The organism is Sphingobium sp. ba1 (assembly GCF_000743655.1).
Lineage (GTDB): Bacteria > Pseudomonadota > Alphaproteobacteria > Sphingomonadales > Sphingomonadaceae > Sphingobium.
In genome coordinates this window covers 65,700-116,735 of sequence record NZ_JPPQ01000069.1, presented here as the reverse complement: position 1 = coordinate 116,735, position 51,036 = coordinate 65,700, and the positions used below count along the sequence as shown (strand labels likewise).

The following is a 51,036-nucleotide window of genomic DNA, read 5'->3' as shown; positions in this document are numbered from 1 at the left end:
GATCAGGTTGATCGACCCGCCGACCGCGTTGCGGCCATAAAGGCTGCCCTGCGGCCCGCGCAGCACTTCGACCCGCTCCAGATCGAACAACGACGTCAGCTGCGCTTCGGCGCGCGCGACATAGGCGCCATCGACATGCAGCGCGACGCCGGTGCTGGACCCGGTGGTGGAGGTATTGGCGCCCACGCCGCGAATGAACACCTTGGCCTGGTTGAAATCATTGCCGAACGTGACCGACGGGACGAGCTGCTGAATGTCCTGCAAATTGCTGACCCCGGCATTGGTCAGCGCGTCGCCGCTGACCGCCGACACCGCAACGCTCACATCCTGCAACGACTGGCTGCGCTTCTGCGCGGTGACGATGATGTCCATGCCATCGGTCTGCGCCTGCGCCATCGAGGCGAGGCCAAGGCTCGAAACGGAAGCGAATAAGGCGCAAATCGCCCGCGAATTACTGGATGCAATCATGGCGTCCCTCCCTGAAACCGGACATCGTGTTAATTGTGTCCCGCTGAAACAATTAGCATGAGTGCTACCCCCACGCAATTTGCATCCAGCGACTGTCCCAAGGTGCATGTGAATTTCGGGTGATGTGCTAAAATTGCATCAGGCCTTGCCCAGTTGCCTTGGCGTCGAAGAAAGGCAAATGCAGGATTGATGTGCATTTCGGCGCAATTATGCCTCGGCGAAGAGGCGCTGTGGCATTCGACGAAAAAGCGCGCGCTCTACCCTGCGCGCGCCAGCATTAGCGAAAACAATCCCTCCTTATCGGTCCATTCACGCACCGGCTCCCAGCCACCCGACCGCAGCAGCAGTCGCCCGTCGCGCTCCCCATATTTATGGCTGCTTTCGGTGTGGATCGTCTCGCCCTGCGCCATGCGGAACCCTTGCCCAGCCACATGGAAATGCAGCGGCCGTATCGCCTCCAGATGCATTTCGACCCGCGCCTTGTCGTCATTCCAGATCGCGCGATGGGCAAAGCCGTCGATCGGCAGGTCGCCCTCCAACTCGCGGTTGATCCGGGTGAGCAGGTTCAGGTTGAACGCCGCCGTCACTCCCGCCGCATCGTCATAGGCCGCGATCAGCCGGTCGCGATCCTTGATCCGGTCCATGCCGATCAACAGCATCGCCTCATCGCCCAGCAGGCGGCGCATGGCGCGCAGCAGGTCGACCGCCGCATCCGGCTCCATATTGCCGATGGTCGATCCGGGGAAGAAACCCAGCCGGGGCATGGCTTCGATCGCATCGGGCAATGTCAGCGGCCGGTTGAAATCTCCTTCCACCGGAATCACCGGCAAGTCGGGAAAGGCCTGCGCCAAGGTCGCACTGCTCGCCCGCAGGAAATCGCCGCTAATGTCGATCGGCACATAGGTACTCGGCGCGATCGCGCGCAGCAGGTGCGGCGTCTTGCGCGAACTGCCCGCGCCAAACTCCACCACCGCGCGGCCTTCGCCTACCGCCTGCGCAAAGTCCGTGCCGTGCTTCTCCAGCAGCGCCGTCTCGGTGCGTGTGGGATAATATTCGGGCAGGTCGGTGATCGCCTCGAACAATTCCGACCCATGCCGGTCATAGAACCAGATGGGCGGCGTCGCCTTGGGGCTGCGCGACAGACCTTCGATGATGTCGCGGCGAAAGGCCGGGTCGACCGCATGGGTTACGGTCGGGGCGTCGTCTGTCAGCAGCATGGTCGTTACAGATCCTTCGCCAGTCGCAGCCCGGTGAACTGCCAGCGTTGATGGGGATAAAAGAAGTTGCGGTAGCTGGCCCGCACATGGCCGCGCGGCGTGGCGCAGCTGCCGCCCTTCAGCACGAACTGGCCCGACATGAATTTGCCATTATATTCGCCGACCGCGCCCGGTGCCGCGCGAAAGCCGGGATGCGGGCGATAGGCGCTGCCGGTCCATTCCCACACATCGCCGAACATCTGCGTCAGCGACGCGGTGGCATCGGCGGGGTGGGGACGGGGGCAGGCGGCATCATCCAGCAGATTGCCCGACGTCGGCGCGATATTCTGCGCCGCACTTTCCCATTCCGCCTCGGTCGGCAGCCGCGCGCCTGCCCAACTGGCATAGGCATCGGCTTCATACAGGCTGATATGCGTCACCGGCGCGGCCGGATTGACCGGCTGGCGGCCATCGAGGCCAAAGCGGGTCCAGCCCTGTTCGCCCTGCGCCCAATAGGCTGGCGCATCGACGCTTTCCGCCTGCACCCAGGCCCAGCCATCGGCCAGCCAATGCGCCGCCGTGCGATAACCGCCATCCTCGATGAAGGCGATCCATTCGCCATTGGTGATCGGCCGGTGCCCCAGCGCATGGGGATGGAGCAGTGCCTTGTGCCGTGGTCCCTCGCAATCGAAGGCGAACCCGCCCCGGCCCTCGTCGCCAATCTCGACCAGCCCCTCGCGCCCCTCGATCCAGTGCAGGGCGTCGGGCAGGTCCATGGAGGCAGCAGCGGGTCCGGCGAACAGCGCGGGCTCCATCGGATTGAGCGAAAACAGATGCAGCAGGTCGGTCAGCATCAATTCCTGATGCTGCTGCTCATGATGCAGCCCCAGCGTCACCAGCGTCCTAGCCTCGCGCGACAGCATGGGGATCGCCGCCAGTAGCGCCGCATCGACATGCGCGCGATAGTCGCTTATCTCGTCCAGCGACGGCCGGGTCAGCATCCCCCGCATCGGCCGCGCATGGCGCGCGCCTTCGGCTTCATAATAGCTGTTGAACAGGAAGGCGTAGCGCGGATCGAACGGCTGATAGCCCGGCACATGATCGCGCAAAACGAAGGTTTCGAAGAACCAGGTGCCATGCGCCAGATGCCATTTGGCCGGAGACGCATCGGGCATGGACTGGACCGTCGCATCAGCATCGGACAGGGGAAGCCCAAGCGCCTGTGTCAGCGCGCGCACCTCGCGATAGCGCGACATCAGCGCATCCCTGTCCAACTCGGTCCAGCTTCTGGCCATGCCTGCCCCTTACGCTATGCTCGCATGATGATGGAGCAAAAAGCGCATGACTGCCCTTTAGGGTTCCCCTCCTTTTTCAGCAGCAGACCGGTTGAGCGGCGCGGCAGACGCGGTCGCGCCCCTGTTGCTTGGCATCGTAGAGCGCCTGGTCCGCGCTCGCGATCGTCTCTTCGATGGGCGTTCCCTGCCAGCGCGCGACACCCGCAGAAAAGCTGATCGCGCGGCCATTGACCTGGCCGATCGGATCGTCGCGCATCTGGGTGGCGATCCGCGATAGCGACCAGCAGGCCTCATCCTCGATACAGTCGGGGAAGAAGACCATGAACTCTTCGCCGCCCCAGCGCGCGACATGATCGACCCGGCGCAACTGCGCCGCCAGCCGTTGCGCAAAGGCCGCCAGCACCCGGTCGCCCTCGTCATGGCCCATCCGGTCGTTGACCTGCTTGAAATGGTCGATGTCGATAATCGCCACGCATCCCTTGCGCCGCACCTGGGGCAGCATGTCGATCTGCATCAGGAAACCGCGCCGGTTGGCGATACCGGTCAGCGGGTCTTCATGCGCGGCGACGTTCAGATCCTGCATCTGCGTGCGCGTGACATGGGCGGCACGATGCACCCCGGCATAGAGCGTCTGGATGACATCGCCGACCTGGGGCAGGGGCGTGGGGTCGCTATCTTGCCCCTGCAATGTCTGCGCCAGCGCATGGATGGGATTGAGCAACGCGCCGATCCCGTACAGCGCAATGCCGGTGCCGATCACCGTCGCCAGCGTCAGCAGCACGAACTCCGCCAGTGCCAGCCGCCCGGTCGCCAGCCCCCAGGCCATATAGCCCAGCAGCGGCAAATGGGTGGCGACGAAGCAGAGGGTGAACAGCCGGAGCCTGAGCGAGCGGGGGAAAATGAAGGAGGTCGCGAGGTAGAAATGCATATCAGCCCAGTCATGATTATAGACCGGGCGGAAAGTCGTCGGCGCGTCTAAACGCATCCTGAAGAAACAGGGTTAATGCGCGTCTCTGCGATCAACTGTGCCGCGCATGAGTCGAGCGACCCGACCGCTCAGCGCGATGCGCCCGGCACCCATTTGACGTCGCGCGCACCATTGTCGTTCAGGCGGCGTGCCATGACGAACAGCAGGTCGGACAGGCGGTTGAGATAGATGAGCGCCTGCACGTTCAGCGTCACGTCGGTCGCCGCCGCCGTCGCGCTGCGCTCAGCCCGTCGCGTGATGGCGCGCGCCAGATGCACCGCCGCCGCTGCCGCCGATCCGCCCGGCAGCACGAAACTGTCGAGCGGTGCCAGTTCCGCATTCATCGCATCAATCTGCTGTTCCAGCCGCTCGACCTGGCTTTCGATGATCCGCAAGGCCCAGGGCGGGTCGCCCGCATCGGTGATCGGCGTCGCCAGATCGGCCCCCAGGTCGAACAGATCATTCTGGATCATCGTCAGCCACGCCGCTTCGGGCGCATCGCCGATCGCCAGCACGGCAAGGCCGATCGCGCTATTGGCTTCATCGACATCACCCACCGCCTGCATGCGCGGCGCATATTTGGGCAGGCGCGTGCCGTCGGCAAGGCCGGTCGTGCCCGCATCACCGGTGCGGGTGTAGATCTTGTTCAGCTTGACCATGTAATCTTACCCGTTGCCCTTCATCAGCAGCAGGAGCGCGACGATGACGATCGCGATCGCCTGAAACAGCACGCGGTTCATCATCGCCTTATTCTGCTTCAACCGCGACGGACCGGGACCGCTGCCTTCGGGCGCGTTCAACTCCTCCTTCGTCGTCTGAAGGAAGCTGATGATGCCACGGATGAGCGCGAACAGCGTCGCGGCCATGGCAAGGATGAGGGCGATGACGAGGACTATGTTCATATGTCCAACTTAGGCGCTTGCCAGCCTGATTCCAACCGGAAAGCGCTTGCCTCTTAGGGCAGTCGCGAGTTCGGCGGGATCGACCCCTTGCGCGCGCAGATCGGCGAGCGCGATCGACCTGTCCCGCTTGGCCAGCCGCCTGCCATCCGGTCCGACCAGCAGCGGATGGTGGCAATAGGTCGGGGAGGGGAGGTCGAGCAACGCCTGCAACAGGCAATGAATATCCGTCGCCCCTTTCAGATCATCGCCGCGCAGCACATGGCTTACCCCCATCGCCGCATCGTCCAGCGTGCAGGACAAATGATAGCTCGCCGGCGCATCCTTGCGCGCCAGCACCACATCGCCATGCGCCAGCGGATCGGCGGAATGCAGCGTCTCACCCTTTTCATCGTCATCCCCGCGAAGGCGGGGACCCATCTCCCGACCTGGCGTTGACATGATAGCGTGGGAGATGGGTTCCCGCCTGCGCGGGAATGACGAGGTAGAGAAGGCGAGCGCCCGCCACCTTACCACCCCAACCCGCGCCACCGCCGCCGCCATATCGATCCGCCACGCATGCGCGTCCCCCGCGTCGATCCGCCGCGCCCGTTCGCCCTCGCCCAACCCCCGACACGTCCCCGGATAAACCGGCCCCTCCGGCCCATGCGGCGCGGTCAAACTCGCCTGAATGTCGCTGCGCGTGCAGAAACAGGGATAAAGCAGCCCCATGGCCCGCAACCGATCAAGCGCCGCCTCATAAGCCTCCAGCCGCTGCGACTGGAAAACGACATCGCCATCCCATGTCACACCCAGCCAGCGCAGATCCTCAATGATCCCCGCCACATGCTCCGGCCGACTACGCGTCCCGTCAATATCCTCGATCCGCAGGCGAAAAGCGCCCCCTGCCGCGCGCGCCATGTCCATGGCCAGCAGCGCGGACCAGCCATGCCCGACATGCAGCCGCCCGGTCGGGCTGGGGGCAAAGCGGGTCACCATATGCGGTAGGGCGTTCGTATCGGTCATACAGGCTCTTGACGGACGATATTGGTTGATGCTGTCATGCGGATGTCATGTTGCTGGTTAATCAGCGGCGTCGGCAAGGGGGTAGAAGGTTTCTATGTACCATCCCGACCTTATACGGCACCCGGAAAACTGCCCGGCGCTCGTACTCAATGCGGATTACACCCCGCTCAGCTATTATCCGCTGAGCCTGTGGCCGTGGCAGACGGCGATCAAGGCGGTATTTCTCGACCGCGTGGACATCATCGCCAGCTATGAGCGGCAGGTGCATAGTCCCAGCCTGGACATGAAAATCCCCTCGGTCATCGCGCTCAAACAATATGTGCGCCCGTCCGAACATCCCGCCTTCACCCGCTTCAACCTGTTCCTGCGCGACAAGTTCGCCTGCCAATATTGCGGCGTCAGCACCGACCTGACCTTCGACCATGTCGTGCCGCGCCGCGCGGGGGGGCGCACGACCTGGGAAAATGTCGCCACCGCCTGTTCGCCCTGCAACCTCAAAAAGGGCGGGCGCACGCCAAAGCAAGCGGGCATGCGCCTCCATGTCGAACCGATCCGCCCGACGACCTGGCAGTTGCAGGAACATGGCCGCGCCTTCCCGCCCGGCTATCTCCACGACAGCTGGCGCGACTGGCTCTATTGGGATGTCGAGCTGCTGGCATGACGCGGGCGCTGCGGCTTGCCTTGGCCGTGCTGCTGATTAGCCCCGGCCCGCTCGCCGCGCAGGAGGACCATAGCGGCCTGACCCGTGCCAAATATGTGCAAAACTGCCTGATGTGCCATAATCGCGCCGCGCCGGATGGCCTGTCGCCCGACATCCTCGCCCGCCTTGCGCCGCAACCCGAGCTCAAACCAGCAGTCGCCATGCCCGGCGTCGCCTGCTGGCGCCGCTGCGACCGCTGCTTCGCGCCCGCGCCCAGACGAAGATAGAACGACCCAATGCTCACGCAAAAGCCGGTGCTATTCGCTTTGTTTCGCGATAGATCGCGTAGCATGAGAAAATTAAACCGCAGGGATTGGCTCGCCTTATCGGCTCCGGCAATTGTAAGCATGCTGGCTGCGTATTTTCATGGCCAGCAGCAGGGATGGGCTGCTGGCATCGCTATCGGAGCGCTGATGTTTGCTTTCGCTCTTTGGCTATGGCGACGGCGGATTATCAAATATCCGACCGACACTTGGAAAGCTCGCCTCTGATTAATTTGTCCCTGCTGCTTAAGCGCTCGGTATCAAGATGTGATCGCTATCCGACCGGCAACCAGTCCAGGTCCATATCCTTCTGCCGATTGGTATAATGGCCGATTTCCTCCAGCCGGGGCAGGTCGCGCAGCGTGATTCGGCCGTTCGACCGGCTGATCAGCCCTTCTTCCTCCATCTGCCGGATCATGCGGTTCACATGCACCGATGTCAGGCCGATCGAATCACCGATTTCCTCCTGCGTCAGCTTCAGGTCGAAACTGTCGGTGACGGCATCGTCGGTAACGCGGATGCGGTCGAACATGTCGAGCAGGAAGGAAGCAACCCGCGCCTTGGCCGATGTCCGGCCCAGCGACGCCAGCCGGTCGGTCATCGCCACCCGCTCGGCATTGGACAGCAGGAACAGCAACGCGGCAACACGCGGCGATTCATCGAGCAGTCGGCGCAGCGCATGCTTGTCGAACGGACAAATAATCGCGTCGGTCAGCGCGATCAGCGATTCGGGCGCGCGGCTATAGATGGTGCTGGCCGACCCGATGAAGTCGCCCGGAAAATAGACGCGCAATATCTGACGGCTGCCGTCGGGCATGATGACGAAGCTCATCATTCGGCCTTCGCGCAGCACGAACAATTCTGTCACCGTATCATTGACACGCTGAACCATCGCCCCGCGCTTTACCTTGCGGGGGTTTTCCTCCAACCGTGCCAGTGCCGTCCTTTCCGCGTCCGACAGCGGCACCTGTTTGGCCAGCCTTGCGGCGAAACAACTTGTTGCCACCAATAACACCTTCTTCCAATTCTCGTTACGATGGCAGAACGCCTCAAGCGCCTTTTGGCTGCATTTGCGCCCGTCGCACTAAACTCGATCAAGCTGGCGACGATTGTTGCGGCTATATTGCGCGCGCACCGCGCACGGGTGACGAATGCTACGGCGTCCGCCTTGCGCGGCGCGCATTTGCCGCTATTAACCCTGTCCGATGGACCGCATTGATATTCGCGGCGGCAACGCACTGAACGGCCGCCTTCCCATTTCCGGCGCGAAAAATGCGGCTTTGACGCTGCTGCCCTGCGCGCTGTTGACCGACGAACCGGTGACGCTGCGCAACCTGCCGCGGCTGGCCGATGTCGACAGCTTCGGTCACTTGCTGAACCAGTTGGGCGTCTCGACCATGATCGAGGGCGCAAGACCGGAGGATTTCGGCCGCGTCCTCACCATGCGCGCGGGTCGCGTCACCTCGACCGAAGCGCCCTATGATATCGTGCGCAAGATGCGCGCGTCGATCCTGGTGCTTGGCCCCTTGCTCGCTCGTGCGGGCGAAGCGCGGGTTTCGCTGCCGGGCGGCTGCGCCATCGGCAACCGGCCGATTGATCTTCATCTCAAGGCGCTCGAAGCCTTTGGCGCGGTGCTTGAAATCACAGCAGGCTATGTCCGCGCCAGCGTGCCCGATGGCGGCTTGCCCGGCGGCCACTTCACCTTCCCGGTCGTGTCGGTCGGCGCGACGGAAAATGCGCTGATGGCCGCCTCGCTCGCCAAGGGCACCTGCATACTCGACAATGCCGCGCGCGAACCGGAAATCGTCGATCTGTGCAAGCTGCTGATCGCCATGGGCGCCGATATCGAAGGCGTGGGCACCGACCGGCTGGTGATCCATGGCCGCGAACGGCTGCATGGCGCGACCTATAGCGTGATGCCCGACCGGATCGAAGCGGGCAGCTATGCCTGCGCGGTCGCCATCGCCGGGGGCTCGCTCGACCTTGCCGGGGCCAATGAAAACGACATGCACGCCATCATCGTCGCGCTGCGCGAGGCGGGGGTACAGGTCGATCCCTATAAGGGCGGCATCCGCGTTGCCTCGGACGGCAAGCTGCGCCCGCTCACCCTCTCGACCGCGCCTTTCCCGGCCTTCCCGACCGACATGCAGGCGCAGTTCATGGCGATGCTGACCATGGCCGATGGCGCATCGGTGCTGACCGAAACCATCTTCGAAAATCGCTACATGCATGTGCCCGAACTGGCGCGCATGGGGGCCGACATCGCCGTCAACGGCCGCACCGCCGTCGTGCGCGGCGTGCCCCGCCTCGTTGGTGCGCCCGTAATGGCGACCGACCTGCGCGCCTCGATGAGCCTCATTCTCGCGGGCCTCGCCGCCGAAGGCGAAACCCAGGTCAACCGCGTCTATCATCTCGATCGCGGCTATGAACGGCTCGAAGAGAAATTGTCCGCCGTCGGCGCGGATATCGAACGGGTCAGCGATGGCTGACGGCCGCGGCCTGGAGACGGATCGTGCCGCGCTGCTCGCGCTCTATGATCTCGACGCCGGTGGTTTCCGCAATCTGGACGAGATCACGGATTTCGCCGCAACGCTGTGCGACGCGCCGATTGCGCTGGTCAGCATCGTCGAGGATGTGCGCCAGCGCTTCCTCGCCCGCACCGGGCTGGATGCGGAGGAAACCCCGCGCGACGTCTCCTTCTGCGCCCACGCCATGCTGGGGTCGGAGATTTTCGTCGTCCCCGACGCCACGCAAAATCATCGTTTCGCCGACAATCTGCTGGTCACTGGACCGCCGCATATCCGCTTCTACGCTGGCGCGCCGCTTGTCGGGGCCGATGGCGTGCCGCTTGGCGCGCTATGCGTCATCGACACCAAGCCGCGCGCCGACCTGACGCCGATGCAGCGCCAGGGCATGGTCCTGCTCGCGCGGCAGGTGATGGTCGAACTGGAGGGGCGTCGCCGCGATCGCGACATCATCACCTTCCAGAATGAAAGCGCGGCGGCGCTCGCCACCAGCGATCGCATGTTCCACACGCTGGCCGACACCATGCCGCAAATGGTCTGGTCGACGCTGCCCGATGGCTTTCACGATTATTATAATGCGCGCTGGTACGAATATACCGGCACGCCTGCCGGCTCGACCGATGGCGACGGGTGGAGCGGCGTCTTCCATCCCGACGATCAGGAGCGCGCCTGGGGCCGCTGGCGCAATAGCCTCGTCACTGGCGAACCCTATGAGATCGAATATCGGCTGCGCCACCATAGCGGCGAATATCGCTGGACCCTGGGCCGCGCCTTGCCGATCCGGGATGCCGAAGGCACGATCACCCGCTGGATCGGCACCTGCACCGACATTCACGAACAGAAATTGATGATGGAAGAGCGCGAGATGATCGCGCACGAACTCTCCCATCGGATCAAGAACATCTTTTCGGTCATCGCCGGGCTGATCGGCCTGTCCGCGCGCCAGCATCCGCAGATCAGCGATGTCGCCGACGACTTGCGCGACCGCATCCTCGCCTTGGGTCGCGCCCATGATTTCGTGCGCCCGCACAGCGCCGAATCCGCGCCGCAGCCGGGGCAGGGGGTCGGCAGCCTGTCGGGTATCCTCAAGCAGATTTTCGCGCCCTATCGCGGCACGGACGGCTCGCGCATCCTGCTATCGGGCGACGATGCCGCGATCGACGACCGTTCCGCGACACCGCTTGCGCTGCTCTTCCACGAACTCGCCACCAACGCCGCCAAATATGGCGCGCTCTCGGTGCCGGACGGGCGTGTGCATCTTGCCGTCAGTGTGGAGGGCGATGACGTTCGCATCGACTGGCGTGAAGAGGGCGGGCCGAGCGTGGCGCCTTCCAGCACCGACGGGTTCGGCAGCCGCCTGATGACGCTCAGCGTCGAACGGCAACTGGGTGGCAGGATCGAGCGCGAATGGCGCTCGGAAGGCCTTGCGATCAGCCTCTCGATTCCGCGCCGTTCGATGAGTCGGACGGCAGGAAAGGAATAAAGCCCGCAATATCGGCGGCGCAGGGTTCCGGCGTTTCCTCTGCCGCCAGCTGCAACGCGGCGACGATGCTATGCGCGCGAAACGGCTTGGTGATGACGCCCAGCGCCGCCACCGAAGCCGGGCCGATCTGGGCGGGATTGGCGGTCACATAGATGACCCGCACGCCATGCTGCATCGCCAGTTCCATGCCGATCGCCGGACCCGTCGGCCCATCGCGCAGGTTGAGATCGACGAGCGCGATGTCGCACGAATCGGCGCAGGCGAGCGCCGCATCCCGGTCGGCCGCGATCGCGCCGACGTCGAATCCGGCGTCCTCGACGATCTGCTCGATTTCCAGCGCGACGAATATCTCGTCCTCGACGATCAGAACCTTCTTGCTCATTCCCATTTCCATATAACCTGGATCAACGGAATGTCCCGCACCGTGGTTCAGTTCCCCCGCTGGCGGATAAAGCCTTGAAAACTACACTATTGGACAGGCCTCACGCCGCCTCGCTGGTCCACAGCGTCTCGAATTCCGTCCCCTTCATCAACAGCACCGACGCCGGATACCCTTCTTCGCTCGCCTGCCGCGCGGTCGCCGTCGCGCTCTCGACCGCCGCCAGCTGGGTCGCGAACGGGCCATAATAGCTGTTGTTCAGATTGATCTTCCACGCGCCATCATGGTGCAGGACGATGTAGCGGGCATGCGGCAGTTTGGGGGGCAGTGTCTTGGTCATAATACCTCGATGTTATAATGGTGCCAGGCCATGATCGCCGCCGCGCCGCGATGCGGTCGCCAGGCGTCGGCCAAAGCGCGGGTCGCTTTCTCGCTCGGCCGTTCGGGCAATCCCAATATCCGCCCCGTTTCGATCTGCACGGCCAGGTCGCCCGCCGGCCAGATATCGGGCCGCCCCTCGGCAAACAACAGATAGATTTCCGCCGACCAGCGCCCGATCCCCTTGATCCGCACCAGTTGCGCAATCGCCTCCTCGTCATCGGCGGGCAGTGCATGCAGGTCGAGCGCGCCCGTCACCACCATCTCGGCCAAACTCCGGGCATAGCCCTGCTTCTGCCGCGACAGCCCGCACGCCCGCAACGCATCATAATCCCGCGCCAGCAGCACGTCGGGCGCGCAACCCGCGCCCAGTTCCGCCTCCAGTTTGCGCCACACCGCGCCCGCCGACGCCACGCTCACCTGTTGCCCGACGATCGTGCGCAGCAACGTCTCATAGCCCGGCTCGCGCACGCGCGGCTCAGGATAGCCCGCCCGCGCCAGCGCAGCGGCGAACCCCGGCTCGATAGCGGCGATCGCGTCCAGGCTGTCGCGCAACTGCTGCGCCGTCGTCACCATGATGTTTCCCTCAGCAGCGCTTGATTTCCCGGCGTCCCTCCGTCAGAGCAGCGGAGATAATTTCCTAGGGGACTGGATAGATGCCGAAACTGATCGTGGTCAACCGTGCGGGCGAAGAACAGGCTGTCGAAGGCGACAATGGCCTGTCGGTGATGGAAGTCATCCGCGACAACGGCTTTGACGAATTGCTCGCCCTGTGCGGCGGCTGCTGCTCCTGCGCCACCTGCCATGTCTATGTCGATCCCGACTTCGCGGACGTCCTGCCCGCGATGACCGAGGATGAAAACGACCTGCTCGACAGCTCGGACCACCGCAACGACACCAGCCGCCTGTCCTGCCAGGTCGTGCTGAGCGACGCGCTCGACGGCCTGCGCGTCACCATCGCCCCCGAAGACTGATCTCAAAAAATCCTCCCCTGCAAGGGGAGACGGAGGGGTGTCGCCCTATCAATGGAGCGACACCCTTTCCTTTGCGCTACCGACTCGCCGCCGCATAGAGCGCGATCGCCGCCGCATTGGAGACGTTCAAACTCTCCATCCGCGGACTGATCGGCAGCTTCGCCAATATGTCGCAATGCGCCATGCTGTTGTGCCGCAAGCCCTCGCCCTCGGCCCCCAGCACCAGCGCCGCGCGCGATTCGCCGATGGCGTCGCCCAGCACCGTATCCGCATCGCCATCCAGGCCGATGCGCCAATAGCCTGCCTCGGCAATCTCATCGAGCGCACGCGCCAGGTTCACCACCCGCACCCACGGCATGATTTCCAGCGCGCCCGACGCCGCGCGCGCCAGCACGCCCGATTCGGGCGGCGCATGCCGGTCCTGCGTGACGATGCACAACGCATCGAACGCCGCCGCCGATCGCAGGATCGCGCCGACATTATGCGGGTCCGTCACCTGGTCCAGCACCAGGATCGGGCGCTTGTCGTCGCGGCCCTGTTCCAGCACTTCGTCCAGCCAGACATCGTCCAGTGGTTCGACTTCGGCGACGATGCCCTGATGCGGCGCGTCCGACGGGACCATCCGGCCCATGTCCGCGACGTCGGCATAGACGATCGGCAGCACTGGGGGCAGGTCGAGCGGGGCCAGCGCTTCGCGCGTGCCCCATATCTTGCGCACGATGCGATTGGGGTTGGCGAGAGCCGCAATAACGGCGTGACGCCCATAGAAGCGCGGGAAGGCGCCCTTGGGCTTGGCGGAGCGATGACCTCTTTTCATGATTGCGCTCATTTCACATCCACCCATTGACAGGCAAGCCTCGTTTCGCCATTGAGCCGCCTCCGGCGCGATGAAAGGCAGTTTTCTGTCATCGCACAGGGTACTGGACAGGTGGCCGAGTGGTTAAAGGCAGCAGACTGTAAATCTGCCGGGCTACGCCCTACGTTGGTTCGAACCCAACCCTGTCCACCACCCTTGCGCGTTGCGCCCCGGCGTGCGGCCTCTTCCGGGTTTCCGGCTGGCGCGCTCTCCCACCGAGCCCGCTGAGAGACGAAAGGGGAGCGCCCATGGCGTGGCTTATCCTCGGCATCGCCGTGTTCACCGAAATCTGCTGGGCCTTGAGCCTCAAATGGGCCGCAGGGGTCGCCACCTGGCAGGCATCGATCATCCCGATCGCGCTCAGCTTCCTCAACATGGGCCTCCTCGCCCTCGCCATGCGCGGCATCCCCGCCGGCACCGCCTATGCCGTCTGGACCGGCCTTGGCGCCGTCGGCGTCATCATCGGCGGCATCCTCTTCTTCGGCGACCGCGTGAACGGCGTGCAGATAGGCTTCATGGCGCTGATCGTGGTGGGCGTCGTGGGGACGAAGTTTTTCGCGAGTGCGTGAGGGAGGGGCGAGATAGCGCCAATTTCCGCCATTATGGCACTATTGCGCGGCTCTCATGACCGAACATCTCTCCGATCGTCTATCACCGATCCCGCCCCGCGATCGCTCGACATAGTTTAGGCGTTGTTTACCTGGACATGACAAAAAAGAGCGTCATGAAGATGCTTGCTGCCGGTAAAATGTCTGTCTCTACAAGGGCAGCTGTCACGCTTTCGCTCGTGATCGGATTATTGTTTTTAGTTTCGGGCATGGCTGCATATTTCGATATAAAGCGCCAAGCCCTGGACGAGGCGCTGATCCGGCTCGATGGCCAGAACAGGCAAGTGGCGGAACTTCAGGAGGGTCGGTTCACACGGCTCAGCGCAGCGCATGAACATGCCAAACAGCTATTGTTGGCAGAACTTGCTGAAGGTCCAAGCCCCGATGACGCGCGTAACCTCGACACACTTTTTCCGCGTGATCGTCGCGGGGGACGGCGAAGTTCGGACCTGCTATTCGACGGTGGCCGGACACCATTCGGTTATGTGCGTGGTGTGGGCGCCTATATCGGGACGGAACCGGATGCGAACCAGCGAGCGCTCATTCTCCGTGCCACACGGGTGGCGCACGCAGTCGGAGAAGGCATTCGCCCTGACCTAAAAAGTCTCTATTTCTTCACTCCGGACAATACGCTCATCATGTTCGCACCGGATCGTGAGGACAAGCTCGGCTTCTACCGGAAGAAAGCTCCCGGCAACCTTGATTTCCAACAGGAAACGTTCGCAAAGATCAGCACGGCTGCGTTGAATCCATCGCGGCGGACACGATGTACGCCTCTCGTGCATATCCTATACGATACATCCGGTCGAACTTGGACGACGGGCTGCATGACCCCTGTCGATTGGAACGGGCGACACATTGGTACCTGGGGCACGAGCCTTCTGCTCAATGATTTGCTGTCGGCCGATGAGTTGAATGGGCTTCGTGCAACGGATACCGTACTCGTATCGGCCGAAGGAATGCTCATCCGGCATCCACGCTACACGCTTCAGAGCGAAGCGGGGTCGGAACAATTGTTGGACCTTAAACAGACGCGCGATCCGCAGCTTCAAGCCCTGTGGCAGTTCATTCGCAGTAATGCCGGCAAGACGTTTTTGGGCCATGCGCCAAGGTTGGCCGCGCATGTATCGATGCGCACGATCAAAACGCCCGGTTGGTATGTGCTCACCATCCAAAATGAGGACGTGATACAAGCAGGCGCACTGCGTGCCGTTGCGCGCGTAGCCATAACGGCGTTTCTTTGCCTTTTGCTCCAAGGCATCGCTATCAGCCTGCTGATTCGACGCTATGTCGGAAGGCCGCTTGCGCGTCTGACCGAACGGACAAGAATATTGACCCGACGCTTCCAGTCCGACGTCGATTTTCCCACAAGCGCGAGGCCAGAGCTCGATGAAGTGGAACAACTTGGCCACGACTTCGATGACATGGCGGAAAAACTCACGCGCGCCCATCTCAACCTGGAGCAGCAGGTCGCACAACGGACGGACGAGTTGCATCGCGCCAACGTTGAACTCAGCCGATTGGCCGACTGCGATACTCTCACCGGCGCCCCGAACCGCCGACGGATATTATATGATGTGGAAGAAAAGTTGGCGCTGCAGAACCCGCGCCGACTGTACATGCTCGTAATCGATATTGATCACTTCAAGCGCGTGAACGACACCTATGGCCATCTCGTTGGTGATCGAATTTTGACCGAGATAGCCCAGGACGCGCGATCGCTTTTGCGAGATAAGGATTTGTTTGGCCGGATCGGCGGCGAGGAGTTCATGGCGCTGATCGAGACCAGCGGTCCAGAAGAAGCAATCATCGTGGCTGAAAGACTTTGGTCTGGCATCGGCAAGACGAAACGAATATTCGCAGATGGGGCCGCTGGACAAATGACCGTCAGCATCGGTATCGCTAATGCGCACGGCAGATCGTCGTTCGCGCAATTATATGCAGCCGCTGATGCAGCGCTGTACAAGGCAAAACACCGGGGGCGTGATCAGTGCGTAATTGAAGAAGCAGACACTGTGAATTGAGCGTCGATCGGTTAAACCATCTCGGCCAGTGGTCGGCTGCGATTGGCATCGTGGCATGGCAGCCAACCTAAGACCGTTGCTCCAAACCGCACATTCGCCGGTCGGCTTATTCCCCTGTCCTACATCCCCCACCTTATGCCACACTCCCCCCGCGCTCTTTCTCCCCGTCAACTTCCCTCTCCCTGCGGCTCCCTCTCCGCACACCCACCCACTTCGCAAAAATTCTCCTATTGCGAAATCCGCGCCACCCGTCTGTCCCCACGCTTTTGCGTCGGCCACAACACTGTATACTTCGCAACCAGCCGCCCCCTTGCAAAACGCCGCTTCCTGCCTTTGCTGCACCGCACACCCATGCTAGGGGCGCGCCATGCTTAATCTGAATGCCATCACCGTGCGCCTGGGCGGCCGCATCATCCTTGACCGTGCCGCCGCCGCGCTGCCGCCTCGGTCGCGCGTTGGCCTCATCGGCCGCAATGGTGCGGGCAAGTCCACGCTGATGAAGGTGATGATCGGCCAGCTCGACCCGGACGAGGGCAGTTGCGACATGCCGCGCGACACGCGCCTTGGCTATATCGCGCAGGAAGCCCCGTCTGGCACCGCGACCCCGTTCGAAACCGTGCTGGAGGCGGACAAGGAACGCGCCGCGCTAATGGAAGAGGCGGAGCATACGCAAGATCCCGACCGCCTCGGCCATATCTATGAGCGGCTGACGACGATCGACGCCTATACCGCGCCCGCCCGCGCCGCCCGCATCCTGGTGGGCCTCGGCTTTGACGAGGAAATGCAGGGCCGCCCGCTCGACAGCTATTCGGGCGGCTGGAAGATGCGCGTGGCGCTTGCCTCGCTGCTCTTTTCCAACCCCGACCTGCTGCTGCTTGACGAGCCCTCGAACCATCTCGATCTCGAAGCGACGCTCTGGCTCGAAAATTTCCTCAAAGCCTATCGCGGCACCGTGGTCATCATCAGCCATGAACGCGACCTGCTCAACAATGTGGTCGACTATATCCTGCATCTCGAAGGCGGGAAGGTCACTCTCTATCCCGGCGGCTATGATGCCTTCGAACGGCAGCGCGCCGAACGGCTGGCCCAGCTCGAATCGGCCCGCACCAAGCAGCAGGCCGAGCGTGAGAAATTGCAGGAATATGTCGCCCGCAACTCCGCCCGTGCCTCGACCGCGAAACAGGCCCAGTCCCGTGCCAAGGCGCTGGCCCGGATGCAGCCGATCGCCGCCGCCATCGAAGATCCGACGCTGCATTTCGGTTTCCCCAGCCCCGCCGAACTGCGCCCGCCGCTCATCACCATGGACATGGCCTCGGTCGGCTATGGCGACACGCCCATCTTGAAGCGCATCAACATGCGCATCGACCCGGATGACCGGATCGCGCTGCTGGGCCGCAACGGCAACGGCAAGACCACGCTGGCCCGCCTCATCGCCGCGCAACTCGCGCCGATGGAAGGCGAAATGGCGTCCAGCCCCAAGATGAATGTCGGCTATTTCACCCAATATCAGGTGGAAGAGCTGGACGTCACCGACACGCCGCTCGAACATATGACCCGTGTCATGAAGGGCGCGACCCCCGGTGCCGTCCGTGCCCAACTTGGCCGCTTCGGCTTTTCCGGCGAGCGCGCGGTGCAGAAGGTCGGCTCCATGTCCGGCGGCGAGCGCGCCCGCCTGGCGCTCGCCCTCATCACCCGCGACGCCCCGCACATGCTGATCCTCGACGAACCGACCAACCATCTGGACGTCGACAGCCGCGAAGCGCTGGTCCAGGCGCTCAACGACTATTCCGGCGCCGTGGTGATCGTCAGCCATGACCGCCACATGATCGAACTGGTCGCCGACCGGCTGGTACTGGTCGATAATGGCACGGCCCAGCCGTTCGACGGCAGCCTTGATGACTATACCGACATCATCCTGCGCAAGGCCGACGGCAACAGCAGCGGCGACGCGCCCAAGGTCGACCGCAAGGCCGACAAGAAAGCCGCCGCGGAGTGGCGCGAAAAACAGAAGCTGCTCAAGAACGCGGTCAACAAGGCCGAACGCGAAATGGCTGCGCTCGCCGCCGAACGCACCCGCATCGACGCCGCGCTCGCCAACCCTGCCAAGGCAACGGCCAAGACCAGCGACCTGATGGTCCAGCGCGCCGCAATCGAAAAGAAACTCGCCGCCGCCGAAGAAGTGTGGATGGAGGCGGGCGCCGCGCTGGAAGCGGGCTGACCCGTTAGAAACTGCGCTCCAGCAGCATCAGCGCCGGGTCGCCCTCGACGGCACGGGCGGTAAAGCCCATTTCCCGTTCCAGCGAGATCGCGGCATGATTGTCACGGCTCTCGATCGACTGGAGCTTCTTGATGCCCCAATGCCGCGCTTCCTGCGCCATATGGTCGAGCAGGGTCCAGCCGATCCCCTTGCCCTTGAGTTCGGGCAGGATCGAAATGGCGACTTCGCCAATGTCGCCCGCCTTGTCCGCCGCCAGCGTCGCCGCCGCGATGATCGTCGCGCCACCCGGCTCGAATGCCAACACCGTTTCATGTCGGTGATGCTCGAACGCGGTGATGTCATGCAGTTGCGCCGGGCTGACATGACGCACCGCGCTCAGGAAGCGGAAGCGCCGGTCCTCGTCGGACACTTCGTCGAAGAAGGCGGCCAGCGCGACCTCATCGTCATGGGTGGCCGGACGCACCGTGAAGGGAAAGCCGTACCGGGTTTCAAGCGCGATCATCAACAATATCCTTTTGCATTCAGGCCGCCGCCAACGCCTTCACCAGGAAGGGCAGGGCAGCGCCATCGGGTTCGATCAGGGTGATCATATTGCCCGCCCGGATCGCTTGCGCGTCCAGCCGGAACAGCCGTTCGTCATCTTCCTTGCCCGGCGCATAGGCCAGCGCCCAACCTTCGGCCGTGCGCAACAGGCTGCCATGCCGGTCGGGTTCGTTGGGCCAGAAACGCCGCACCGTCGCCAGTTCAGGATGGGCGCGATAGGCCGGTTCGTCGATCACGCCATCCTCTCCCAGCGGCAACCGCAGCACATAGCTGCGCGCCACCGACCCCTTGGGAAAAGCGGGGGAGCTGGCCAGCTCCAGGCGTATCGTGGTCCACGTCATGCTGGAGTGAATCGGATTTGGGCGCAGAAAATTCTATAAGGACTATCCCTGATGGTGCGCGCGCCGGGGGACGCCTAGCCATCAAGGGGCGATAAACCCTGCCGGGAGACGTGCGATGAAATCGATCCTGCTGCATATTCATGATGATGTCGGCGCGGACAGCCGCCTGCAGGCCGCCTGCGACCTCGCCCGCGCCTGCGATGCCCATGTCCATTGCGTCCAGGTAACGCCGCTGCCCGACCTGGTCGCGGCCGATGTCTATGGCGGCGCGGGCTATGCCCCCTCGATCGCGGCCGAACTGCATGAGATTGACGAAGCCTATCGCACCAAGATGGAGGCGCGGTTGGGGCAGGAGGATATCGCCTGGGACTGGCGGCAGATCGACGGCGACAGCGTCGCGGGCCTGCTCTCCGCCGCGCGGCTGAGCGACGCGATCGTCGCCACCCTGCCCGAAGGCGGACGGGTCCATGTGTCCGATCCCTTGCCGATCGTCGCCGACTTGGCGCTGGGCGGGCGGACGCCAGTGCTGGCCGTACCGCAGGCGTGCAAGGGTTTTGCCGTCACTGGCACCGCGCTGATCGCCTGGGACGGGTCGCCCGAATCCTGCGCCGCTCTGCGAGCCGCCGTGCCCTTGCTGCGGCTGGCGCAGGCGGTGGAGATCGTGTCCGTCGAGGAAGCCGACAAGGCCGAATTTCCCTCGACCGCTGCACCCGAATATCTCGCCCGGCACGGCATCAAGGCGCAACTGCATAGCTGGCCGCGCAAGGGCCGGGCGGTCGACGCGGCCCTGCAAGAGGCGATCGGCACGCTGGCGGCGGACTGGGTGGTCATGGGCGCATTCGGCCATAGCCGCTGGCGCGAACTGGTATTTGGCGGCGTGACCCGCGCCATGCTGCGCGATACGCGTGTGCCCCTCTTGCTGGCGCACTGAAAGAGGGTCATGGTCGGCGCATGGCTGTAGCGGATGATGAAAGCGATGCGCTGACCGACGCGCACAGTCTGGAACAGGCTTTGCTGGGGTCCATCCTGGCGACCATTCCCGATGCGTTGATCGTCATCGACATGCGCGGGCGCATCGTGTCGTTCAGCGCCGCGGCGCAGCGCATGTTCCAATATAGCGAAGCCGATGTGCTGGGCGAGAATATCTCGATGCTGATGCCCTCGCCCGATCGGGAGCGGCATGACGGCTATATCGGCCATTATATCGACACCGGCGAAAAGCGGATCATCGGCATCGGCCGCCTGACCGCGGCGCGGCGGCGCGACGGGTCCACCTTTCCCATCGAATTGTCGGTCGGGGAAGTGAATGATCAGGGCCAGCGCCTCTTCACCGGCTTCATCCGCGACCTGACCGAACGGCAGCAGGCCGAACGGCGCGTCGCCGACTTGCAGGCCGAACTCGCCCATGCCGGTCGGGTGACGGCGATGGGCACGCTCGCCTCCGCGCTGGCGCATGAACTCAACCAGCCCTTGACCGCCATCGCCAATTATATGGAGGCAGGCCGCGACCTGCTCGCCGCCCCCGGCGACCTCGACCGCGCCATGCTGGGCGAAGCGATGGACGAAAGCGCGCGCCAGGCGCTGCGCGCGGGCGAGATCATCCGCTCGCTGCGCGAATTCATCAAGCGCGGCGAAACCCTGCGCCAGCCCGAACCGCTGCGCAGCCTGCTGGCCGAAGGCGCAGCGCTGGCCTTCATCGGCACCGACAGCCGGGGCATCGACATGGACGTGCAGGTCGACCGCCACGTCGATCTGGTGCTGGCCAATCGCGTGCAGTTGCAGCAGGTGATCATCAACCTCGTCCGCAATGCGGTGGACGCGATGCAGGACAGCCCGGCCCGCATCCTGCGCCTCACCGCCGCGCCCGCCGACGATGGCAAGGTGGAGGTGGTCGTCGCCGACAGCGGCCCCGGCCTGGACCCCGCCATGTCGCGCACGCTCTTCACCCCCTTCACCACCACCAAGGCCAATGGTATGGGGGTCGGCCTGTCGATCAGCCAGACGATCGTCGAAGGCCATGGCGGGCGCATCTGGGCCACGCCCTCGCAATGGGGCGGCACCGCCTTTCATTTCACTTTGGACCGGGCGGACGACCTATCATGAGCGAACCCTATCCCCTCTATGTCGTGGATGATGACGACGCGATCCGCCGCTCGCTCTCCTTCCTGCTCAAGACCAGCGGCTTTGGCGTGCAAGTCTTCGAAGGCGGACTGCCCTTCCTGAAGGCTGCTGCGACGTTGCCGCAGGGCTGCGTCCTGCTCGACGTGCGGATGCCCGACATGGACGGGCTGGAGGTACAGCGCGAATTGCGCGCGCGCGGCATCATGCTGCCGGTCATCATCATGACCGGCCATGGCGACATCGACATGGCTGTCGCGGCGATGAAGGCGGGGGCGAGCGATTTCATCGAAAAGCCTTTCGAAAAAGCGACCCTGCTCGCCTGCATCGAATCGGCCCGCAAACAGTCAATCGCCACGCGCGGGGTCGGCGCACGGGCGCAGGAGGCGCAGGCCCGCCTCAACATCCTGACCGACCGCGAACGCGAAGTGCTGGACGGGCTGGTCGAAGGCCTACCCAACAAGACCATCGCCTATGACCTCGGCATCAGCCCCCGCACCGTCGAAATCCACCGCGCCAATTTGATGCAGAAACTGGAAGTCCGAAGCCTGGCCGAAGCTCTCCGCATCGCCTTCCACGCCGTCGAGGGGGCACCGGCGGCATAGGCCAAACTAAACGCGAAGCTGCATGAGCTAAAACCCTCCCCTGCAGGGGAGGAATTTTTAGAAACTCGCTTTCAGGCCGTCGATTACGAATTGGGCGGCCAGGGCGGCGAGTAATACCCCAAGCAGCCGGGTGATCACCGCTTCGATCTTGCGGCCGAGCAGTGCCATCAGCGGGCCTGCTGCCAGCAGCGCGCCGAGCATCAGCGCCAGCGTCAACAGCACCGCGCCCAGCACCACCATCCGCTCGGTCAGATCGTGGGCGCGCGACATCAGCAGCATCACCGTGGCGATCGATCCTGGTCCGGCGATCATCGGCATGGCCATCGGAAAGACCGACACATCCTCGACATGGGGTTCTTCGTCGGTGAGCTTCTGCGCCCGGTCCTCGCGCCGCTGGGTGCGTTTTTCGAAGACCATGTCCATCGCGATCATGAACAGCATGATGCCGCCCGCGATGCGGAAACTGTCGAGTTCGATGCCCAGCACGCCGAGCAGTTGCTTGCCCCACAAAGCGAAGACCAGCAGGATGGCGGCGGCGATGCCGACTGCGCGGATCGCCATGGCGCGCCGTTCGGCGGCGCTCGCCTCGCCGGTCAGGCTGGCATAGATGGGCGCGCAGCCCGGCGGGTCGATCACCACGAACAGGGTGACGAAGGCCGACAGGAATAATTCGATCATGATCCGGCCCCTACCCTGTCCGCTATGACGGCATCATACCCGCTGCCATTCCATATTTGCACATTGACGGTGCGGCTGCCATCGGCGGCGACGTCGGCGCTCCAGAGCAGGCTGTCGTCGGGCGGCGGAGGCAGGTCGTTTTTACCCGGCGGTGGCCCCTCGGCACGCGGCGGCCGCTTGCAGGTGGCGACCTTGCCGGTCAGAAATTCAGGCGCGGCGCGGGGGCTGGCAAGCGGGGCGCGATGATCGAATATCCATTCCCACCGCCCCTTCTTGTCGCGCCGCCAGATGGTCGTGAAAGAACCGACCGATCCGTCCGTGGCGGTCCAGTTGCCGGTGCTGGCGGCGAGGCCACCATCGCATCCGACATAGACGATCGAGGGGGACCAGGTCATCGGCGCAGGCGGGTCGGCGCGGCCCTTCAGCCAATCCTTCGCCAGCACCCGTTGCGGCACGACCATCACCGCGTCATCGGCGGCGGCGTCGCGAAAAGCGGTCCATTGGCCCTTTTGCTTGGCCAGCCGGTTGAAGGCGATTTCGGCGGCGATGACCGAGCTGGGGTCAGGCTGAAAGCGCAGCGGCGGGCGGGCGGAGACTGGCACCGCGAGCAGCGCCAGCGCGCTAAGCGTCAGGAGGGCGGCGCGCGCCCTCACAAGCCCTCCGGCTTGGGCAGCCCCGCGCGGGCATGGGCGGCGACCAGCGTGTTGCGCAGCAGCACGGCGATCGTCATCGGCCCGACGCCGCCGGGGACGGGCGTGATGGCGCGGACATGGGCGAGCGCTTCGGCGGTGGCGACGTCGCCGACGATCCGGCTCTTGCCATCCTCGGTATCGGTGACGCGGTTGATACCGACGTCGATCACCGTCGCGCCGGGCTTGATCCATTCACCCTTGACCATTTCCGCCCGGCCGACGGCGGCGACGACGATGTCGGCACGGTGGACGATGCTGGCAATGTCACGGGTGCGGCTATGCGCGATGGTGACGGTGCAGCTTTCAGCGAGCAGCAGCTGTGCCATCGGCTTTCCGACGATATTGGAGCGGCCGACCACGACCGCCTCCAGCCCCGACAGATCGCCCAGCTCATCCTTCAAGAGCATGATGCAGCCCATCGGCGTGCAGGGGACCAGCGCCTCCTGCCCCGTCGCCAGACGGCCGGCATTGACAACATGGAAGCCATCGACATCCTTTGCCGGGTCGATCGCGGCGATGACGCTGGCTTCGTCGATATGGTCGGGCAAGGGCAACTGGACGAGGATGCCGTCGATGCGGTCGTCCTGGTTGAGTTCCGCAATCAGGTCGAGCAGGTCGTCTTGGCCGATGCTGACCGGGCGCTTAAATTCATAGCTTTCCATGCCGACCGCGACGGTCATCTTGCCCTTCGACCGGACGTAGACACTGCTCGCCGGGTCTTCGCCCACCAGCACGACAGCCAGGCCCGGCTTGCGCCCCGCCTGTGCGGCGAAGGCGGTGACGCCCTCGGCCACCGTGTCGCGCAGCCCCGCCGCATAAGCCTTGCCGTCGATGATCTTGCCGATGGTCATGTCGCTTGCACCCATATGTCGATGATGGCGGTGAGGCGCACCGCAGCATTCGCCCCATCCCGTATTCGCAGCCGCTTTAGCCGGTTGGTGTCGCCCGATTCCAGTAAAATCGCGCTTTTGGGCCAATCGAGCGTCTTGGCCAGCAGCGCGATCAGCGCGCCATTGGCGCGGCCCTTTTCGGGCACGGCGCGCACGCGGGCTGATAGCCAGGCCGCGCCCTTTTCGTCCGTCCAGCCGCCGCCGATCGCATCCTTCGCAGCGCCCGGCGTCAGCCGGACGGCGAGCAGCAGATCATCGCCCGCCAGCGACCAGACCGCAGTCAGATCGTCGCACGCATCAGCGCCCCGAACAGATTTTCGCGCACCGGCCCCTGCAGGATGATGACCGCGAGCAGCACGACCATCGGCGACAGGTCGAGCGCGCCCAAATCGGGCAAGACCTTGCGCACCGGGCGGTAGAGCGGCTCGGTCATGCGATCGAGCGCGTAGAGGCCGTTGCGCACATATTCATTGGAGGTGTTGATGACGTTGAAGGCGATCAGCCAGCTCAGCACCGCTTGGACGATGATGATCCACCACACCGCTTCCAGCACGATATAGACGATGCCGTTGAGGGCGTTCAGAAGTTCGTACAAGCTATCGTTCTCCGCTGGTCGCCCGCCACGGGGGCGGGTTCTTCGATCCATGCTTTAGCGCAGGCGGCAGGCCGTCCACAAGCGGCAGCACGCGCCCTTAGCGCCGGATCAGCGTGCCTGCGCCGCGCCGGGTGAAGATTTCCAGCAGCATCGCATGGGGCACGCGGCCGTCGAGGATGACGGCGGCGTCCACCCCGCCCTCGACCGCGCGGACGCAGGTTTCAAGCTTGGGGATCATGCCGCCGCTGATCGTGCCATCCTGTTGCAGGACTTCGATCCCCTGCGGGTCGAGATCGGTCAGGAGGTTCTTGTCCTTGTCCAGCACGCCCGCGACATCGGTCAGCAGGAAGAAGCGCGAGGCGCCGAGTTCGGCGGCGATGGCACCCGCCATCGTGTCGGCATTGACGTTATAGGTGTGGCCATCCGCGCCGATGCCGACGGGCGCGACGACGGGGATGATACCGTCCTGCGTCAGCGTATCGAGGATGCGGCGGTCGACCTTTACGGGATCACCGACAAAGCCCAGATCGACATTGCGCTCGATCCCCGAATTGGGGTCGGCCTCGCGCTTGCCCAGCACTTTTTCGCACAGGATCAGGTTGCCGTCCTTGCCGGAGATGCCGACAGCGCGGCCGCCAGCGCCGGCGATCCAGCCGACGATTTCCTTGTTGATGGAGCCGGCCAGCACCATTTCGGCGATCTTGGCGGTTTCGGCGTCGGTGACGCGCAGGCCGCCGACGAATTCCGATTCGACGCCCAATTTCTTGAGCATCGCGCCGATCTGCGGCCCGCCGCCATGGACGACGACGACGTTGATGCCGACCGCCTTCATCAGCACCACATCCTCGGCGAAGTCGCGCGCCGCTTCGGGGTCGCCCATGGCGTGGCCGCCATATTTGACGACGAAGGTCTTGCCCGCATAGCGCTGCATATAGGGCAGTGCTTCGACCAGGGTTTCGGCCTTGGCGAGGAGCGCGGGATCGGGGGCGTGATTGCTGTTCATGCGCGGGCGCATAAGCCCTAAGCGGGGGTATCGCAAGGCCGGGACCGTACAGCGACCCGGACAAGGGTCGCGTGTTTTTCGATTTTGATTAGTTAGCTAACTAATCGAAGTGTTACCCCTCAGGCGCGATCGAGCCGCCGACCAAGGCCCACCAGCAGATAGATGACCGGCGGGACGAGCAGTGCGGACAGCACGACCTTGGCCAGCATCTGGCCCAGCAGCAGTTCGCCGATCGGGAAGATGCCGTAAAAGGCGATCGAGACGAACAGCAGCGTATCGACGATCTGCGACAGGATGCTGGCAACCGCCGCGCGCAGCCAGAGCATCCGGCTGCCCTCCCGCCCCTTGAGAGCGGCGAAGAGCGTGACATTGAGCGTCTGCGAAATGCCATAGGCGATGATGCCGCCGAGCCAGATGCGCGGCGTGCCGCCCATCATCATCGCAAAGGCTTCGGCACGGGCCGGGTCCATGTCGCCCGCCGCGGGCACCGACAGGACGATGATCGACAGCAGGATCGAGGCGATGAGCGGGAGAAAGCCGATCTGCACCAGCCGGTTGGCGACCGCGCGGCCATGGAGTTCGGCCACCGCGCTGGAAATCGTCACCAGCAGCAGGAAGGCGAAAATGCCCGCCTCCACCGCCAGCGGTCCCAAGCCGACCATAGGGCCAAGCGCCGAGATCGGCCCCAATGTCACCTGCTTGTTGCCCAGCACGCCCGCGATGCAGACCATGCCACCATAAAAGATCGCGAAGGAAAAGAGCGAGCGGCTGATCAGCGCGGGAGAGGTGGTCATCCTTGGCCCTTAGCCCTATTTGCGGACGTGGGAAAGATAGCGCGGGTCAGGCGGTGAGTTGATATTTGACGCCCATGGCCTGGGCCAGATGGCGCAAGCGGCGTTCGACGGCTTCGCCGAACAGGTCCGCATCGTCCTTTTGCAGCGACAAAGTGAGCAAGTCGCCTTCGCGCGCCAGCCGCGAGAGGTTCAGCGGCCCTTCGACACCGCCCGACAGACGTTGCGCCAGGCGGATCGCGAGGCCCCATAGCGCGGCGTGGTGCAGCGCTTCGGGCGAAGCGAGTTGTTCGACGCCGAGCGGGGTGGACAGGCCGCCACCGAAATTGCTGTGCAGCGCCTGCGCCAGCATCGCGCGTTCCGCTGCGGTGATGCCGACCCAATTGCTGTGCAGGGCTATCTCCACCCCGCGTTCGGCGCGGAAATCGGGGTTGGCGCGCCAGCCGACATCGGCGAGCAGGCAGGCGGCGCGGCGGATGCGGCGCAGATCGGCGCTGTCGTCCAGAAAGAGCGGCGCGATCCAGCGTTCGATGCGGTCGCCATGGCCACGGAAGCGCGACTGCGCCTCCCCTTCCGCTTCGGCCGCGACCAGCAGGGGATCATCCTGCCGAATGTCGGCGGGCAGGTCTTCGTAGAGCAGCCCTTCGCGCAGGCCATAGGCCGACACGATAAGGCGGCTCGACCGTAATTGCCGCACCACGACCGACAGCAGGGCCGCGGCATTGGGCAGGGTCGGGATGCGCGATCCGCTCATCGCCGGGATGCTCTTGAGCCGGGCGCGGCCGACATGCGAGACGATGCGGGTCAATTGTTCGGCGCGCGCGGCGGTCATTTCATATTGATGGACGACGGGCAGCGGGAAATTGGTCAATTGCATGTCGAACCGCGCCAGCGCGCGCCACGATCCGCCGACCAGATAGAAGGGCAGGTCCGGTTCAGGCTGCCAGCCCGCTTTCTCCATCATCGCCTTGACCCGCCGTTCCAGCGCGCCCGGCCCCTTGGCGCGGATGGCGGGCAGGCGCAGGACGCCCAAAGGCAGCGATATCGTCTGTTCGACCGCGCCGTCGCGAATCCGGGCCAGTTCCAGGCTGCCGCCGCCCAGATCGCCGACGATGCCGTCTGCGCCCGGAATGCCCGACAGCACACCCATGGCCGCGCCGATCGCTTCCTGCGCGCCGGTCAATATTTCGACAGTCAGGCCCATGGCGGCGGCGCGGGTGATGAATTCGTCGCCATTGGTCGCATCGCGCACCGCCGCCGTGGCGACGCAGCGGATATGGGCGACCTTCATATCCTGGCACAGATGGGCGAAGCGGCCGATCGCGCGCAGGCCGCGTTCCATCGGCTCTTCCTCGATCCGCCCGGTCCGGGCGAGCGAGGCGCCCAGTCCCGCCATCACCTTTTCATTGAACAGGATGAAGGGCAGCCGCCGTGGCCCGTCATAGACGACGAGGCGTACGCTGTTGGAACCGATGTCGATGATCGCCGTGCGCGCAGTCGCGGGCTGGGGCGATGTCGCCATGGTCTGGGCAGCGGCGCGGACCCGGCTGAGCATCGAGTTCATGAGGGTCAAACCCGCCCGCGCAAGCGCAAAGTGGGCACCGCTTCATTGTCGAGCGCGGCACCCCGGCCCGACAGCGACGGGTTGGTCATGAAATAGCGGTGGAGGTTGAACGGCTTTTCGCCCGCATCGACGCGCGCATAATGGCCGTCGCTATCCAGTTCCCAGCTCTGTTCGGTGTCAATGAGGTTGGCGACCATCACCTGGTCGAGAATCTGGTCATGGACCGTGGGATTTTCGATCGGCGCCATGAATTCGACGCGCCGGTCGAAGTTGCGCTGCATCCAGTCGGCCGAGCTGATATAGACTTTCGCGCCATTATTGGGCAGCGCCTTGCCATTGCCGAACACCGCGATGCGGCTATGTTCCAGGAAGCGGCCGACGACCGATTTCACCCGGATATTTTCCGACATGCCCGGAACACCGGGGCGCAGGCAGCATATGCCGCGCACGATCAGGTCGATCTGCACGCCCGCATTGCTGGCGGCATAGAGTTTTTCGATGATCGCGGGGTCAACCAGACTGTTCATCTTCGCCCAGATAGTGCCCGGCCGTCCGGCGCGGCAATGGTCGATCTCGTCATCGATAAGCTGGCACAGCCGATCGCGCAGGTCGCGCGGCGACATGACGAGCTTTTCCAGCCGCTTGGGTTCGACATAGCCGGTGATGTAATTGAACAGCGCAGCGGCATCGCGGCTATAGGCCGGATCGGCGGTAAAGAAGCTGAGGTCCGTGTATATGCGCGCGGTGATCGGGTGATAATTGCCCGTGCCGAAATGGCAGTAGCTGCGAAACTGCTCGCCCTCGCGCCGGATCACCATCGAAATCTTGGCGTGGGTCTTCCAGTCGATGAAGCCATAGACGACCTGCACCCCGGCGCGTTCGAGCGCATCGGCCCAGAGGATATTCTGTTCCTCATCGAAACGGGCTTTCAGTTCCACCACGGCGGTCACGGACTTGCCCGCTTCCGCCGCGTCGATCAGCGCGCGGATGATCGCCGATTGCTTGCCTGCGCGATAGAGCGTCTGCTTGATCGCTACCACATCGGGGTCGATCGCCGCTTGTTTAAGGAAGGAGACGACGACGTCGAACGCTTCATAAGGGTGGTGGACGACGATGTCCTTGGCGCGGATGGCGGCGAAGCAATCGCCGCCATATTCGCGGATGCGTTCGGGAAAGCGCGGCGCATAGGGTTCGAATTTGAGGTCGGGGCGATCCTCGTCAACGATGCCGGACAGGTCGCCAATGCCGACAAACCCCTCGACTTCGGCGATGATCGCCTCATGCCCCTGGATCATGTCCTGCAGCATTTCCTCGACCGGTTCGGGGATGCGCTCCTCTATCTCCATGCGGATCACGCGGCCACGGCGGCGGCGCTTGATCGCGCTGCGGAAGTGGCGGACCAGATCTTCGGCCTCTTCCTCGATTTCAATGTCGCTGTCGCGAATGATGCGGAACACGCCGCTGTTGCGGACCTGATAGCCGGGGAAGAGATCGCCCGAAAAGCGCCGCACCACGGCTTCCAGCGCGATATAGCGGGCCGATGGCCCCGGTACGCGCACGAAGCGGTCGAGCGTCGCGGGGATCATCACCAGTTCGCGGATCGGCTGCTTGTCCGACAGGCGTTGCAGGTCGAAGACGATAGACAGCCCCTGATTGGGGATGAAGGGGAAGGGATGCGCCGGATCAAGCGCCTGGGGCGTCAGGATCGGGAAGATTTGCGTCAGGAAATGGTCGCGCAGCCAGGCTTCGCACAAGGGGTCCATGGGGCTGGACGGGCCGATGACTTCGATGCCGACCTGGCCCAATTCGCCGTGCAATATGCCCCAGACCTTTTGCTGCGCCGCCATCAATCGCGCAGTTTCGGCGGCGATCGCGGCGAGTTGCTGCCCCGCCGTCAGCCCATCGACCGAGCGCAGGTCGACATCCTGCAACTGCTGCCCCTTGAGACCCGCGACACGGACGGAGAAGAATTCGTCCAGGTTCGCGCCGGAGATGGACAGGAAGCGCAGCCGTTCCAGCAAAGGATGGGCGCGGTTCATCGCTTCTTCCAGCACGCGCTGGTTGAAGGCGAGCCAGGAGAGTTCGCGGTTGAAATAGCGTTCGCTGTGCAGCGACAGGCTGGGTGTGGGATCGGCTTCGGCCACGGATTACTCGCGGTTGGCGGTGGAAGGATCGGGCGGCACTATAGGCAGAAATCCGGCAGCTTGCAGAGCCTCTTTCGCCAGTGCGGTGGAAATCTTACGACCAGATGACAGCGCCGCCGCGTCGAGCAGACGGGTGACGGCGTCGATCGCGCCATAGCTACGCTCTATCCGGCGCAATAGCCAGTCCGGCAGATCGGCGGCATAGCCTGCCCCGGTTCGGTCGAAGGCGCGGGCGATCAGCGCGCGGGCGAGCGCTTCGTCGGGTTCGGTAATGGCGACATGGGGCGCCGCCGCGAGCCTGGAGCGCAGGTCGGGCAAGGCGACGGTCCAGCTGGCGGGCGGGGTGCGCCCCACCATTAGCAGCGGTCGCCGGTCGGTCTGCGCCGCGTTCCAGGCGTGGAACAGGCGATGTTCGTCCTGCCCCTGCGCATCGTCGATCATCGTGCCGCCGCTCATGCGGACAAAATGGCGGGCGAGCGTCGAGCGCCCCGATCGCGGCGGGCCGGTCAGCACGCTGACCGACAGGGGCCAGTCGCGCCAGCGTTCCAGATGGGTGACGGCCTGGGCATTGGCCTCGCTGACCAGGAAATCCCCGTCGCGCGCATCGCCATGCCAGTCGAAGGGCAGGCTGATCTGGCTCATTGCGCGGCGGGGGCGGGTCCGGCGGGCGCGGCGCGACGGCTGATCCGCAGCGTGGTGCCGGACGCCGCAACGGTATAGCCGCGCGCTTGAAGCCCGGCGCGCAGCATTTCGACCGTGCCCTCGAAACTGACCTGCATCACCGATGTACCGCCGAGCGCCAGGCTGCTGGTCGTCGCCGAGCGGACGCCCGGCACCGCGCGGACCGCCGCCTCGCTTTGCGTCACCGATCCGACATCGGGCGTGTCGAACTGGATCGCGAAGCTGGTGCCGCCGGTGACGACCGTGGGCAATTCAGTCGTTTCGACGATCGCCTCGGTCACATTTTCCAGTTCCAGCGTGGCGGGATCGACCGGTTCCTCGATGATCAGCGAGGGGTCGGGCCGCAGGCGGCCGTCGTTGAGCGCGCGGATATAGAGTTCATCGAGGCGCCGCGCGCCTTCGTCCAGCATCTTGGGCAAGCCGCTGTCGTTGGAGGCGCGCAGCGTGACGCTGCCGATCAGGCTGTTGTCGGGGCCATAGCGGGCGGTGAAAGTGCCGGTCACGGGGCCACCGGGATAGGCGCGGTCAAGCCGGGCGATCGGGATCACCACATCGGCCGCGCCATATTGGTCGAGCAGCACGCGCCACCATAGCCGCCCGCGCCGTCCGGTCTGCCCGGCGTTCAGCAGGATCGGGTCGGCGATCGACCCGGCGACGCGGACATAATCGATCGCGCTGTCGCCGGTGCGATAGCGTGCCCAGGCCTTTTGCCATTCATTTGTACGTTCGTAGGAGACCGCCGAGCCGCCGTCCCACAGCACGGGAATGACCAGCAAGGGCGGCGAGCGCATCGCATTACCCGATACGCCAAGCAACTGGCCGGTGCGGGCGCGGTCGAACAGGATGCTGAGCGTCGCGACATAACGCGTCGGCCCAGCCTGTTCATAATCGATCTCGATGCCCGACACCATCGCCTCGATCTGCGAATCGGACAGGGCGGGCGCGCCTGCGCCGCTGTGGGTGCGGCTCCACAGCATCCGCCACGCCTGCCGCTGGGCCATGCGCCAGCCGGCATAGCGGGCGGTGTCGGCATCCTTGGCGACGACATCGACCTTGACGCCGCGCACTTCGAAATCGCCGCCGCTGGCGATCGGCGGCACGCCGCGCTCCCCCTCCATCTGCGCAAACAGCGCGGCCGCCGCGAGGCCGAGCACGATGGCGAACAGGATCTGTGCCGGGCGCGACAGGGCACGCAGGGCTGCGCCGGGCGACAGAGAGAGGCGGGAAAAGGTCTGGGCAAGGCTCACGCGCGCCCTTTTGGCGGGATTTGCCCTATATGCCAAGCGCCAACCTTCACCCAACTTGCCGTTCGGGCTGAGCGAAGTCGAAGCCCTGCGCTGAGCCGAAGGCGAAGCTGCTTCGCTTCGCTCAGTAGAAGGCTTCGACAAGCTCAGCCCGAACGGTGTGTTTGCGGCCCGTTATAGGGGGGCAACAGATGGACGGTTCCGTTTTCGCATCGATTGCTCTAGGCGCGTCTCCCATGACCGATACCGAATCCTATAGCTACGCCAAGGCTGGCGTCGACATCGCCGCCGGCAATGCGCTGGTGCGCGCCATCGCTCCTTTGGCCAAGGCCACCCGCCGTCCCGGCGCGGATGCCGAACTGGGCGGCTTTGGCGGCTTTTTCGACCTCAAGGCGGCGGGCTTTACCGATCCGCTGCTGGTCGCGGCCAATGATGGCGTTGGCACGAAGCTGAAGCTGGCGATCGACCATGGCCGCCATGACGGCGTGGGTATTGACCTTGTCGCCATGTGCGCCAACGACCTGATCGTGCAGGGTGCCGAACCGCTGTTCTTCCTCGATTATTATGCCACCGGCAAGCTGGAGAGCGGCGTTGCCGAGCGCGTCATCGCCGGGATCGCCGAGGGCTGCCGGATCGCGGGTTGCGCGCTGATCGGCGGCGAAACCGCCGAAATGCCGGGCATGTATGCGCCGGGCGACTATGATCTGGCGGGCTTTTGCGTCGGCGCGGTCGAGCGGACCAAGGTGCTGACCGGCAACCGGGTGAAGGCGGGCGACGTGCTGTTGGGCATCGCCTCGTCGGGCGTCCATTCCAACGGTTTCTCGCTGGTGCGCCGCCTGGCCGCCGACAAGGGGTGGAAGCTCGATCGCCCTGCGATCTTCGACAATGAAGTGCTGCTGATCGACGCGCTGATGGCGCCGACGCGCATTTATGTGAAGAGCCTGCTGCCGCTGGTGCGCGCGGGCATGGTCAATGCGCTGGCGCATATCACCGGCGGCGGCTTGCTGGAAAACATCCCCCGCGTGCTGCCCGATGGGTGCCACGCGATGGTCGATGCCGACACCTGGGAACAGCCGCGGCTGATGGCGTTCCTCCAGGCGCAGGGGCATATCGATCCCGCCGAAATGGCGCGCACCTTCAACTGCGGCATCGGCATGGTGCTGGCCGTGGACGAAGCGCATGTCGCGGGCGTCACCACGTCGCTGGCCGCGGCGGGCGAGAGCGTCCACCGCATCGGCGTGGTGCAGGCGGGCGACAAGGGCTGCACCGTGCGCGGTTCGACCGAGACATGGAGCGCGAAGGCCGACTGGTCGGCGACGCATTTGGGGTAAGATAAGGCAAATTTGCTCCGTTCGGGCTGAGCCTGTCGAAGCCCTGTTCTTTCTTTTAAGAAAAGTAAGGCCCTTCGACAGGCTCAGGGCGAACGGAGTTAGAATGATGGCTAAAGCCAAAGTCGGCGTCCTGATTTCCGGTCGCGGGTCCAATATGGCGGCGCTGCTCTATGCCGCCAAGGCCGATGATTGCCCCTATGAGATCGTGCTGGTTGCCGCCAATGATCCGCAAGCGCCGGGGCTGAAACTCGCTGCTGCCGAAGGGATTGCGACCTTTGGCCAGAGCCATAAGGGCTTGAAGCGCGCCGCATTCGACCAGATTATCGATGCACAGTTGCGCGCGGCGGGCGCGCACTATGTCGCGCTCGCGGGCTATATGCGGCTCTTGTCGCCCGAATTTGTCGCGGGATGGGAAGAGCGGATGCTCAATATCCACCCCAGCCTGCTGCCCAAATATAAGGGGCTGGACACGCATCAACGCGCGATCGACGCGGGTGACAGCCATACGGGCTGTTCCGTGCATATCGTCACCGCCGCGCTGGACGACGGACCGGTGCTGGGCCAGACGCCGGTCGCGATCCTGCCCGATGACGATGCCGACACGCTGGCCGCCCGCACGCTGATCGCGGAGCATCAGCTCTACAGCCGCACCCTCGCCGCCTTCGTCAGTCGCGAGCGTCACCCGGACTGGCTGCTCAACAAGGTTCGCGAAAGTGCGCTGGCCTTGCCGCAGGCGGACGAAATCCTCTCCCACGGCATGCCCTGCTTCGGCATCGTCAAAGGCAAGAAGTTCGCCTATTTCACCCGCGACCATCATGGCGACGGCATTATCGCCCTGCTGGTCAAGACCACCGCGCCCGAAGAACAGGCCAGCCTGATCGAAGCCGACCCGGCGCGCTATTATCGACCCGCTTATTTCGGCACCGATTGGGTCGGCATCCGCCTGGACCTGGGCGATACGGACTGGGAGCATATCGCAGAACGGCTGCGCGCCAGCTGGCGGCAGGTTGCGCCGAAAAAGCTGCTGGGGCTGATGGATATTGCGGAGGAGTTTTAAGGGGGGGGCTTTTTAGGGTGGGAGAATTTCCCCCGCCCGCTGGCAGGACTGTTGCAAATGCCTGCGATCGGGATCGCATCGAAGGGGGCTAAACGTCTTAAAATCGGCGCATTTAGTAATCTACCCCTGGTAGGGGAGGTGGCTGCGCAAAGCGCAGGCCAGGGGTGTCGCCATCTCGATAGGGTGACACCCCTCCATCTCGTCGTGGTCCTCAAACCGAGGCACATGACTCCGCTCGGCCCCTTACAGGGAAGGATACACTATCAGCTCCGAACGTCAGCCTCGGTCACCGGCGAGATTTTGATCTCCACCCGGCGGTTGGCGGCCTTGCCTTCCTCAGTCGCGTTCGACGCGATCGGCTGGGTCTCGCCGAAACCGCGCGTGCCCATGCGGGCCGACTGGACGCCACGGCTCACCAGATAGCTCGACACCGCCTGGGCGCGGCGTTCGGACAGGGTCTGGTTATAGGCGTCGGCCCCGTCGCTGTCGGTGTGGCCGAACACGTCGATATAGGTTTTGGGATATTGCGCCAGAACCGACGCGACATCGTTCAACGTCGGCTGGAACTGGGGCTGCACATCGGCCCGGTCATAGGCGAAGGTGATGCCCGACGGCATGCGCAGAAGCAGGTCGTCGCCATCGCGAATCACATCGACGCCGGTGCCGGCTGTTTCTTCGCGCAGCTTGCGTTCTTGCGCATCCATATAGGCACCGATGCCCGCACCCGCGACCGCGCCGATGCCCGCGCCCAGAATCTTCTCGGTCCGATCGCTGCGCCCGCCGACCAAATCGCCCAGCAGATAGCCGCCCAATGCGCCGCCGATGCCGCCGATCGCGGCCTTCGAAATCGTGCGCTGACCCGTGGTCGGGTCGGTGGTGCAGGCGGTGGTGGCCAGCATCGCGGCCAAACCGGCCGCACCGATGATGCGATGTGAAATCCTCATGAAACTATTCCCTTATCTTATCGCCCTGTGGAGCGGATGTCCCCAAATCGCTGAGCGAACGTCTTTGTTCCACAAGCGAACTGAACTCTTGATGATGGGATGGTTGTGCAAATGAAAGAATAGAGGGTATAGCCTTTCCCCGACCACCATGGCCACGATACCCCTCCCCAATCCGACGCCCTTTCCCTGGGCCGATCTTGTCATCATCCTCGCGCTGGTGGCGTTGAACGGCGTCTTTGCGATGTCCGAACTCGCCATCGTCTCCGCCCGCAAGCCCCGGCTGCAGGGCTTGGAGAAGGCGGGGCGCAAGGGCGCAACGACGGCGATCGCGCTCGCCAGCGATCCCGGCAAATTCCTCTCCACGGTCCAGATCGGCATCACCCTCATCGGCATCATCGCCGGTGCCTATTCCGGCGCCAGCCTGGGCGGGCCGGTGGGCGAGCGGTTGCAGTGGCTCGGCCTGTCGGCCGATGCCTCGCAGACGTTGGGCTTTGCGGTCGTGATCGGCCTGACCACCTATGCCTCGCTCATCATCGGCGAACTGGTGCCCAAGCAATTCGCCCTGCGCGCGCCCGAACCGATCGCGGTGCTGGTCGCGACGCCGATGCTGTGGCTCTCGAAAATCACCGCGCCGATCGTGTGGATATTGGACGGGTCGAGCAGCCTGATCTTCAAGCTGTTGCGGATGGACCGCGAATCGGAAAGCCATGTCACGGCCGAGGAACTGCACCTGATCGTCGCCGAAGCGAGCAAGTCGGGCGTGATCGAGGAAAGCGAGCGCGCGATTATTTCAGGCGTCGTGCGTCTGGCCGACCGACCCGTGCGTGAAGTGATGACGCAGCGGATGGACGTCGACTGGATCGACATCGCCGCCGACGAAGACACGATTCGCGCCCGCCTGCTGGAAACGCCGCATACCAGACTGCCGGTCGGCCGCGGATCGGTGGAGGATATTATCGGCATCGTCCAGGCCCGCGACATTATGAGCGCGCTGTTCCGGGGCGAAGCCCTCAACGTCGGCGCGCTGATGCGCAAGGCGGAGGTCGTGCCCGATCAGGTCGATGCCATGGACGCGCTGGAAGTGCTGCGCCGCTCCGACGTGCCGATGGTCATGGTCCATGACGAATATGGCCATTTCGAAGGAATCGTAACCCCGGCCGACCTATTGTCGGCGATCGCCGGCCATTTCGCGTCCGACCGCGATGCGTTCGACGAACCTGATCTGGTCGAGCGTGAGGATGGCAGCCTGCTTGTGTCCGGCCAGATGCCGATGGACCAACTCGCCGAACGCATCTGCATCGACCTGTCCGAAGACCGCGACTATGCGACCGTCGCGGGCCATGTCCTGTGGCTGATGAAACGCCTGCCCGAAGTCGGCGACTATATCGACGATCAAGGCTGGCGCTTCGAGATCGTCGACATGGACGGCCGCAAGATCGACAAGCTGCTGGTCGCGGAACGCTAAGCGGCCTTTCCCCTCTCTCTTGTCCTCTCCCGTCTTCACGGGAGAGGCTACGTAGACTTGGCAGCTTGCTGCCTAGTCGATGTCGGTGAGGGTCTTTTCTTCCAGATGCCAGGCAGACCCTCACCCTCCCACGCCTGCGGCGCGGGCCCCTCCCTCTCCCGTGAAGACGGGAGAGGTGTACATCGGTCGACACCTTCCGCGACGCTCACCCCACCAACAAAACGGGCGCGGCACCTCGTGCCGCGCCCGTCATATTGGCAATCAGGATCGCCGGATTATTCCGCCGCGTTGGCCGCGTTCTCGGCCGGGGCTTCGGCGGCGTTGGCGGCATTGCCTGCCTCGACCGCATTGTCACCCTCGGCGGCCGGTTCGGCATCGGCGGCGGGCAGGGGCAGGTTGGAGCCCTGCGTATTGAGCCAGGCGATCAGGTTGGCGCGATCGACCGGGTTGCCAAGGCCAGCAAAGGTCATCTTGGTGCCCGGCGCATATTCGCGCGGGCTCTTGAGCCACTTGTCCATCGCTTCGAACGTCCAGTTGCCCGGAACCGACTTGAGCGCTTCGGAATAGGCGAAACCGGCGACATGGCCATGCGCCTTGCCGACCGTCGCCCACAGATTGGGACCGATGCCGTTCGCGCCGCCCTGGTTCACGGTGTGGCAGGCGGCGCACTTGGCGAACACCTTTTCACCGGCCGCGACGTCCGCGCTGGCGAGCAGGGTGTTGAGGCTGGGACCAGCGACGCCGCCTTCGCCTTCGGCTTCGACGCCCTCGATCGCATAGCCCATGGTTTCGGGCCGTTCGTCATGGAAAACTTTGGAACTGACGATCGCGCCGCCAAGCGCGATGATGCCCGCGAACAGTGCCCAGCCCGCTACGGTATTGAAACGATCGCCCATTTCGCTCGATTTCCCTTGCGTATCTTTTCGGGCGGCTATGTTCCGGCCCCCTCTTGAGGGCTGCCATAATGGCGGACACGCCAAGGTGCAAGCCGGGTTGACGCGGGAAATATGTCAGTCCTGTTCACTGCCGCCCCGCCGATGCTTGCGCAGGCCCAAGCAAATGCATAAGCGCGCAACCACCCATGGACAATTATCCCGCCCCCGCCCGCATCATCGTCGCCGACCTCGCGGCCAAGGCCGCCGCCGATCCGGCCCGTGCCGTCGCCTATCAGGGCGCGCCGGGGGCCAACTCGCACCTCGCGGCCTTGGGCTATGCGCCCGATTGCGTGCCCTTGCCCTGTTTTGCGTTCGAAGATGCGATCGACGCGGTGCGCAATGGCCTCGCCGCGCGCGCTATCATCCCGATCGAAAACAGCCTGCATGGGCGGGTTGCCGACATGCATTTCCTGCTGCCCGAATCGGGGCTGGCGATCGTCGACGAATATTTCCTGCGCATCCGCCATTGCCTGATGGCGCCCGACAATAGCCCGGTGAGAAGCGCGATCAGCCACCCCCAGGCGCTTGGCCAATGCCGCCACTATCTGCGCGAGCGCGGTATCCAGCCGGTCGCCTATGCCGATACGGCGGGCGCGGCGGCGCTGGTGGCGGAACGCAAGACGCCGGGCGAAGGGGCGATCGCGCCTTATCTGGCCGCCGAACTCTATGGCCTGCGCCTGATCGCCGAGAATATCGAGGATAGCGACGATAATATGACGCGCTTCCTGGTGCTGTCGCGCGAACCCAAAATGCCGATCGCCTATGTCGGCCCGGTCATGACCACCTTTTTGTTCGAGGTGAAGAATGTCCCCGCCGCGCTCTACAAGGCGATGGGCGGCTTTGCGACCAATGGCGTCAATATGACGAAGCTGGAAAGCTATCAGCGCGGGGCGAGCTTCGCCGCGACCGAATTTTTCTGCGATATCGAAGGGATGCCGGGCGACCCGGCGGTCGACCGGGCGCTCGCCGAACTGGAGTTCCACACCAAATGGGTGCGGGTGCTGGGCAGCTATCGGCAGGCACGCCCCCGCACTTAACTGCAGGCTCCCGCTTTCGCAGCCGCGCAATCGCGCCTATAGGCGCTTCATGGTCGCAGCTATTCTTTTGTCCGCCCTGGCGATGAGCGCCATTGTCGGCGTGCGGTATCTGTTGGCGAGCGGGGGTTTTGCGCTCGCGACCCGGATTCGCCAGCCAGGCCTGTATCGCGGCCTGGAAAAGCAGATGGGGCGGGAAATCGCCTGGTCGCTGGCCTCGGCGCTCATCTACGGCATGCCCGCGGGCGTGGTCGCCTGGGGTTGGCAGGCGCATGGCTGGACGCGCATCTACACCGATGTCGCGGCGATGCCGCTCTGGTATCTGCCGCTGTCGGTGCTGCTCTATCTCGCCGCGCATGACACCTGGTTCTACTGGACCCACCGCTGGATGCATCGGCCCAAGCTGTTCCGCATCGCCCATGCGGTGCATCATGCCAGCCGCCCGCCCACGGCCTGGGCAGCGATGAGCTTCCACCCCTGGGAAGCGCTGACCGGCGCGGTGGTGATCCCGGCGCTGGTGTTCCTCATTCCCATCCATGTCGGTGCGCTTGGTGTCGTGCTGACGATCATGACGGTGATGGGGGTCAGCAATCATATGGGGTGGGAGATGTTCCCGCGCTGGATGGTACGCGGGCCGATCGGCGGATGGCTGATCACCGCGACGCATCATCAACGGCATCATGACCGCTATAATTGCAATTATGGCCTCTATTTCCGCTTCTGGGACCGGCTGTGCGGCACCGATCAGGGGCTGGGCGACTTCTCGACGAAGGCGCGCGCATGATCGGGCGGTTGGCGATGGCTGTCATCGCGCTGGCGGGATTGAGCGGGGCTGCGCCGCTGGGCCAGCCCCAGTCAGTCAGCATGGCGCTGGAAGGCCTGCGATCGGGCAAGGGGCAGATATTGGTCTGCGTCACCCGGATGCCGGAATATTTCCCCGACTGCACCAAGGATCCCGACAAGCGCCATTTCGCCGTCGCGGCGCAGGGCGGGGCGGTGGCGTTGGGCGCGATGGCGCCCGGCCGTTATGCCATCGCCATCATCCATGACGAAAATGCCAACGGCAAATTGGATACCTTCGCGGGAATACCGCGCGAAGGCGTCGGCTTTTCCCGAAACCCGGCGCTGCGCTTTGGCGCGCCGAGTTTTCAATCGGCCAGTTTCCCGGTCGCGGGGGCGCCGGTCGAGCAGGATATAAAGCTTAAATATTTCCTGTGACCTGAACGGTTGGCCGCATCGGCGGGAACCTGTCACCCGCCCGAAACATTCAGAACCCTGAACGCACGTTAAAAAAACAACAGGGTCATTCATGCCATTTTTCCGCTGCTCGCTGGCCGCGACCGTCGTCGCGACCCTGTCCCTCGCTGCGCCCGCCATGGCGCAGGAAGAAGAACAGCATAGCACGCTGACCATCGGGGCCGGTGCCGCCATGATCCCCAGCTATGAGGGCTCGGACGAATATCGCGTCCTGCCCATTGCCCAGGCGCGCGGCAAGGTGAACGATATCGCCTTCTGGACACGCGGCACCGCCCTCTATGTCGATGCCATTGCCGATCCGACCGGGCCGGGCGTCGATTTCGAACTGGGGCCGGTCGTCAACCTGAGATTTGACCGTACCAGCCGCAAGGCCATCAAGGATGACGCCGTGCAGGCGTTGGGGAAGCGGGACTTCGCGCTGGAAGCGGGCGGTTTTATCGGCATCGGCAAGACCGGGGTGATCACCAGCGATTATGATAATCTGTCGGCGCGCGTCGCCGTGACCAAGGATGTCGCGGGCGCCCATGGCTCCTTCGTCATAACGCCGTCGATCGAATATTTCACGCCGCTGTCGATCACCACCTTCGTCGGCCTGGGCGTGTCGGCCGATTATGTCGGCAAGAAATATGGCCGCTATTATTTCGACATCACGCCGCAGGATAGTCTGGCCAGTGGGCTGGACGTCTATGACCGTGCAGGACGGGGATCGGGCTTTCGTCGGATGAACGTCAACCTGTCGGCAGGCAAATCGCTGTCGGGCGATATCCGCACGGGCTGGGCGATCTTCGGCGTCGCCGGCTACACCCGCTTGCTCGGCAAATATGCCGATTCGCCGATCGTGTCGGATGTCGGATCGCGCAACCAGTTCGTCGGGGCGGTCGGCGTCGGCTACACCTTCTGACAGGCGATCTTGCGGGACAAGGGTGACGCGCCCCATATGGCGATATATGGAGGCGGCGACACACCGCATTGGCAGGAGATTGAAGCGTGGCGACCCTGGGATTGAGCGAGGCCGACAAGGCGGCGATTGAGGCGTTTCGCCAGGACGTGGTGGAGCCGTCTCGCACCCAGCTGGTGATCGTCGATTTCTGGGCCGAATGGTGCGGCCCGTGCAAGCAGCTGACCCCGATCATCGAGAAGGTCTGCGCCGACTATGCGGCCAAGGGCGTCAAGCTGGTCAAGGTCAATGTCGACGACAATGGCTTCATCGCCAGCCAGTTCCGGGTCCAGTCGATCCCGACCGTCTATGCCGTGTTCCAGGGCCAGCCCGTCGCGGATTTGACCCAGGCGCGGACCGAAGGCGCGCTCAAACAATATCTCGACCAATTGCTGTCGCAACTGCCGATCGAATCGGAAGAAAAGTCGCAGGCGCAGGAAATCGCCCCGCTGATCGCCATGGGCGAGGAATTGCTGGCCGAGGGCGACGCCGAGCGGGCGCTGTCGGTGTTCACGCAGATCGCGCAAATGGCCCCCGACATGGTCGAGGTGGTCGCAGGACAAGCGCGGGCGCTGGTGATGCTGGGCCAGCTGGACGAGGCCGAAGCGCTGCTGGCAGCCCTGCCCGCCGAGATCGCCCGGCATGGTGCGGTCGATCAGGCGCGCGCGGCGATCGCGCTGGCGCGCGACGTCAAGCCGTTGGCCGACCTGTCGGCGGTGGAAGCGAAAGTCGCCGCCGATCCCGACGATCATGAAGCCCGGTTCGAACTTGCAGGCGGGCTGATGGCCAATGGCGACCGCGACGGGGCCGCCGACGCGCTGCTGGAAATCGTGCGGCGCGACCGCACCTGGAACGAAGGCGCGGCGCGCGCGCAACTCGTCACCATCTTCGAAGCCGTCGGGCTGGAAGATCCTTGGGTATCCGCGCAGCGTCGCAAGCTGTCGCAGATTCTCTTCGCCTGATGCCCCTCGCGCGCGTCTCGATCTTTCCCTTGTCCGGCGCCTTGCTGTTGCCGGGCATGGACCTGCCGCTGCATATTTTCGAGCCGCGCTACCGGGCGCTGATCCATGACGCGATGGCGCGCGACCGACGCATCGGCATGATCCAGCCGCGCGAAGGCGGGCCGGTGCCTTCGCTGTTCGACATGGGGTGCCTGGGCCATGTCAGCCATATCGAGGCGATGGAGGATGGGCGGTTCAATATCATCCTGACCGGCCTCGCCCGCTTCCGCTTCGTGCGCGAACTGCCGGTGGCGACCCAATTCCGCCAGATCGAAGCGGATATCGAGCAGGCGCCACAGGAAGACGAAGTGCTGCACGCGGTCGAACGCGCCGCATTGGAGCAGGAATCGCGGCGCTTTGCCGACGCGCTGGGATATGTGGTGGACTGGACGGCGGTGTCGCGGCTGGACGACACGTCGCTGGTCAACGGCATCGCCCAGATCGCGCCGTTCGATCCCGCCGCCAAGCAGACCTTGCTGGAGGCCGATACGCTGTCCGAACGGTCGGAGCGCATCATCCAACTGATGCAGATCGTCGGCCGCGGCGACCGCGATGGCGGCGCGACGATGCAATGAGCGAGATTGCAGTAAGCGAGCCTGGGCCGATCGACCCCTGGCTCTTCGCCAAGCTGGTATGCCCGGTAACCCGCACACCCCTGCGCTGGGACGCAGCGCGCAAGGCGCTGGTGTCCGACGCGGCGGGCCTGGCCTATCCGGTCCGCGACGGCGTCCCGGTGCTGTTGGCGCGGGAAGCCGTGCCCATCATGTGATGATGCCTCTCTCAGTCCCCCGTTCGTCCTGAGCCTGTCGAAGGACGCGCGCAAGCGATGGCCTTCCACGCTTATCTGCTAAGATGCAGCGACGGCAGCTTCTATGCCGGGCATACGGATGACCTGGAGAGCCGGATCGCAGCGCACCAAATGGGCATGATCCCCGGCTATACCTTCGCGCGTAGACCGCTCCATCTGGTTTGGACTGAAAGTTTCGGCACCCGCGACGAAGCCTTGACGGCCGAGCGACGGATCAAAGGATGGAGCCGGGCAAAAAAGCAGGCGCTGATTGATGGCGATTGGGCGCGGTTGAGCCTGTTAGCGCGGAATCGGCAGGATCAGGGATAGGTTGGCGCGCGTCCTTCGACAGGCTCAGGACGATCGGCGTTCGGTTAAGAATAAGCCGCGATACATTCCACTTCCAGCGGCGCACCGAGTGCCAGACCGTCCGCGCCGAAGGCACTGCGCGCGGGCAAGCGCTTGCCGGCAAAATAGGGCGTATAGGCGGCGTTGAAGCGGGGCCAGTCGGCCATGTCGTCCAGCATGACCGTGCATTTGACGACATCGCCAAAGTCGAGGCCATTATCCTTGAGGATGCCGCCGATCGCATCCATCGCGCCCCTGACCGCCGCGTCGAACCCTTCCTTATGCGCGTCCATGCCTTCGGGCACCTGGCCGATCTGCCCCGACATATAGAGAATATCGCCCACTCGGATGGCGGGGGAGAAGGGCAGGCTGGCGGGCATCGGCTGCGGCGCGGCGGCAGGCTGCGCAAACGAAGGCGTGGTAGCCAGCAGCAGGGCGGCGGGGATCAGGCGGACCATCAGTCTCTCCAAATATCAGGCACGGGGCAGGGCGGCGAGCAGCCGTTCGATATCTGTCGCATCGTTGAACACCGAAGGCGAGACGCGCAGATGATGATCGTGCAGCGAAACCCGCACCCCCGCCTTGGCCAGCGGGTCCGACAGCCGCGCCTTGGCATCGGGCAGCAGCGCGGTGAGCAGCGGCGCGGTGGTGCCGGATGGCGTGATGATCGCATAGCCCTTGGCGCGCAGGCCTTCGCGCAAGGCGGCGATCAATTGCTGGGCATGGGCCTGGATCGCGGGCACCGTCAGGCGGCCGATATAGTCGAGCGAATGGTCGAGCGCGGCGACGATTGCCTGCGCATAGGTGCCGGTCGCGAAATGGCCGAGCGCGCCTGTGCGGACGGCATAGCTGACCGGCGCGTCGCCCGGCGGGTCGAGCGGATAGGCATGGGTCTGCGGCGGCGACAGGCCGATGCCGGGCGGGGCATCGGGCGCGGCAAAGCCATAATAGCCATATTCGGTGCGGGGTAGCTGATCCCACACGCCGCGCCTGACGTAGAGGAAGCCAAGCCCGAAATCGCCCATCAGCCATTTATAGGTGGCGCAGGCCGCGAAATCGACGCCGCTGGCGTGGAGATCGACCGGGACTGCGCCCGCCGCATGAATGATGTCAGCATAGACCAACGCGCCGACCTTGTGCGCCAGGTCGCACACCGCCTTCAGGTCATGCTGGAAGCCATTATAGGTCGACACGAGCGAGAGGCTGACGAGGCGGGTGCCCGGCGTAATGGCGCGGGCCATATCGTCCAGTTCGATGCGCCCCGCGCGCGCCTGAACCCAGGCGACATCGACGCCCTGTTTGGCCATTTCCAGATACATGGGGAAGGCAGCATAGAAATGCAGCGTGTCGGTGACCACGCGGCCCTTGCTGCCGGGAAAGCCGAGCGCGCGCAGCACCGCCTGCTCGCCCATGGTGGTGGATTGGACCCAGGTGATTTCATCCGCGTCGGCGTTCACCAGGCGCGCGAATTTGGCGATGACTCCTGCCCGATCAACCGGCTTGCGCGCGACGGCCGCAGGATCGAGCGTCCGCGTCGCGACATAGGCGTCCATCGCGGCACGCGCGCCCAGGCTGATCGGATGGGTCGATGCGCTGTCGAGATAGGCGACCGGGGTGGCGGCAAAGCCAGCCTTGTCGGGAAGGGTGAGCGTCGCGGCGCGCGCCGTCCGCACCGCCAGCGGCAGGGCCACCGCCGCGCCCAGCGCCTCGCGACGGCTGAGGCTCATGCCAGCGCCTTGAGCAGTCCGGCCTTGAACGCCTGCATTTCCGCTGGCGTGCCGAACGAGACGCGGACCCAGTCGTCCATATATTTGCGCGGGCCGCCGATGTAGATTTTCTGCGCCGCCAGCGCGGCGGTGACGTCTGCGCCCGAACGACCAACATGGATCATCGCGAAACTCGCCTGCGAGGGCAGGTAGCGCAACCCCTGCGCGTCAAGCCAGCGATAGAGATCATCGCGCACCGCCTTATTCTCAGCCTTGCGCGTGGGCAGCAGCATGGGATCGAGCAGGCTCGCCTCCGCCGCGACCACGGCGGGCATGGGCGTGATGTTGGTGCCGTAGCGGGCCATGCCGTCGAGCAGATCCTTGCGCCCCGCGATCAGGCCGCAGCGCAAGCCAGCGAGGCCGTAAATCTTCGAAAAGGTCCGCGTCACCAGCACGTCCGCGCCGCTGGCGACCAGATCGAGGCAGGTCCGGGCATCGCTGAAATCGATATAGGCTTCATCGATCAGCAGGATCGCGCCCTTGGGCTTGTTGGCGAGCAGCCAGTCGATGTCGGCGCGTGCCGTGACCAGGCCGGTCGGGTTGTTGGGATTGCACAGATAATAGACGCCCGCATTCGGCGCGGCGGCGAGCAGTTTGCGGGGGTCTGCGGCGAAATCGCCCGACAGCGGCACGGCGACCGAGCGCGTCACGCTCTGGTTGCCAAGCCCCAGGAAACCTTGATCGAAGGTCGGCTCGAAATAGGCGATGGGCCGGTCAGTCGAGGAATAGGTGAGTGCGACCGAGCGGAGCGGCATGAAGGAACCCGGATGGACCTGCACCTGTGTCGGCGAGAGGCCATTTTGCCGCGCAAACAGGCTTTCGAGCTTGGCGGCGAACGCCATGCCATAGCGCCCCGACAAGGGCGGCAGCTTGGCCAGCGCGGCAAGCGCTGCAGCGCCGGGGCCGATGGGATGTTCATTGCTATTAAGGAAGATTCCGTCGGTCAGGCTGGCGACCATGGCGGCGGGATCGTCGGGCAGATCGACCTTGCGCCCGCGCTGGGCGAGGGCAGGGGTTGCGGTCGCAAATGCGGTGGCACCCACCGCCCCGCGCATCAGCATGCGGCGGGACAGGCTGTCGGACGATCCAGTCATGCAGGCACCCTCCATAGGAAAAGGGCCGGTTCGTTCCCGAACCGGCCCTTCGTCATGATATGATTTAGAATTTGAAGTCGATACGCGCGTAATAATAGCCGCCCGCCGTGCCGTAGGGGCCATGGCCATAGGGGCTGTTATAGGAGCCAGAGCCATTCTGGTATGGCGACACGCCGGGGTTCACGACAACGCCCGCACCCGTCACCATCTTGGGCACTTCAGGCACCTTGTCGAACAGGTTGTTCGCGCCCAGCGAGAAGGTGACATTGTCGTTGAAGTCATAACCGACTTCGAGATCGGTGATGATCGCCGATTTGACCACGCCATTGAAGTAGAGCTGGTTGGCATTCACGCCGTTGACCAGCGCGCCATCGGCGATCAGGAAGCCGCCTTCCGGCACCACGCCGCTGCCGACACCCGGCCGGACCAACACGCTCGTCTTGGCATAGAGGGTTTCGCGCAGGTTGACGCTCAACTTGCCCGCCTTGAGCAGCGCGCCGAAGCCGACCTTATATTTGGGGGTCGTATCTTCGATATTGCTTTCCGACGCGGCGTTGAACAGCGGATAGCCGACCTTGTTGTTGGTAATCTTCGTCTTGTTATAGTTGCCGTTGAGCGACAGAGCCAGCGAGCCAAAGTCCAGCGCCACCGGGTAGCTGATCGAGAAGTCGACGCCGGTCGTCCGGGTATCGATACCGTTGGTGAAGCTCTGAACACCCACGGTCTGCAGGGCGGTGTCGAGAACGATGCCGGCGGCAGCGAGCGCATCGAAGATCGCGGCAGCACCAGGCTGGACGACGCCACCCTGGACGGCGTTGCGCGAAGCCGTAGCGGCGATGCGATCCTTGATCTTGATCATATAGGCATCGACGGTGATGGCGAGCTTGGGGACGGGCCGCAGCACGATGCCCGCCGAGAAGTTCTTGGACTTTTCTGGGCCAAGCGAGTCGAAGCCGAGCAAGGCTGCCGCCGGGCTGCCCGCGGGCAGCTGGGCGACGGCGCTGGTTGGCCCCACGTTGATCGTCGAATATTTCTGTTCGGCGAGCGACGGAGCGCGGAAGCCGGTGCTGGCGGTGCCGCGAATGGCGATGGCGTCCGAAAAGTCGTAACGGGTCGTGATCTTGCCGATCAGCGTATCGCCAAAGTCGGTATAATCTTCATAGCGACCGGCCAGATCGACCGTCCAGCCTTCGACCGGCTGGGCGATGAAGTTGATATAACCAGCGCGCGAACTACGCTTGAAGCGACCTGCGTCGGTTGCCTTGTAGCCGGGGAAGGACTGCACGCCGGTCTTGTAGGTCGAATAGAAATCGCCCTGGACGATTTCATAGGTGTCCTTGCGATATTCCCCACCGAAGGCGAAGGTCAGCGGGGCGGCCATGCCGACTTCGAATTCCTTGCGGATGTCTGCGGTCACCGTGGTCTGGCTCAGGCGGAAGCCACCATCATAGGCCTTGTCGGGCGTATTGGGCGTGCCGATGCCTGCCAGTGCTGCGGCATAGCTTTCCTGCCACACTTCGCGATGGGCGGAATTTTCTGTCCAGATATCATTCTTCTGATTAGCGTAAGTGGTGCTGAGGTCATAATTCCAACCGCTGCCAAACTCGCCCTTGGCGCCGACGGTGAAGCTATATTCATCCTCGATCACATGCTGCAGCGGGACCATGCCGTTGACGCCGGTGTCGCTGTAGCAGATGCTAGGGTCATAGGCGGCAGGGGTGACGCCGCCGCCCAGGTTGCCAGCCTCGTAGCAGATGCGCTTGGGATGGCGGTAGCCCTGCTTGGCCCAGCCTTCGCGGCGGGACACATCACCGAAGCTGTAGACCTCGACGCCGCCGAAATCATAGCCGGCATTGTAGAAGAGCAGGTTGAGTTCGGTCTTGGGCTGGCCGCCATTGATGTTGGCGAGCGCATCGCCGGCAAGGTTTGACCATTGGGCCGGCGCATTGGGCTGGAGCGTGCCGTCAGGCTTGGTCACCTGGACCTGGCCTTCGCCCAGCGTCGTATAATCCTGGCGGCGGTGGAACAGGCTGACGTTGAGGAAGCCGTCTTCGCCCAGCTTGACGCCATAATTGCCGGAAACCGAGAAGAGTTCGCCCTGGCTGTCATAATATTGACCGCCCGTGACCTTGAACGAACCGCCTTCGGCCTGGTCCTTGAGGATGAAGTTGATGACGCCCGCGATCGCGTCCGTGCCGTAAACGGCGGCGGCGCCTTCCTGGAAGACTTCGACCTGCGAGACGGCATCTGGCGGAATGAGATCGATGCTGGGTGCGGCCGAACCGGAGAAGGCACCAAGCACCTGGAGAATGGCGTTGCCGTGCCGACGCTTGCCATTGACCAGAACCAGCGTGTGGTTGGGGCTGAGGCCGCGCAGACGGGCAGAGAGCGAGAAGCTGGAAAGATCGGTGCCCTGCGTCTGCGCCGTGAAGCTGGGGACGATCTGGGTCAGAACCTGGTTGAGGTTCGGCTGGCCGACCCGTGTGATCGCGTCCTGACCCAAGACCTGGATCGGTGCGGCGCTGTCGGCGACCTGCATGCCAACGGCACGGGTGCCGGTGACGATGATGGTGCCGCCGTCCTCGGCCTGTGGTTCCTGCGGTGCTTCCTGCGCCAATGCGCAAGCGGACCAAGACGAAGCGAGAATCAATGAAAGTTTAAGCGCTGACAAGCGTGTCATTCATGCCCCCTGTTATTGCATTGTTGATGACAGGGGGTTTGACGATTGGCTCAGGCAAAGCCTCTATTGCGCCGCACAATTTTTAAGTAAAAATGCAATAATTGCCGCTGCTTATTTGGATGCCGACTCAGCAGGATAATTTTCTTCTACGACTTTGCGCAATTGCCAATTTTGCACTGGCGATCATGCATTTTGCACGCAGCTGGCATGGTGGATTTTCTCGCTATGTTCGTTCTAGTGCGCCTTGGTCTTTGGATCAGGATGCCATCGCGGCGTCGATCAGCGCCTTGGCTTCCGCCCCTTCCCAATCCATCGCGCCGATGACGCGCACCATTTCCTTGCCCTGCGCATCATAGAGGACGGTGGTGGGCAACAGGCCGGTGGCATAGTCGAAGCCGAACTGGTTGTCGGGGTCCGCCCAACCCTTCAAATGCGGCAGGTCATGCTTGGCGAAAAAGGGCTTCACTGCCTTTTCACCCTGATTGTCCTGCGAGATGGTGAGGACGGCCAGCCCCTTGGGACCATAGGTGGCGGCGATCCGGTCAAGCGTCGGCATTTCCGCGACGCATGGCGTACACCAGGTCGCCCACAGATTGACCAGCATTGGCCGCCCGGCAAAATCCTGCAGCGTCGCCTCGCCGCCATCGGGGTTTTGGAAGGCGAAGGTCGGCGCGGCCGTCCCCGCCTTGCTGCGATCGAGCCGATAGTTGAACGCTTCGCTGCCCGCCGTTGCATTTCCCGATGCGGGAACCTCGCCGCTCATGCTTGCATTGGCTTGCCCAGCGGGCGGCGATTGCCTATCGCAAGCCGCCAGACCGGCAGCCAGGAGCAGTATCATTAGCGCGCGCGAAACAGGTTCCAAGGGAGAAGGCTCCAACAGCATGTGGGGTGGCCGGTTTGCGGCCGGCCCCGCGTCGATCATGCGCGAGATAAATGCCTCCATCCCGTTCGACAAGCGTTTGTGGCAACAAGATATCGCCGGGTCCAAGGCGCATGTCGCGATGCTCGCCCAGCAGGGCATCGTCGATGGCGAGGATGCGCAGGCGATTACCGAGGGGCTGAACCGGATCGCGGCGGAATATGAAGCTGATGGCGTGCCCGTCGATCTCGACCTCGAAGATATTCATATGGTCACGGAATCGCGGCTGGCGCAGCTTATCGGGCCTGCCGCCGGACGGCTGCATACCGCGCGCAGCCGCAACGACCAGGTCGCGACCGATTTTCGCCTATGGGTGCGCGATGCCATCGACGAAGTGGCGGCGGGCTTGCTTGGCCTGCAACGCGCGCTGATCGCACGGGCGGAGGAACATGCCGATGCGGTGATGCCGGGCTTCACCCATTTGCAATCGGCGCAGCCGGTGACGCTCGGCCATCATCTGATGGCCTATTATGAAATGGTGCGGCGCGACCGCAGCCGCTTTGCCGATGCGCGGGCGCGCGCCGATGAATGTCCGCTGGGCGCAGCGGCGCTTGCTGGCACCGGCTTTCCGATCGATCGCCAGGCGACGGCGGAGGCGTTGGGCTTTGCCCGGCCGACCGACAACAGCCTGGACAGCGTATCCGACCGCGACTTCGCGCTCGATTATCTGATGGCGGCAACACAGGCCTCGCTGCACCTGTCGCGGCTGGCGGAGGAGTTCATCATCTGGGCGAGCCAGCCCTTCGGCTTCGTGAAACTGCCCGACGCCTATTCGACCGGCAGCTCGATCATGCCGCAGAAGCGCAATCCCGATGCCGCCGAACTGGTGCGCGGCCATGCCGGGCGGATCATGGGCTGCATGACCGCGCTGTGCGTGACGATGAAGGGCCTGCCGCTCGCTTATTCCAAGGATATGCAGGACGACAAGCCGCCGGTGTTCGAGGCGCACGACCTGCTCGGCCTGTCGATCGCGGCGATGACCGGCATGATCGAGACGGTGACCTTCCGCACCGACCGGATGCGCGGCCTCGCCGAAAGCGGCTTCGCCACCGCGACGGACTTGGCCGACTGGCTGGTGCGCGAAGGCGGCATTCCCTTCCGCGAGGCGCATCATATCACCGGGCGCGCCGTGGCGGCGGCGGAGGCGGCAGGCGTGCCGCTTGATCAACTGCCGATCGCGACGCTCAAGGATATCGACGCGCGGATCGACGATCGCGTCTATGCGGTGCTGACCGTCGATGCCTCCGTGGCGAGCCGGACGAGCCATGGCGGCACGGCCCCGGCGCAGGTTCGGGCGCGGATCGCCCAGGCGAAGAAGGAACTGGACTCATGAGGACGCGCACGCTCGCCGGGT

General features: G+C 64.2%; 55 protein-coding genes and 1 tRNA gene. 24 read left to right on the top strand and 32 right to left on the bottom strand.

Annotation, left to right across the window (positions count from 1 at the left end; genetic code table 11):
* The 7 genes from IL54_RS23625 to gluQRS form a co-directional block, all read right to left on the bottom strand.
* Positions 1-468 (bottom strand): TonB-dependent receptor plug domain-containing protein (locus tag IL54_RS23625; protein WP_156106262.1); only part of this gene is annotated, 468 nt, incomplete at its 3' end.
* Positions 469-725: 257 nt separating this feature from the next.
* Complete coding sequence (gene egtD, locus IL54_RS03625) at positions 726-1,685, bottom strand: L-histidine N(alpha)-methyltransferase (RefSeq protein ID WP_037473330.1); 960 nt, start codon at positions 1,683-1,685, stop codon at positions 726-728.
* A gap of 5 nt (positions 1,686-1,690) precedes the next feature.
* Positions 1,691-2,959 carry an ergothioneine biosynthesis protein EgtB gene (gene egtB / locus IL54_RS03620; protein WP_037473328.1) on the bottom strand — a complete coding sequence of 423 codons (1,269 nt, stop codon included), beginning with the start codon at positions 2,957-2,959 and terminating at the stop codon, positions 1,691-1,693.
* A 76-nt stretch (positions 2,960-3,035) separates the two neighbouring features.
* Positions 3,036-3,887, bottom strand: a complete 852-nt coding sequence (locus IL54_RS03615) for a GGDEF domain-containing protein (protein ID WP_037477735.1) — start codon at positions 3,885-3,887, stop codon at positions 3,036-3,038.
* Between the two features lie 128 nt (positions 3,888-4,015).
* Positions 4,016-4,585, bottom strand: coding sequence for a cob(I)yrinic acid a,c-diamide adenosyltransferase (locus IL54_RS03610; RefSeq protein WP_037473326.1), 570 nt, complete (start codon positions 4,583-4,585; stop codon positions 4,016-4,018).
* Between the two features lie 6 nt (positions 4,586-4,591).
* Positions 4,592-4,828, bottom strand: coding sequence for a twin transmembrane helix small protein (locus IL54_RS03605; RefSeq protein WP_037473323.1), 237 nt, complete (start codon positions 4,826-4,828; stop codon positions 4,592-4,594).
* A 9-nt stretch (positions 4,829-4,837) separates the two neighbouring features.
* Positions 4,838-5,803 (bottom strand): tRNA glutamyl-Q(34) synthetase GluQRS, encoded by a 966-nt coding sequence (gene gluQRS, locus IL54_RS03600; RefSeq protein WP_076605541.1) that lies wholly within the window; start codon positions 5,801-5,803, stop codon positions 4,838-4,840.
* A gap of 121 nt (positions 5,804-5,924) precedes the next feature.
* On the opposite strand from gluQRS, the gene IL54_RS03595 reads away from it, so the two are divergent.
* Positions 5,925-6,491: an HNH endonuclease gene (locus IL54_RS03595; protein WP_037473320.1), complete on the top strand. Its 567-nt coding sequence runs from the start codon at positions 5,925-5,927 to the stop codon at positions 6,489-6,491.
* Complete coding sequence (locus tag IL54_RS03590) at positions 6,488-6,757, top strand: hypothetical protein (RefSeq protein ID WP_037473319.1); 270 nt, start codon at positions 6,488-6,490, stop codon at positions 6,755-6,757. Before IL54_RS03595 ends, IL54_RS03590 begins: the two co-directional genes overlap by 4 nt.
* Positions 6,758-7,067: 310 nt before the next feature.
* Here IL54_RS03590 and IL54_RS03585 read toward each other — a convergent pair whose 3' ends face one another.
* Entirely contained in the window at positions 7,068-7,802 is a 735-nt protein-coding gene (locus IL54_RS03585) for a Crp/Fnr family transcriptional regulator (protein ID WP_037473317.1), read from the bottom strand.
* A 196-nt stretch (positions 7,803-7,998) separates the two neighbouring features.
* Here IL54_RS03585 and murA point away from each other — a divergent pair, with 196 nt between their 5' ends.
* Positions 7,999-9,282, top strand: coding sequence for a UDP-N-acetylglucosamine 1-carboxyvinyltransferase (murA, locus tag IL54_RS03575; protein ID WP_037473312.1), 1,284 nt, complete (start codon positions 7,999-8,001; stop codon positions 9,280-9,282).
* The gene (locus tag IL54_RS03570; RefSeq protein WP_037473310.1) at positions 9,275-10,801 is read left to right on the top strand and encodes a PAS domain-containing protein; all 1,527 of its coding nucleotides are present in this window, start codon (positions 9,275-9,277) and stop codon (positions 10,799-10,801) included. The genes murA and IL54_RS03570 overlap by 8 nt, the downstream gene beginning before the upstream one ends.
* Here IL54_RS03570 and IL54_RS03565 read toward each other — a convergent pair.
* From IL54_RS03565 to IL54_RS03555, 3 genes are all read right to left on the bottom strand, one after another.
* Positions 10,749-11,183 carry a response regulator gene (locus IL54_RS03565; RefSeq protein ID WP_037473308.1) on the bottom strand — a complete coding sequence of 145 codons (435 nt, stop codon included), beginning with the start codon at positions 11,181-11,183 and terminating at the stop codon, positions 10,749-10,751. The genes IL54_RS03570 and IL54_RS03565 overlap by 53 nt on opposite strands.
* 100 nt (positions 11,184-11,283) lie before the next feature.
* On the bottom strand, positions 11,284-11,520 hold the full coding sequence (locus IL54_RS03560) for a DUF2188 domain-containing protein (RefSeq protein WP_193378811.1): 237 nt from the start codon (positions 11,518-11,520) through the stop codon (positions 11,284-11,286).
* On the bottom strand, positions 11,517-12,134 hold the full coding sequence (locus IL54_RS03555) for a DNA-3-methyladenine glycosylase family protein (RefSeq protein WP_037473307.1): 618 nt from the start codon (positions 12,132-12,134) through the stop codon (positions 11,517-11,519). Before IL54_RS03555 ends, IL54_RS03560 begins: the two co-directional genes overlap by 4 nt.
* An 80-nt stretch (positions 12,135-12,214) precedes the next feature.
* Here IL54_RS03555 and IL54_RS03550 point away from each other — a divergent pair, with 80 nt between their 5' ends.
* Positions 12,215-12,532 (top strand): 2Fe-2S iron-sulfur cluster-binding protein, encoded by a 318-nt coding sequence (locus IL54_RS03550; protein WP_037473305.1) that lies wholly within the window; start codon positions 12,215-12,217, stop codon positions 12,530-12,532.
* Positions 12,533-12,608: 76 nt separating this feature from the next.
* On the opposite strand, the gene IL54_RS03545 is transcribed toward IL54_RS03550, so the two are convergent.
* A complete protein-coding gene (locus IL54_RS03545; protein ID WP_037477729.1) occupies positions 12,609-13,349 on the bottom strand; it encodes a TrmH family RNA methyltransferase in 741 nt (246 codons plus the stop codon).
* Between the two features lie 105 nt (positions 13,350-13,454).
* Here IL54_RS03545 and IL54_RS03540 point away from each other — a divergent pair.
* The 4 genes from IL54_RS03540 to IL54_RS03525 all read left to right on the top strand — a co-directional run bounded on the left by IL54_RS03540 (position 13,455) and on the right by IL54_RS03525 (position 18,238).
* A tRNA-Tyr gene (locus IL54_RS03540) sits at positions 13,455-13,541 on the top strand.
* A 95-nt stretch (positions 13,542-13,636) separates the two neighbouring features.
* A complete protein-coding gene (locus IL54_RS03535) occupies positions 13,637-13,957 on the top strand; it encodes a DMT family transporter (protein WP_037473303.1) in 321 nt (106 codons plus the stop codon).
* 155 nt (positions 13,958-14,112) lie between these two features.
* Complete coding sequence (locus tag IL54_RS03530) at positions 14,113-16,020, top strand: GGDEF domain-containing protein (RefSeq protein ID WP_162182201.1); 1,908 nt, start codon at positions 14,113-14,115, stop codon at positions 16,018-16,020.
* A 367-nt stretch (positions 16,021-16,387) separates the two neighbouring features.
* Positions 16,388-18,238 carry an ABC-F family ATP-binding cassette domain-containing protein gene (locus IL54_RS03525; RefSeq protein ID WP_037473298.1) on the top strand — a complete coding sequence of 617 codons (1,851 nt, stop codon included), beginning with the start codon at positions 16,388-16,390 and terminating at the stop codon, positions 18,236-18,238.
* Positions 18,239-18,242: 4 nt separating this feature from the next.
* Here IL54_RS03525 and IL54_RS03520 read toward each other — a convergent pair whose 3' ends face one another.
* On the bottom strand, positions 18,243-18,740 hold the full coding sequence (locus IL54_RS03520; protein ID WP_037473294.1) for a GNAT family N-acetyltransferase: 498 nt from the start codon (positions 18,738-18,740) through the stop codon (positions 18,243-18,245).
* 19 nt (positions 18,741-18,759) lie between these two features.
* A complete protein-coding gene (locus IL54_RS03515) occupies positions 18,760-19,122 on the bottom strand; it encodes a hypothetical protein (RefSeq protein WP_037473292.1) in 363 nt (120 codons plus the stop codon).
* A 115-nt stretch (positions 19,123-19,237) separates the two neighbouring features.
* Here IL54_RS03515 and IL54_RS03510 point away from each other — a divergent pair, with 115 nt between their 5' ends.
* Genes IL54_RS03510 through fixJ form a run of 3 tightly spaced genes read left to right on the top strand, consistent with a single transcriptional unit; the run spans position 19,238 to position 21,845 of the window.
* On the top strand, positions 19,238-20,053 hold the full coding sequence (locus tag IL54_RS03510) for a universal stress protein (protein ID WP_037473289.1): 816 nt from the start codon (positions 19,238-19,240) through the stop codon (positions 20,051-20,053).
* Positions 20,054-20,073: 20 nt separating this feature from the next.
* A complete protein-coding gene (locus tag IL54_RS03505) occupies positions 20,074-21,225 on the top strand; it encodes a sensor histidine kinase (protein WP_037473288.1) in 1,152 nt (383 codons plus the stop codon).
* Positions 21,222-21,845 (top strand): response regulator FixJ, encoded by a 624-nt coding sequence (gene fixJ, locus IL54_RS03500; protein WP_037473285.1) that lies wholly within the window; start codon positions 21,222-21,224, stop codon positions 21,843-21,845. The genes IL54_RS03505 and fixJ overlap by 4 nt, the downstream gene beginning before the upstream one ends.
* Positions 21,846-21,902: 57 nt before the next feature.
* Here the strand turns inward: fixJ and IL54_RS03495 are convergent, their stop codons facing one another.
* The 11 genes from IL54_RS03495 to IL54_RS03445 all read right to left on the bottom strand — a co-directional run bounded on the left by IL54_RS03495 (position 21,903) and on the right by IL54_RS03445 (position 32,130).
* Positions 21,903-22,523 (bottom strand): MarC family protein, encoded by a 621-nt coding sequence (locus IL54_RS03495; protein WP_037473284.1) that lies wholly within the window; start codon positions 22,521-22,523, stop codon positions 21,903-21,905.
* The gene (locus IL54_RS03490; RefSeq protein ID WP_037473283.1) at positions 22,520-23,176 is read right to left on the bottom strand and encodes a hypothetical protein; all 657 of its coding nucleotides are present in this window, start codon (positions 23,174-23,176) and stop codon (positions 22,520-22,522) included. Before IL54_RS03490 ends, IL54_RS03495 begins: the two co-directional genes overlap by 4 nt.
* A complete protein-coding gene (folD, locus tag IL54_RS03485) occupies positions 23,173-24,066 on the bottom strand; it encodes a bifunctional methylenetetrahydrofolate dehydrogenase/methenyltetrahydrofolate cyclohydrolase FolD (RefSeq protein ID WP_037473282.1) in 894 nt (297 codons plus the stop codon). Before folD ends, IL54_RS03490 begins: the two co-directional genes overlap by 4 nt.
* A complete protein-coding gene (locus IL54_RS03480) occupies positions 24,063-24,389 on the bottom strand; it encodes a DUF167 family protein (RefSeq protein ID WP_037473280.1) in 327 nt (108 codons plus the stop codon). Before IL54_RS03480 ends, folD begins: the two co-directional genes overlap by 4 nt.
* Positions 24,386-24,700: a YggT family protein gene (locus tag IL54_RS03475; protein WP_150125798.1), complete on the bottom strand. Its 315-nt coding sequence runs from the start codon at positions 24,698-24,700 to the stop codon at positions 24,386-24,388. Before IL54_RS03475 ends, IL54_RS03480 begins: the two co-directional genes overlap by 4 nt.
* 97 nt (positions 24,701-24,797) lie before the next feature.
* Positions 24,798-25,715 carry an acetylglutamate kinase gene (argB, locus tag IL54_RS03470; protein ID WP_037473279.1) on the bottom strand — a complete coding sequence of 306 codons (918 nt, stop codon included), beginning with the start codon at positions 25,713-25,715 and terminating at the stop codon, positions 24,798-24,800.
* Positions 25,716-25,822: 107 nt separating this feature from the next.
* Entirely contained in the window at positions 25,823-26,497 is a 675-nt protein-coding gene (locus tag IL54_RS03465; protein WP_037473277.1) for a queuosine precursor transporter, read from the bottom strand.
* Positions 26,498-26,543: 46 nt separating this feature from the next.
* Complete coding sequence (locus IL54_RS03460) at positions 26,544-28,058, bottom strand: Ppx/GppA family phosphatase (protein WP_037473275.1); 1,515 nt, start codon at positions 28,056-28,058, stop codon at positions 26,544-26,546.
* Between the two features lie 5 nt (positions 28,059-28,063).
* Positions 28,064-30,202 carry an RNA degradosome polyphosphate kinase gene (locus IL54_RS03455; protein ID WP_037473273.1) on the bottom strand — a complete coding sequence of 713 codons (2,139 nt, stop codon included), beginning with the start codon at positions 30,200-30,202 and terminating at the stop codon, positions 28,064-28,066.
* A gap of 3 nt (positions 30,203-30,205) precedes the next feature.
* Positions 30,206-30,844 (bottom strand): chromosomal replication initiator protein DnaA, encoded by a 639-nt coding sequence (locus tag IL54_RS03450; RefSeq protein WP_037473272.1) that lies wholly within the window; start codon positions 30,842-30,844, stop codon positions 30,206-30,208.
* Positions 30,841-32,130 carry a hypothetical protein gene (locus IL54_RS03445; protein ID WP_037473271.1) on the bottom strand — a complete coding sequence of 430 codons (1,290 nt, stop codon included), beginning with the start codon at positions 32,128-32,130 and terminating at the stop codon, positions 30,841-30,843. The genes IL54_RS03450 and IL54_RS03445 overlap by 4 nt, the downstream gene beginning before the upstream one ends.
* Positions 32,131-32,363: 233 nt before the next feature.
* On the opposite strand from IL54_RS03445, the gene purM reads away from it, so the two are divergent.
* Positions 32,364-33,458: a phosphoribosylformylglycinamidine cyclo-ligase gene (purM, locus tag IL54_RS03440; RefSeq protein ID WP_037473269.1), complete on the top strand. Its 1,095-nt coding sequence runs from the start codon at positions 32,364-32,366 to the stop codon at positions 33,456-33,458.
* Between the two features lie 106 nt (positions 33,459-33,564).
* Positions 33,565-34,515, top strand: coding sequence for a phosphoribosylglycinamide formyltransferase (gene purN / locus IL54_RS03435; protein ID WP_037477725.1), 951 nt, complete (start codon positions 33,565-33,567; stop codon positions 34,513-34,515).
* A gap of 263 nt (positions 34,516-34,778) precedes the next feature.
* Here the strand turns inward: purN and IL54_RS03430 are convergent, their stop codons facing one another.
* Entirely contained in the window at positions 34,779-35,459 is a 681-nt protein-coding gene (locus IL54_RS03430; RefSeq protein WP_037473268.1) for an OmpA family protein, read from the bottom strand.
* A 148-nt stretch (positions 35,460-35,607) separates the two neighbouring features.
* On the opposite strand from IL54_RS03430, the gene IL54_RS03425 reads away from it, so the two are divergent.
* A complete protein-coding gene (locus tag IL54_RS03425; protein ID WP_037473266.1) occupies positions 35,608-36,924 on the top strand; it encodes a hemolysin family protein in 1,317 nt (438 codons plus the stop codon).
* A 275-nt stretch (positions 36,925-37,199) separates the two neighbouring features.
* Here IL54_RS03425 and IL54_RS03420 read toward each other — a convergent pair whose 3' ends face one another.
* The gene (locus IL54_RS03420; RefSeq protein WP_037473263.1) at positions 37,200-37,820 is read right to left on the bottom strand and encodes a c-type cytochrome; all 621 of its coding nucleotides are present in this window, start codon (positions 37,818-37,820) and stop codon (positions 37,200-37,202) included.
* Positions 37,821-38,005: 185 nt separating this feature from the next.
* Between IL54_RS03420 and IL54_RS03415 the strand changes: the two genes are divergently transcribed.
* From IL54_RS03415 to IL54_RS03380, 8 genes are all read left to right on the top strand, one after another.
* Entirely contained in the window at positions 38,006-38,896 is an 891-nt protein-coding gene (locus IL54_RS03415) for a prephenate dehydratase (protein WP_037473261.1), read from the top strand.
* A 49-nt stretch (positions 38,897-38,945) separates the two neighbouring features.
* A complete protein-coding gene (locus IL54_RS03410; RefSeq protein ID WP_037473259.1) occupies positions 38,946-39,677 on the top strand; it encodes a sterol desaturase family protein in 732 nt (243 codons plus the stop codon).
* On the top strand, positions 39,674-40,111 hold the full coding sequence (locus tag IL54_RS03405; protein ID WP_037473257.1) for a DUF2141 domain-containing protein: 438 nt from the start codon (positions 39,674-39,676) through the stop codon (positions 40,109-40,111). Before IL54_RS03410 ends, IL54_RS03405 begins: the two co-directional genes overlap by 4 nt.
* 91 nt (positions 40,112-40,202) lie before the next feature.
* Positions 40,203-41,051 (top strand): MipA/OmpV family protein, encoded by an 849-nt coding sequence (locus IL54_RS03400; protein ID WP_037473256.1) that lies wholly within the window; start codon positions 40,203-40,205, stop codon positions 41,049-41,051.
* Between the two features lie 86 nt (positions 41,052-41,137).
* Positions 41,138-42,049: a tetratricopeptide repeat protein gene (locus IL54_RS03395; protein WP_037473254.1), complete on the top strand. Its 912-nt coding sequence runs from the start codon at positions 41,138-41,140 to the stop codon at positions 42,047-42,049.
* On the top strand, positions 42,049-42,663 hold the full coding sequence (locus IL54_RS03390) for an LON peptidase substrate-binding domain-containing protein (RefSeq protein WP_037473253.1): 615 nt from the start codon (positions 42,049-42,051) through the stop codon (positions 42,661-42,663). The genes IL54_RS03395 and IL54_RS03390 overlap by 1 nt, the downstream gene beginning before the upstream one ends.
* Complete coding sequence (locus IL54_RS03385; RefSeq protein WP_037473252.1) at positions 42,660-42,857, top strand: Trm112 family protein; 198 nt, start codon at positions 42,660-42,662, stop codon at positions 42,855-42,857. The genes IL54_RS03390 and IL54_RS03385 overlap by 4 nt, the downstream gene beginning before the upstream one ends.
* A gap of 57 nt (positions 42,858-42,914) precedes the next feature.
* Positions 42,915-43,205, top strand: coding sequence for a GIY-YIG nuclease family protein (locus IL54_RS03380; protein WP_037473250.1), 291 nt, complete (start codon positions 42,915-42,917; stop codon positions 43,203-43,205).
* 44 nt (positions 43,206-43,249) lie between these two features.
* Here IL54_RS03380 and IL54_RS03375 read toward each other — a convergent pair whose 3' ends face one another.
* The 5 genes from IL54_RS03375 to IL54_RS03355 form a co-directional block, all read right to left on the bottom strand.
* The gene (locus IL54_RS03375) at positions 43,250-43,681 is read right to left on the bottom strand and encodes a RidA family protein (protein WP_037473249.1); all 432 of its coding nucleotides are present in this window, start codon (positions 43,679-43,681) and stop codon (positions 43,250-43,252) included.
* Between the two features lie 15 nt (positions 43,682-43,696).
* Positions 43,697-44,950 (bottom strand): aminotransferase class V-fold PLP-dependent enzyme, encoded by a 1,254-nt coding sequence (locus IL54_RS03370; protein ID WP_037473247.1) that lies wholly within the window; start codon positions 44,948-44,950, stop codon positions 43,697-43,699.
* Positions 44,947-46,083, bottom strand: a complete 1,137-nt coding sequence (locus IL54_RS03365; RefSeq protein ID WP_037477723.1) for an aminotransferase class I/II-fold pyridoxal phosphate-dependent enzyme — start codon at positions 46,081-46,083, stop codon at positions 44,947-44,949. Before IL54_RS03365 ends, IL54_RS03370 begins: the two co-directional genes overlap by 4 nt.
* 64 nt (positions 46,084-46,147) lie before the next feature.
* Positions 46,148-48,763: a TonB-dependent receptor plug domain-containing protein gene (locus tag IL54_RS03360; RefSeq protein WP_037473244.1), complete on the bottom strand. Its 2,616-nt coding sequence runs from the start codon at positions 48,761-48,763 to the stop codon at positions 46,148-46,150.
* 256 nt (positions 48,764-49,019) lie between these two features.
* Positions 49,020-49,601: a TlpA family protein disulfide reductase gene (locus tag IL54_RS03355; RefSeq protein ID WP_037473242.1), complete on the bottom strand. Its 582-nt coding sequence runs from the start codon at positions 49,599-49,601 to the stop codon at positions 49,020-49,022.
* 43 nt (positions 49,602-49,644) lie between these two features.
* Between IL54_RS03355 and argH the strand changes: the two genes are divergently transcribed.
* Entirely contained in the window at positions 49,645-51,015 is a 1,371-nt protein-coding gene (gene argH, locus IL54_RS03350; protein WP_037473239.1) for an argininosuccinate lyase, read from the top strand.
* Positions 51,016-51,036: the final 21 nt, after the last annotated feature.

Bases quoted from the DNA above. Each gene is read 5' to 3' on its own strand.
- egtD (WP_037473330.1), bottom strand. From the start codon at position 1,685: ATGCTGCTGACAGACGACGCCCCGACCGTAACCCATGCGGTCGACCCG.
- egtB (WP_037473328.1), bottom strand. From the start codon at position 2,959: ATGGCCAGAAGCTGGACCGAGTTGGACAGGGATGCGCTGATGTCGCGC.
- IL54_RS03615 (WP_037477735.1), bottom strand. From the start codon at position 3,887: ATGCATTTCTACCTCGCGACCTCCTTCATTTTCCCCCGCTCGCTCAGG.
- IL54_RS03610 (WP_037473326.1), bottom strand. From the start codon at position 4,585: ATGGTCAAGCTGAACAAGATCTACACCCGCACCGGTGATGCGGGCACG.
- IL54_RS03605 (WP_037473323.1), bottom strand. From the start codon at position 4,828: ATGAACATAGTCCTCGTCATCGCCCTCATCCTTGCCATGGCCGCGACG.
- gluQRS (WP_076605541.1), bottom strand. From the start codon at position 5,803: ATGGTGACCCGCTTTGCCCCCAGCCCGACCGGGCGGCTGCATGTCGGG.
- IL54_RS03595 (WP_037473320.1), top strand. From the start codon at position 5,925: ATGTACCATCCCGACCTTATACGGCACCCGGAAAACTGCCCGGCGCTC.
- IL54_RS03590 (WP_037473319.1), top strand. From the start codon at position 6,488: ATGACGCGGGCGCTGCGGCTTGCCTTGGCCGTGCTGCTGATTAGCCCC.
- murA (WP_037473312.1), top strand. From the start codon at position 7,999: ATGGACCGCATTGATATTCGCGGCGGCAACGCACTGAACGGCCGCCTT.
- IL54_RS03570 (WP_037473310.1), top strand. From the start codon at position 9,275: ATGGCTGACGGCCGCGGCCTGGAGACGGATCGTGCCGCGCTGCTCGCG.
- IL54_RS03565 (WP_037473308.1), bottom strand. From the start codon at position 11,183: ATGAGCAAGAAGGTTCTGATCGTCGAGGACGAGATATTCGTCGCGCTG.
- IL54_RS03560 (WP_193378811.1), bottom strand. From the start codon at position 11,520: ATGACCAAGACACTGCCCCCCAAACTGCCGCATGCCCGCTACATCGTC.
- IL54_RS03555 (WP_037473307.1), bottom strand. From the start codon at position 12,134: ATGGTGACGACGGCGCAGCAGTTGCGCGACAGCCTGGACGCGATCGCC.
- IL54_RS03550 (WP_037473305.1), top strand. From the start codon at position 12,215: ATGCCGAAACTGATCGTGGTCAACCGTGCGGGCGAAGAACAGGCTGTC.
- IL54_RS03545 (WP_037477729.1), bottom strand. From the start codon at position 13,349: ATGAAAAGAGGTCATCGCTCCGCCAAGCCCAAGGGCGCCTTCCCGCGC.
- IL54_RS03535 (WP_037473303.1), top strand. From the start codon at position 13,637: ATGGCGTGGCTTATCCTCGGCATCGCCGTGTTCACCGAAATCTGCTGG.
- IL54_RS03530 (WP_162182201.1), top strand. From the start codon at position 14,113: ATGAAGATGCTTGCTGCCGGTAAAATGTCTGTCTCTACAAGGGCAGCT.
- IL54_RS03525 (WP_037473298.1), top strand. From the start codon at position 16,388: ATGCTTAATCTGAATGCCATCACCGTGCGCCTGGGCGGCCGCATCATC.
- IL54_RS03520 (WP_037473294.1), bottom strand. From the start codon at position 18,740: ATGATCGCGCTTGAAACCCGGTACGGCTTTCCCTTCACGGTGCGTCCG.
- IL54_RS03515 (WP_037473292.1), bottom strand. From the start codon at position 19,122: ATGACGTGGACCACGATACGCCTGGAGCTGGCCAGCTCCCCCGCTTTT.
- IL54_RS03510 (WP_037473289.1), top strand. From the start codon at position 19,238: ATGAAATCGATCCTGCTGCATATTCATGATGATGTCGGCGCGGACAGC.
- IL54_RS03505 (WP_037473288.1), top strand. From the start codon at position 20,074: ATGGCTGTAGCGGATGATGAAAGCGATGCGCTGACCGACGCGCACAGT.
- fixJ (WP_037473285.1), top strand. From the start codon at position 21,222: ATGAGCGAACCCTATCCCCTCTATGTCGTGGATGATGACGACGCGATC.
- IL54_RS03495 (WP_037473284.1), bottom strand. From the start codon at position 22,523: ATGATCGAATTATTCCTGTCGGCCTTCGTCACCCTGTTCGTGGTGATC.
- folD (WP_037473282.1), bottom strand. From the start codon at position 24,066: ATGACCATCGGCAAGATCATCGACGGCAAGGCTTATGCGGCGGGGCTG.
- argB (WP_037473279.1), bottom strand. From the start codon at position 25,715: ATGCGCCCGCGCATGAACAGCAATCACGCCCCCGATCCCGCGCTCCTC.
- IL54_RS03465 (WP_037473277.1), bottom strand. From the start codon at position 26,497: ATGACCACCTCTCCCGCGCTGATCAGCCGCTCGCTCTTTTCCTTCGCG.
- IL54_RS03460 (WP_037473275.1), bottom strand. From the start codon at position 28,058: ATGAACTCGATGCTCAGCCGGGTCCGCGCCGCTGCCCAGACCATGGCG.
- IL54_RS03450 (WP_037473272.1), bottom strand. From the start codon at position 30,844: ATGAGCCAGATCAGCCTGCCCTTCGACTGGCATGGCGATGCGCGCGAC.
- purM (WP_037473269.1), top strand. From the start codon at position 32,364: ATGACCGATACCGAATCCTATAGCTACGCCAAGGCTGGCGTCGACATC.
- purN (WP_037477725.1), top strand. From the start codon at position 33,565: ATGGCTAAAGCCAAAGTCGGCGTCCTGATTTCCGGTCGCGGGTCCAAT.
- IL54_RS03430 (WP_037473268.1), bottom strand. From the start codon at position 35,459: ATGAGGATTTCACATCGCATCATCGGTGCGGCCGGTTTGGCCGCGATG.
- IL54_RS03425 (WP_037473266.1), top strand. From the start codon at position 35,608: ATGGCCACGATACCCCTCCCCAATCCGACGCCCTTTCCCTGGGCCGAT.
- IL54_RS03420 (WP_037473263.1), bottom strand. From the start codon at position 37,820: ATGGGCGATCGTTTCAATACCGTAGCGGGCTGGGCACTGTTCGCGGGC.
- IL54_RS03415 (WP_037473261.1), top strand. From the start codon at position 38,006: ATGGACAATTATCCCGCCCCCGCCCGCATCATCGTCGCCGACCTCGCG.
- IL54_RS03410 (WP_037473259.1), top strand. From the start codon at position 38,946: ATGGTCGCAGCTATTCTTTTGTCCGCCCTGGCGATGAGCGCCATTGTC.
- IL54_RS03405 (WP_037473257.1), top strand. From the start codon at position 39,674: ATGATCGGGCGGTTGGCGATGGCTGTCATCGCGCTGGCGGGATTGAGC.
- IL54_RS03400 (WP_037473256.1), top strand. From the start codon at position 40,203: ATGCCATTTTTCCGCTGCTCGCTGGCCGCGACCGTCGTCGCGACCCTG.
- IL54_RS03390 (WP_037473253.1), top strand. From the start codon at position 42,049: ATGCCCCTCGCGCGCGTCTCGATCTTTCCCTTGTCCGGCGCCTTGCTG.
- IL54_RS03385 (WP_037473252.1), top strand. From the start codon at position 42,660: ATGAGCGAGATTGCAGTAAGCGAGCCTGGGCCGATCGACCCCTGGCTC.
- IL54_RS03380 (WP_037473250.1), top strand. From the start codon at position 42,915: ATGGCCTTCCACGCTTATCTGCTAAGATGCAGCGACGGCAGCTTCTAT.
- IL54_RS03375 (WP_037473249.1), bottom strand. From the start codon at position 43,681: ATGGTCCGCCTGATCCCCGCCGCCCTGCTGCTGGCTACCACGCCTTCG.
- IL54_RS03370 (WP_037473247.1), bottom strand. From the start codon at position 44,950: ATGAGCCTCAGCCGTCGCGAGGCGCTGGGCGCGGCGGTGGCCCTGCCG.
- IL54_RS03365 (WP_037477723.1), bottom strand. From the start codon at position 46,083: ATGACTGGATCGTCCGACAGCCTGTCCCGCCGCATGCTGATGCGCGGG.
- IL54_RS03360 (WP_037473244.1), bottom strand. From the start codon at position 48,763: ATGACACGCTTGTCAGCGCTTAAACTTTCATTGATTCTCGCTTCGTCT.
- IL54_RS03355 (WP_037473242.1), bottom strand. From the start codon at position 49,601: ATGATACTGCTCCTGGCTGCCGGTCTGGCGGCTTGCGATAGGCAATCG.
- argH (WP_037473239.1), top strand. From the start codon at position 49,645: ATGTGGGGTGGCCGGTTTGCGGCCGGCCCCGCGTCGATCATGCGCGAG.